Raw genomic sequence first — 57,671 nt, 5'->3', positions numbered from 1 at the left:
CCGGTGATCTTCGCGAGCCAGCTGCCGCGCTCCTTCGTCGCGCGGGAACCGGATGGCCCGGGGCGGGAGCAAGCTATGCATCCTGTGCCAGGATGCTTTGTCGACCGGGCGCGGTCGACAGACGGCATGAGGTTTCTAGCGGCATCACCGCAGCCCGCTAACACTTTCGCTAACGTCCTGAGTGGACGCTCGCGGCGTGACTGCGGATACGACAGCGGCTGATGGAACACCCTCGCGGCAGGTCGACGTGCCAGTGGGGCGAGGTCGGGATCGCCGTCACCTGTATCCCGGTCGGCAACGGCGGATCGCTCCCACCTTCACCGACGCGGAGTACGCGGACATCGCCGCAGCTGGGACAGCGGCCGGCGTGACCCCGACCGGGTTTTGTGCGGAGGCGGCGTTGAGTGCCGCCCGGGGGGTGCGGTCCCCAGTGTTGGACCAGGCTCGGGAGATGTTCTCCGACTTGCAGGTCGAGCTGTTCGACGCCCGGGTAGCGCTCGGCCGGATCGGGACCAACCTGAACCAGGCGATGGCCGCGCTCAACGCCACCGGCGAGGCGCCGGACTGGCTGGAACGGGTCGTCGCGCTGTGCGAGCGGCGCATGCAACACCTCGACGGTGTGATCGCGCGGCTGGACCGGCGCCTGCCGTGATGCCCAACATCGTCCGCGGGAAGCGGGTCGGTGGGTTGCTGCGCTACTTGTATGGGCCGGGCAAGCGGGAGGAGCACGTCAACCCGCACCTGGTCGCCGCGTGGGACGGTGCTGGGCCGCTGCACCGGCTGGAACCCGTGATCGGGCCGGACGACAAACGGGACTTCCGCCGCTTGGTCGATCTGCTGGAGCAGCCAGTCCACAACGGACGAAACCCGCCGCGTAGGCCGGTGTGGCACTGCTCGGTGCGCGTACATCCCGAGGACCGGCGGTTGTCCGACGCGCAGTGGGCGCACATCGCCGCCGAAGTGATGGCTCAGGCGGGGTTGGCAGAGCACGGCGACGCTCGCGCGGTGCGGTGGGTGGCCGTTCGGCACGGTCCGGACCATATCCACATCGCCGCCACCCTGGTTCGGCAGGACCGGCGCACCGAGTACGCCCGCAACGACCGGTGGAAGGCCCAGGCTGCCTGCCGCAATCTGGAGGAACGATATGGGCTGTACGTGGTGGGTCCGGCCGACCGGACCTCGCATCGGCGGCCGAAGTCGCCTGAGTTGAACAAGGCGCGGCGCACCGGTCGGACCGAACCGGCCCGGGACCGGCTTCGCCGCGAGGTCCGTTTCGCTGCCGCTGCCGCGGCGACCGTGGAGGAGTTCTTCGATCTGCTGCGCCAGGCGGGGGTAACGGTCGAGGCGCGGGAAAGCACTATCCACATAGGAGTCATTACCGGATACAAGGTGGCTCTGCCCGACTATACGGCCGCTGACGGTAGACCGATCTGGTACGGCGGTGGCCGGCTGGCACCGGACCTGTCCATGCCTCGGCTGTTGCGCCGGTGGGCCGACAGCGCGGACGTGCCAAGGCGATCGGGAACAGCTGCCGGGTTATACGACCGGGCTGCCGAGCACGTATGCGACGCTGCCGGCGACGCCCCCGGCGGTGCTGTCGCAGCGGCGTACGCGGCGGCCGACGTCCTGACAGTGGTTGCACGGCATGCCGAGGGCACCAGACGCGGTCCGCTGCACGAAGCCGCCGAAGCACTCGACCGGGCTGCCAGGCTCCCGCATGGCCAGCTGCCGGCCCGCACGCCGCGTGCCGAGCAGTTGCGGGCCATGTCTCGACTGCTCGGCGTGGCCGGCCGCCTCGCTGATGGGGAGGCGCTGTTCGCGATGCTGCGCCTGATCCTCAATCTGTCTCTGCTCGCGGACGCGCTTGCCGACCTGCGCGATTCGCAGCGACGACTGCACCAGGCCCGCGCCGCCCGGGTAGCGGCGCGGCTGCTGCGCGCGGTCGCTGGCGCGCCGGATGGCCCGGCACTTGCGGCCGAGGCAGAGGTACCGCTAACCGGTCCGCCAATAGGTCCGCCAACCTCGCGCCGCGATGCTCGACGTCATTCGGCACGCCCAACCACCGTGCGGACGCCCCGGTAGCCGTGGAGTTATCCACATGTGCACGGGCCGCGCGTTATCCACAGATCCCTTGACGCCAGTTGCCCACCATGCGGAAGGTCGCAAACAGTGTCCGATATGACGACGTACCGCATTCTGCTGGCGCATGCGGCCAGCGCGCTGGCCGCGGACGGCGACCCGGACGGCGCTGCGATGCGGCAGGCGCTGCTGCTGGCCGTACACGCCGGCCTCCACCGCCCGGACGGTCCCGGCGGCGGCGACTGGGACCTCTACACCGTGGCGATTACCGAGGCCGTGCGGGACCTCGGCGAGCCGGCGGCACTCGCCGCCGGGCTACCCGATCCGGCGCCGGACGGCGCCGCGCTGCGCCGCGACGTGGCTGCCCTTGTCCGCCGGCTGGCCGAGCGGTACGCGGCGGCCGCAGCAGGCGAACGCGGGTCGCCGTGGCGGCGGCTCGTCTGGGCACGGGTGGCTCACCGGCTCGACGACGCGGTGGCGGAGTTGAGATGAGCTACGGCGAACAGTTGGAGAACGCCGCCGCCGCGCTGGCTCGGGCGTACGTGGCGCTGCGCGACTCGGAACCTGATCCTGACGCCCGGGCCAGCGCCGCGCTGGCCCGGGCTCGGCTGTACCGCAGCCTGGAGCGGCAGGCCGTCGTGCTCGGCAGCCTTCACGCGAGCGACCTGGCCGCGGAGGCTGACCTGCCGCGCCAGTACGAGTCATTGCTGGCCAAGCGCAGACCAATCGCGGTTCTGACGATCGGGCTACGGCACGCGGCTGCCAGCACCATCGCGGCCAACGATGTCATCCGCATCGACCCTCCAACCGCCGGAGCCGTCGCGGTAGCGCTCCGCGAGGCGCATCAGGCACTACGTGCGGCCGGCGACATTCTGATCAGCAACACTGGCGCGCAGACGGCGCCCGGTGAACGGCACCAACCGCTGACCGCCGATGGCATCGCGCTGCTGGCAGGGGCCGGCCGCAGCGACAATCTCGCAGCCTTGGCCAGCCTGGCCGCCGCCGCGTCCGAGATCGACGTACGGCTGGCCCGCTGGATGTGGCCAGAGGACGCCCCGACCGGACTGCGCTCGCTGCTGGCAGCCGCTGAGGAGGATGCGTGGCAGACCAAGAGCAGCCCACTGCACGACACGGCAGTGCTACTCGCGGCCGGCGGGGACCCGCAGCGGGCACCAATACTGGGCATGGCCCCGGCACCACCGGTCGACGATCCGCAGCGCTGGTCACACCCGAGCTCCGCCCACGACTGCGTGCAAGCCATCGACGCCGCACGATCATGGCTGGTGCGCCGCGGCGACGAGCTGACCGTCGATCAGCTCGCCGATGCCGCCCGCGCCGCGTTGGCCATCACCCGCTACCTCGGCTACCTCTACACCCACCTCGGCTCCGGAGGCGAGGAACTGCCGATGGCGGTTGACGCCGCTGCCCGTCCCTGGCGCGGCGCGCTACAGGCGGTCGCCGAGCTGCGCAGCCCGATACCGGACCACGGCGACCGCGGCACACTCAGTACGGCGATCGCAGGCGCCGCGGCCTGGCTGCGCGGCCAGCTCAGACCCGACGGGCAATGGCGTTCCCGCGAATCCTGGATGGCCAACCCGACGGATCGCGTCGCATGGTGGAACACCGCCGGGCAGATCACCGCGAGGATGCCGGACTTGGCCGATCTGCTGCACCAAGCGGTCGACGTCTCGCGGGCCCGTGGCGGCGTCCTGGCAATGACCGTCCAGGTTGGTGCGCGGTCCGTGCATTGGCGGCCCGCACTGGCAGAGCATCGGTCGTACCGCGCATTGGCCAAGGCGCTGGCCAACGCCGCGAAACATGGCCGGGTCCTGGCCGCCGTCGTCGGAGTACAGCCGCGACCCGGCCTGGAGGCCGCGCGCACGGCCCACCGAGCGGCGTCTGCCTTACCCGCGAAGCCGGCCGAACTGGCCGGACAGTGGTACCCGCAGCAGGCCGGCATGGCCGAACCAACCGCGCCCGCTGGCCGACCTCGCAGCCCTGGGACTCCCGGCCAGGGACGGACCCGATGAGGCGCGCGCCAATGTGTGGCCTGCGACCGAGACGCGCCGGCCGGTACTGGCTCGCCGCCGCGGTGGCCATGCCGTTGTCCCCGCTGCTGTTCACGATCGTCGCTGCCAACGCGGGGCCGTACTCATACCGGGCCGTAGCGACGCTTGGATTCTGGGCTCTCGCGCTCACGACAGCCGGGACCGCTGTGGTCATCGGCGTTGTGGAGGGCCGCGAGCGGCGGCGGTTCGCCCACGGCCGCTGGATCAGTGTGAGCCTGGTCGGGCTCTGTGCTCCCTGGACGCTGTTTGCGTACGTGCTCGGCAACGGTATGGGCCGGCTGTTGCCCATCCCGGGAGCGCGATTGGGGGAGCGGGGCTGGCAGGAGGCGGTCCGGCTTTACACCCACTTGGCAAGCGGGTACCAGCCGCCGGTCGTGCATGCGCCGGATGTAGGCGCCGGCAGCGCCGTGTACATGGATGTGCCGTTCAACTATGCCCGTTTCTACGCCGCGGACGTCGCGTACCGGCCGGGCTCGATGGTCGCGGTCGGCCCGCCCGGCTTTGTGGCCGGCGCGGCCATCGGTCGCCTTATCGGTACGACTATTGGCTACGCCAGAGCCGCCGGCCTCTCCCAGCGGCGATGGAGGGGGCACCGGCCCGCGCGGGTCGTGGTGACCGCGACGACCACTTGGTGCAAGGTGAGCGGACGCTGGCTTGGCTTTGACCACGACAGGGTCATGGAGTACCGGATCGGCGTCGATCAGTCCTGCATTCTCGCCTTCCGCGACGTTGCGCCGGTGCGACTGCATGGTCCCTCCGCTTGGTGCCATGCGGTGTTGTTCGCATACCTGCGTTACGGTCCGCGGAGCTGGCAGAACGCCGCGTTCCTGCGCCCGGTCCGGCTGGCGGCGCAGCGGGTCGCCGCTGTGCGTTGACCAGCCGGGCATCCAGTCGCGTCGCCACGTCGCATCGAGTACGGCGGTCCGGACGGTCCCGCTGCGGTGGTGGGTTGGGCCGGCGGACCGTGCCCAATCCTCCACGCCGTGTGGCTGGTCGCCGGGTGTGACCATGATGATTCGGCGGTGGCGAACTGTCCGTATGCGCGGGCGTGTCGCGGCACCGCGCACATCGATATCGGCGTCTCGGATAGCCAGGATGATCTGGACGACGAAGGGGCCACCCGGGTCTTGGACCGATACGACGAGCGCTTACCAGCCGCGCACCCTGAGTGGCACGTCCAGCCGGCACCCGCCTGTTAGCGGCATAGCAGGACTGCCATGGAGCCCTCTCACCGCCTGCCGATGCGGCACCATTGCGCTCGTGGCACTCGCTGACGACCTTGACGATTGGACCGACTGGGACGCGGCGGCCTACGTCCTGGGTCGGATCCTCGGACTGTTCCCCGATGCAGATTTCCTCGACGTCAAGCACGTCTTCTGGACCGACAACCAGCTTGGCAATGGTCTTCGAGATGCCCTGCTCGCGTTGGTCGCTGCTGGCGTACTCGGTCGTCGAGAAGAACCCGACGAGCAGTTCCGTTGGTTCGGTCATCGTGACCGTGTGCAGCACCGTAGGTGACCGGAGGCCCGACTCGCGGCAGGTCCGGTGGAGGCGTAAGGATCTTCCCGCATAGGTCGTTCGTGTGGCTGGCCCAACGTCCGCTGGCGGTAGTGCGGCCGGTGTGCGCGGTACCGTCCTGACGGTCGTCCGGGGGAGGGCACGGGTGGACCGGTTCGAGGCCATGGTGGGACTGTTGCGGCGTGGGCTGCCGGAGCGCGCTGACCTGGTGCGTGCCGAGCAGCCGGGGGCGTGGTTGCCGCGGTGGACGGCTGGGGAGCCGCTGAGCCGGGCGATGCGCCAGGCGTACCAACTCGGCGGCCTGATCGCGGCGGTTCGCCTCGACGACACCTACGCCTGGGCGCTGGTCGACGACACGGTGCACCGCATCACCATCGCGGATGGCGTGGTGCACCGGTTGAGGCTTGAAGGGCCGTACCGGTACCACGGCGCCGCCGTGTTCGACGGTGACACCGTCGCCGCGGTCGACGACGATCAGTTGAGGGTGTGGGATCTGGGCACCGGCGGGCTGCTGTTGGCCACCGATCCCGATGACGTCCCGCGTCCCGCCGGTGGTCTGTGCAGTCTCGCGGTCGGCGCTGGCGTCGCGGTCACCGGCACCGAACGTGGCTACCTGCTGCTGTGGGATCTGCGTGATGGCAGCCGGCTGGCGAAGATCGCCGCCCACGACGGCTTCGTCCGCCGCGTCGCGGTGAGCACCCACCCGCCGTTGGCGGTCCTCAGCGTCGGCGGCCAAGACCACAGCACAGTGTCCTTTCACGACCTGGACGGGCTGCGGCGCACCGGCAACGCCGCGGTACCCGGGTACCATTGCGGCGGCGGCTGGACCAGTCTGGACGGACAACGCCGTGCGGTAACGGTCGACGAGGACGGCGTGCTGACCGTCTGGGACCCGGGGGCAGCGGTGCCACTGGCACGGTTTCCCGTCGCCGACCATTCGACGGGGGCGTTGGCCTTCACCGCCGACGGCGCCTGCGCCGTGGTCGGCGACGGACAGGTGTTGCAGGTCGTCGACCTGCGGGACGGGACGGTCCGCGGCACGATTCGGACCGACTTCGAATTCGAGGTTCGCGACGTCGCTGTGTGCGGTCCATTCGTGTTCGCCGGGCAGTTCGGCAGTAGCGAGGGGCGCGCCAACCTGGTCGAGCTGACCGTGCCCCTGGTACAGGATGACCGGCACCGGCCGCACTTCGTCGACGCGGTCACCATCATGGTTGATGGCCGGCTCGTGGTGGTCGCGGTCGACCGGGGCGGCCTGTTCCGGGTGTTCGACGCGGCCGATGGGCGGCAGTTGGGTGGGGCGTACGGGCGGCAACAGTGCTTCACGTTCCCCCGGCGGTTGGTTACCGCGACCGTTGAGGGCCGTGCCTTGGTCGCCTGCATGTTCAACCTCGGACCGACGTTCTTCGACCCCGCCAGCGGCCAGGTCCGCGCCGGATCGGAGCCGGCCACGGCCGGGCCGGTGATGACGGCTGCCGCCGGACGCGATGGCCTCGTCGCGGCGATCGACGCCGGCGGAACCCTGACCGTGTGGGATGTGGCCACGCTGATGCCGCGGGCCGTCACCCGTGTGGCCAGGCCGGGCGCGATCACCGCGATCGCGGTCGGTGAACTGCACGGCGCCACCGTCGTGTTGGCCGGCGACCAGGACGGCGGCATCCGCTGGTTCGACAGCGCTGACCTGGGCGAGGTTCCCGCCCCGGGACGGTTCGCCGACCGGCAGATCCCGGCCGGCAGGGCCCTGGATTCGGTGTACTGGCCCGGACCCAACGCCGTCACCGCCCTCCACGTCGCCGGCACCGTGGTGGTCAGCGCCATCGCTGACACCGTTACCTGCGCCTACATCGCCACCGGCGACCTGGTCGGGCCGGAGCTGGTACACCCAGACCGCGTCCGGGCGGTCCTGCCAGCGGTACTCGACGCCGTGCCGGTCATCGCGACCAGTTGCGCCGACCGGGTCGTGCGAATATGGGAGATCGAGACGGGCCGCGTCATCCGGGCGGTCACACTCCCGCGACCGGTCGGCCGGATCGTCGCCATCGTCGCTCAGCAGATCATCGTCCTCGACCGCGGGTTCCTGCTCGCCGTCGACACCGCTGGCGGCAACCAGCCCATGACGGCACCAAGACCCACAACGCCGGGCCAGCACGCCACCGCGGATATGCCACTGAGCTCAACAACACCCGTTGCCCGATTCGACTGATCAACCTCACCGAACGATGGCAGCGGGAGGGCGGGTCCGGCACGCTGACAAGTACAGGCCGCGACCGCGAACTCAACGCCACAAGCGCGATGTCAGCGGCATTACGCAGGTAATAGGGTGAATGGCATGAAACCTAAGGAGCTTAGTTTCTCGATCTTTGGTCTTGGAGCAAAGTGGGAGTTCGGCAGAGCCAACAAGGAGATCGCGCGCCGTACCGTTCGCTTCCTGGAGGACCGTCGGCTGTTGTTCGGACAACGCGGCCAGCATCCGAACGACCCGCAGTATTGCGTCAGGTCGGCACAGGAGATCCGCCAGTTTCTCGGCGAACAACTGGAGGAACACGATCCAGGCAGGAAGCTCGCACGCGCGTTGCAGGAGATGCGAGCCGCATGCCGGCGCTTCATTGACGTTGCCTCCGAGGACCCCCAAAGCTTCCGCGCCGATGCGCCGGGGTTCTTCGTCGCTGTGGGTGAACTCCGCTCAACGTTCGGCTTCTACATCGGTGCGCTCGCTGACCGGTACAACCTTGATGTGGATGACGACCTCCGGCAGATCCTCCCTCCATCGGCAGAGGAAGAGCCCCAGGACGCCGGCCTGGCGACATTGCTCGATGGGACCGGCCGGTAATCGCTACCGATCAACGAGCAGCGACCGTCGAGCTGGTAAGCCCGACACGCCCTCTCGGTCAGGTCCGCCGTCGGCGAGTGGCGCCGATCTAGCCGGCGTTCGCTCTCGCTGTGTCACCTCCTGCTGGGCTGCCGCAGTCGCTGAACGCCGGGGCCGCTAACAGGTCTGCCAACTACCCGTGGGCATCGTCGAGGTCGAGCGCGCGGCGCCGATGCGGCAGACGGTTGGGAGCGGCGAATGGACGGTATCGGGCAGGGGCAGCATCCCGACGCGGTGGCGGAGGTCGGGCAGCGCCTTGGACAGGGTTTGGCGGTTCTTGCCACGTTGAGCGAGGCGGCGGCCAGGTTGGCGGCGGAGGAGATGCGCCGCCGGGCGCGTAGCGAGGAGGACGCCGAACGGGCTGAGGAGCGCGAACACGGCGAACGGGAACGCGAAGAGCGCAAACGGGAGCGCGAGAACGCCAAGGACCGCAACGAGGATGAGCTCGCGCACCACGCCCAGCGTCGCCGTGCCGCGCAGCGTGACCGGCGGCTCATCGCGCTGACCCTTGAACCGGACTGGCTTGCCCACGCGGACCTGTATGACCTGGCTACGGTGTGGCGGGTGGCCTGGCTGCGTGAGGGCGAGTTCCCTGAGGCCCGGATGGCGGCGGAGCAGGTCGAGGAGCGGCTACGCGAGATCTACCCGCGGCCGATGGACCTGTACGGCCAGGCCGTTGCGAACGGCGTTTCGCGTGCCGCTGCGATGCGTGCCGCCGCGTTCGAGATGGCGCAGACCCGGCCGTCCCGCCCGCATGGCGGTCAGCGTTCGGCGGGCATTGAGGCCGGTCCGGAGCCGGTGGTCGGCGTTGATGGCTTCGACACTGCGGTCGATCAGGAGCGGGCGCGGCTGGCCGACGGCATCCATGGAGCCGCCTTCGCGGAGGAGCTGGAACGCCTCGGTGCCGGGGGTGCCGCCGCCGCGCAGGCGTTGCGGGAGATCCTGCAGGCGCGAGCCGGCGAGCACCTCGGGCATGCACAGGCCGCTGCGGCCACCCCGGACGATCCGAGCACGGCCGGCGTCAACGAGCACGCCACGATGGGCCTGCCGCGCAGTGCTCGCGATGTTGGTGAGGGCAGCCGTGATCAGGCTGACGCCCGCACCGCCGCGCAACTGGCGGCGGAGTGGTATCCGGAGGGGCTGCACCACCCGGCCGCGCTGCCCGCCGATGTCGCCGTCCGGCAGCCGGCCAGCACGCGTACGCGGACGCCGACCGGCAAGCGGACGTCGGTGAGGGCACGATGATCGAGCTGGGGACCTCACCGAGCGGGACGCCACACCAGCAGGCGGCCACCGCTGGCGAGTCGGAGGCGCAGCCGCCGCTGTACCTGACTGTGGAAGCGTGGGTGAACGGCTACTTCACGCCGATGTTCCTGCACAGGGTGCCGGGCAGCCCTCGGGTTCGTTGGTGCTGCCGGTGGTGGGATCACGCGGAGGCGATCGCACGGCTCACGGTGTTGTGGAACGGCTGGGAGGCGGCCCGTTGGGAGCCGGCGGCAAAGCCGAGTTGGTGGCTGGACCTGGACCACCATCTGCCGATCCTCATTGGACTGGACGGTTCGTTTCGGAATTGCCGGCAGCCGGAGGGGCAGCGGCCCGGCAAGCACGAACCGGGGACGGTTCCCCGTGTCGAGCTGACGCCGCAGGGTTGGTGGGACTGACAACGCCCCAGCACTTCGTGCGGGTCAGTGTCGCCGGCTCACCGCGTTGGCGTGTGCCTGGCCGGTGCGGCGGGCAGGGCGAGGCGGGCTGCCCGTGCCGAGAGTGCCGGCTGCGGCGGCTTCGAGTTGGCGGTCTGGTCCTGTCGGGCGAGTTGAGCGGCGGTCAGCGCGGGGACTACTCGATCCGGCCGGGGTCGGATCGCTAGGGCGGCCGCCGTGTCGCTGAGTTCGGCGAGGTGACGGATGGCCTTGGCGGGGCTGCGCCATTCGACGGCGCGTCGGATGGTGCCTGGGTCGGTGTGTGCCAGCGCTCGTCCGACGAGCACGATCTGGTGTAGTGGCGTGTCGATGCGGTTGACGCCGATGGTGCCGCCGCCGCGCACCGACGCGGTCAGGGCGGCGTCACCGGCCATACTCGCGGCGGCCGGGTCCTGGCGGCGCGCGTGCGCGCGCAGGTTGTGGCTGGCGGTCAGCGACGTGAACTGGCTGCTGGTGGTGCCGTATGCGGTGATGTCGCCGGCCCAGGCGACGGTGAACGGTCGGCGTCCGAGGGTGGGTTGTTCGCCGTCGAAGCTGGTGAGCACGGTGATGGCGGCGTCGCCGCGGCGGGTGCCGGGTTGGGCGAAGTGAGCGTTGAGCGCGGTGCGGGCGAGTTCGACGGCCCGGCGGGCGCCGATGAGGACGGCAGCCCGGCCGGCGACCTCGGCAGCGATGCGAGCGGCGTCGCGGTCGCCGGGCGCGTCGGCGACGCCTTCGGCGAGTACCCACGCGGTGTGCCCGGTGACGGGATCGTGTTGTACCCAGGCTGTGGCGGGCGCGGCCGGTGGGCATACGCGGGCGTACTGGTGGCCGACGATCTCTGGGTGGGGAAACCCGGCGCCGCCCAGCGGCATAGCTGCCGACCGGTTGGGCGGATCCACGGGGCTGTCGTCGGGCGCGGGCGCTGCGTAGTCCGTCGGCTCAGCGTCGTCGGCTGGTGGGTAGACGGCCTCGAAGATGGTGAGCGGGTTGAGGTCCAGGCGGGTGGCCAGGTGCGCGGATAGCCGCGCCGCGTGGGCGGGGTCGCGGGCGGCGATGTCGACGACCAGCGGTGCCGCAGCGTGGAGGGCAGCGAAACGGCCGGGGATTTCGTCGAGCCGGTACCGGCTGAGTCGCTGGTCGACGAGCAGGTCGGCCAGCGGGCGGCGGGACTGCTCCATCGTCTGGACCGCGCTGGCCCGACCGTGTGCGATGAGCTCGGCGGGGTCGGTCCCGGCCAGCAGGGCGATGGCGTCAACGGGGCCGGGCCAGTTGCACAGCAGTGTGTACGCCTTCTCGGCGGCAGCGTGTCCGGCGTTGTCGGGGTCGAAGGCCACCACGATCGGGGTGCCGGGTGGTACCGCCTCGGTGAGCCGGGCCACTTGAGCGGCGGTCAGCGCGGTGCCGCACGGGGCGACTGCCGTATAGGGCCGCCGGTACTGGTCTGCGCCAAGGGATTGGCGGAGCCTGGCCACGGCGACCACGTCGGCGGGGCCTTCGACGAGCATGACGGCGGCCGGTTGAGTGTCGCCGCCGAGCTGTTCGGACAGGCCGTAGAGCAACTCGCTCTTGCGGTAGATGGCTGTCGTGGCGGTGTTGCGATACTTCGGGGTGTTGGCCCGTCCGGACAGGTCCCGGCCGGTGAACGCGACGATGTGTCCGTCTGGGTTACGGATGGGGAAGGTGACCCGGTTACGGAACACGTCGATGAGGTTGCCGTTGCCTGTCGGGGTCACCAGCCCGGCGGCCAGCAACTCCTCATCGGTGTAACCGGCCTCGCGCAGGTGGTCGTGTAGGTGGGTCCAGCCACGCGGCGCGTAACCGAGTGTCCATGGTGGAGTGTGTGCGACGGCCGCGACGATGCCGCGGCTGCGCAGGTACGCCAGGGCACGTGGCTCGGACAGCAGGCGTGCGCGGTAGAACTCGTTCGCGGCGGCGTGCGCGTCAAGCAGCCGCTGCGGGTCCGGTTCGAGTGAGCGGGTCATGGCCGCCTCGTCGGGCCACGGAACCGTGGAGGTGTCGGCCGGGCGGCACGGTCGGCGGTGCCGGGTCCACCGGTTGCGTCTGGGTCCGCCGGTGTCGCACCAGCGGCCAGCCGTTGCGATATGTGTGCGTCGGGCTGGGGTCCGGCGGGTGTGGGTAGTTGTATGCCGTCGACGGCCAGGTCGCCGACGATGCGTTCGCGTTCGGCGGCGTCGGAGATGCGGGCCACCGCAGCGGCGGTGTGCGCGCTGAGCGTGGGCGCAATGGCCTGGCGGAACCATGGGTTGAGTTCCAGCATGGCAGGGCGGGCGCCGGAGGCGAGCAGGATGGCTGTGCCGCGTTTGAGCGCCCGCACGTCGCCGGGTTCCATGATGCGTTGCCGGCGGGTGGCGACCTGCCGGGAGAGGTATCCGGTGGCGTCACGGGTCAGTGACAGCGTCGTCACGTCGTGTTCTCCAACAAGGGTGGAGATGTCGGCGGCGAAGCGCGGGTCGTCGCCGCCGGCGCCGACGAGTTTGACGGTGGCGGCGCCCCAGAGGGTGCCCATGCCTCGCTCGCCCCACACGGTGGTGCCCTGCTGGAAGGTTTGCAGGATGGTGACCAGGATGATGCCGCGGCCGCCGTAGTGGCTGTAGAGCTGCGGCAGGTCCGCGAGGGGGCAGATGTTGGCGGCTTCGTCGAGCATGGCCAGCATCGGCGGGTCGAGTCGGCCTCCGCGGGCCTCGGCACGGCGTACCCCGTGGCGCAGCACTTGGTCGGTCATCGCGGCGACTAACGGCCCGGAGGAGCCGGCGCCGTCTTTGGACAACAGGTAGAGCGTGTCGGTGGAGGTCGGGAATGTGTCGGGCTCGAAGCACGGCAGGTCTATGTCGGTGGGTGGGTTGACCCAGGCCATGATGCGTGGGTCTTGCAGGCACTTGGCGGCGGTGCGCGCGGTTTCGTAGATGCCGTCGCGGGTTTCCGGCGCCCCGTGCTGGCGGCCCCGCAGCGCCCGCGCGACCTCGGGATAGCCGTGGTCGAAGAGCAGCCCGACCGGCTCGTCGTCGCTGGCGTCGGCCAGCCACGCCTGTACGTCGGCCAGCGTCGAGCCGCTGGCGGCGGCGGCCAGGAAGAACGAGGTGAGCAGGTCTTCGGCCGCGAGGAGCCAGAAGTCCTCGCCTTTGTCGCGGCGGATCGGCTGTACGAAGTGGGAAGCCATCCGTGCCGCGTCCTCCACGGATTGCACCGCGGCGAGCGGGTTCCACCACCAGCCTTGAGCGGTGCGTGTGATGGCCTGCGGGTCGAACACCCACACCGTCCCAGCGCGGGCTCGTAGCGTGTGGGTGGTGGCCCACAGGTCGGCGCGGTTGCTGGTAGCCAGTACCGCGCCGGGGGCGTCCAGGATCTGCGGTACCGCGATGGCGGTGGTCTTCATCGCCCGTGGCCCCATTACCGCGAGGATTCCGTCTTCCCAGGACGCACGCAGCAGCGGACCGCGTCGGTTGCCGGGCCGCAGCATGGTGCCCAGCGCGAGTCCGGTGTCGGCGGGGCGTAGGTACTTGGCCGGCAGGTCGGCGAGGCTCGGCCGTAGCTGCCGGGCTCGTTTAGCGACGCCGGCTGGGGTCAGGTCGGTCACGTCGCGGGGACGGGCCAGCGATGGCAGCGGGTCGCCGGCGTGCGTGCGCCGCCGTTGCCAGACGATCGCGCCGGTGACCACTGGCGCTGTCGTGCACGCGACGAGCGCTCCGTAGACGACCGCGACGAGGGTGTGGTTGCTGTGCGGGTAGACGGTGTCCCATTGGCCGCCCACGAGGTTGGTGACGAACTGGCTGTCGAAGCCCGGCCCGACCGGCCGTTCGGTCATCCAGGCGGTGACCCGTCCGGCCAACCATGCCAGCCAGCTCAACGCGATCGCCGTCCACAACGCGGCGAGCAGCACGAACGGGGTCAGCGGTATCGTGCCGGCGGCAGATCGTGGTTGGACCGGGTGTTGGGACATGCTCACAGGGCACCGTCCTGTGTGGATCGGCACATGTTGATGCCGTGCGGCCAGGGCGGGTACGTATCGGCGTGGCGGGCGAGGGCGGCGCCGCTCACGTGAAACACGTCCCGTTGTCACAGGTCATGTCTTCGTCGTCAGTGGTGTCGAAGCCCGGAAGCATGTCTTGCGCCGCCGGGACGGCCTCGTGCAAGGGCCGGTTGAAGCGGGTCAGCCACACCGGATCTTTGCCCAGCTGTTCGCGGCGGGCGTTGAGTAGGTCCTCCAGATCGCAGGCGCGGGCGAACAGATCGGGGCGGTCGCGGCGCATCTCAGCGAATGCGGCTGGCCGTTTCATTGGACAGAACCAGCACGCACTTTTGCCGGGCACCGGTAGCCCGGCGGCGGCGATGATGCGTTGGCAGTCGATGCGGCGCAACGGCGGTGTGTGGTCTAGCAGTGGGTAGACAGGTCGCTCATAGGGCATCGCCCGCCGGTTGTTGACGCGTTGGACTTCGTCCAGGCTGATTCCGATGCCAACGGTTGCCGGCGTCGCGGCAGTGGCACCGTGCTGCTTGAGCCAGCGGCCGACCAACCGTACCTTGAAGTCCGCCGTGCAGCTACGCGTGCCAGGCGCGCCCGAGGACATCCGCACCGGGATCGGCAATGACCGCGAGCCCGGCTTGGTCAGTCTGCCATACAGTGTCTCGGCGCTGCCGTCGCGTCGCGTCCGGTGCAGCTCGACAAGCTCGATGCCCTGCTCGGCCGCGTACGGCATGGCGTACCGACGAAGGTAGTCCAATGTGGCCGGATCTTCGGAGTCGTCGCCGACGTTGGCGAACAGGAACACGCCGAAGTCGATCCGCTGTTGCGCAGCCAGTACGAGGAGACATGTGGACTGAACACCTCCTCCAAAAGCGACAGCGCGCAACGGCTGCCGATGTTGGGCGGTCATCGTGTGCCTGTCCACACGGCGGCGTCTGTTGCAGGACCTACGGCACGCTCGGCATGTCCGGCCAACAGGTCCACGTCGACCGGATCTTCTACGAAGCCACCACCACAGGCGGTGATCTGCGGGCACTCGTCGACCTGTTCGGCCTGTCCATCGCCAGTGCCGCTCGATAGGCGTCCGTCGTGGACCGTTTCGCGCCACCAGCCGCCGTACGCTGAGGGCAGCCCAGTGTCTACTCTCTCTGAGTGACAAGCGGCGAGGACTACCTGCGGCTGCGGAGAACCTTCAACGAGGACGCCGAGCGGTATGACCGAGCCCGGCCCCGATAACCGGCGCAGATGTTCGAGGACCTGGCAGCTGCGGTATCCCCGGGGGCGAGGGTGCTGGAGATCGGCTGCGGCACCGGGCAAGCGACTATGGCGCTGGCTGAGCGGGGCTATCGGATCGTGGCCGTCGAGTTGGGGCCCGAGATGGCAACGGTCGCTCGGCGGAACCTGGCCCGGTTCGACTCGGTCGAAGTCGTCACGGCGGCGTTCGAGGATTGGCCACTGCCCGACGAGCCATTCGACGTCGTATTCTCCGCCACGGCGTTCCACTGGGTCGATCCGGTCATACGTGTGTCGAAGTCCGCTGATGCGCTGCGCCCCGACGGGCTGCTCGCCACGGTGATGACTGAGCACATCGCAGGTGGCAGCGAGGAGTTTTTCGTGGAGGCTCAGGACTGCTACGAGCGCTTCGACCCAGCTACCCCACCCGGTCTGCGCCAGCAATCTGCCTCTGAAATACCCGAAGACGACCGGGAGCTGGCCACGTCCGGGCGATTCGGGCCGGCAAAGTTCCACCGCTACGAATGGGAGTCGTCCTACACGACAGCGGAGTACCTTGATCTGTTGCTGACATACTCGGGACACCGGGCACTGCCGGCCGCACAACGAAGCGGGTTGCTGAACTGCATCGCCGGACTCATCGACGAGAACCACAGCGGACGAGTGGTCAAGCGCTACCTGACCGAACTGAGGATCGCTCAGCGCCTGCGGTGAACCAAGCCGATCCGTCAGCGCCGTTGGCTCCGAGACCAGAAGATCCACCTCGACGGGATCCCCAACGAAGCCCTCACCAGAGGTGGTGATCTCCGCGCCCTCGCCGAGTTGTCCGGCCTTTCGATGGCCCGCGCCGTTCGATCCGCGACCATTGGGGACTGTGCCGTCCCGGCAGCCGTCGTAGCCTGACCGCAGCCCATCAGCTCCCGCAGTTCCCCGAACTCCAGACCCAGATCCCCTCCTCACCGGACTTCACCCCCGGAGTTCCGCTCAATCCATCCGGAATCTGGGCGGATCTTCTGGTCTGTGTCGTAGAGCCGCCACTCTTCGCCGACGAGCGAGAGTGCCACGGGCAGGCCGGGCCGCTCACCGGTCTTCAGCAGATACTTGCCGCGCCCAGGGTGCACGCTGCCAGGGAATAGCGCCTCCGGCGCCGCCCACGAGCTGACGAGCTCCCGCTCAGGCGCGGACAGTCGGGTGATCTGATTGATGCGATCCAGTTCCCGGCCGGGCAGTGCGGCCAGGATCTTGATGGCGGCGCGTTCGAAGAATCCTCTTGCTTTGGCGCGGTCTTCCTCTGTGGGCAGGGCGTCGAGGTCGTCGAGGCTGTGGGTGACCATGAGGGTGCCCATGCCTCGCTGCCGGTTCAACCGGGTGAGCGCGTCGGCGTGGTCGACCAGGCCGGGAGCGCCGCGAAGGGCGCGCCACAGCTCGTCCATGACGCCGAAGAACTGCCGGCGCGGGGCAAGGCCGTGGTCGGCGAGTACGGCGGCGGCGTCGACCACGCCGAAGCTGTAGGCCCAGGTGCACAGCATCGCTGCGGCGACGAGCTGGTCGCCGGCGGCGGCCACGTGGGAGATGTCCACCGACACGGCGGGTGCGTCGAGGTCGATCGGGTTGGTTGTCGCGTTGTCGAAGACACCCTTCAGCGACCCTTCGCACAGCAGCGCGAGGGTGGGGATCAGTTCGCCGACGCGGCGCTGGTACTCATCCGATGTGGTCGCTCGGGCCGCGGCGCGTAACTCATCGGGACCCTCGTCCAAAAGGGACAGTACGGCGGGGACGGTGGGTTGGTGGCCGAGTCGTTCGCCGAGCAGATCGATGGCGCGGCCGAGGATGACTTCCTCTGGGTTCGTGACGCGGCCGGCGCGGATGAGGGTGCACAAGGCGAGCAGGAGCGACAGCCGCCGGCCGCGGATCTCCAGCCGCAGCCGGGCAGCTTCGGTGCCGTCCATCCGTGCGAGGGCAGTGCCGAGTGGGCCGGCATCGAGCGGGTTGATGCGGTCCAGGCCGCGTCCGATGCGGATGACCTGTCCGCCGAGATGTTCGACGAGGCGGGTGTAGTCGGGTTTGGTGTCGCCCAGGATCAGCGCGTGCGTGCCGTATCCGGTCAGGCCGGTGATGAGCCGTTTGGCGAGGGAGGACTTTCCGACGCCAGGTTGGCCGAGCAGGAACATGCCGGGGTTGGTGACCAGGCCGCTGCGTAGCCATTCGAGGGGGTCGAGACAGAGCACTTCGCCCCACAGCATGTGCCGGCCGATCGGTACGCCGAGGACGGGTGAGCCGGACCCGGCTACATAGGGGAACAGGCCGGACAACTGCACGGTGGTGCCCTGGTACTCCACGCCCGAGGCGAGGTGACTGACCCGGCCTGCGCCGGGAATCCGCCACCCCCACGACGGCGCGATCTTAAGGCTGGCAGGCATGGCATCCTCCGGTCGTCGTCGCTGGCTATCGGGGCCACTGGGTGGCGAGCTGCGATGGGCAGATGCCGCAGGGCAGGGTGGTGGCGAACCCAGAAGCGTGGCTCGCGCGCATCCGCCGCAGCCGTATCTTGGCCACCTCGGCGCGGCTTTCGACGTCGGCGACCGCGCGGCCGAGGTCGTCCTCGTCGGTCACGGTGACGGTGACGAACATTGACATCAGACCTACGCCAGCGCCGGCGGCCTCCTCATGCGCCGCGCGTAGCGCGCGGTCCTTGTCGGCGCGGTCGCGGGCGTTCTCGTCGCGGCGCTGTGCGGCGCGTAGGGCGTCGCGGAAGCTCGCGGCGTTGACTTCCCGTTCGACGATGCGGGCGGCTTCACCGGCGCTGAACGGCCGGTACAGCAACGACACCCGCTTCGGGTACGGGCCGGGAGCCAGCAGCCGTGCCAGCACGTCGGCGTGGACCTGCGTACGTGGGGCCTCGTGCCAGGACCAGGACACCGACCAGCCGCCGTCGTGCTGGTAGTGGTCGTAGCGTTCTTCGGCGGCGATCGGTCCGGCGGTGTCCCAGTCCAGGTACCTTCCGATCGTGTGCGTGTCTGCGCCGTTGACGAGCCGGGCCACGTCGCCGCGTGCGTGTGGGTCGAACGCTGCACGTACGGCGGCGACCAGGTCCGCTGTGCTGGCCCGGCCGAGCACGGTCAGGCCGCATCCGCCGAGCGCGTCCTGGAGGCCGGGCAGGTTACGGCTGATCTCGGCCACCGACTCGTCCAGGTTTCGAGGCCGGGTTGGCGAGTGCGTGGGATCGAACGTGATCGAGACGCGGGTCTCCACGTCCGCGGCGGCGGCCGGCGAGACCTGCACCAGTTGCTGGAGGACCCGCCGCGCGGAGGCTGGGGCGTTGGGGGAGATTCGCCCGCTGACGTAGTCGGCCAGCCGGGAACCGGACGCCGGTGCGGTGTCGACGGTGACAGTGACCCACCGGACGATCGGCAGGTGCCCGAGCCCGGACAGCCAACCGCCCCAGTTGGACACCCACGCCGCAGCCTGCTCCCGGTCGACGAGCCAGGTCGAGGTGGCGGCGGCGCGCAGGGTGGCGGTCATGGTCCCGACCCGCTGATGCCAGACCAGGCCGTAGTCGCCGGCCGGGTCCTGGACCGCTAGGAGTCTGGTTGGGGCGAGCACCCCGGGCAGGGTCCACGCCTGCTGGTGGGACACCGTGATCCCGGAGCGGTAGGAGGTGTAGCCGCGGGTCGACCCCCAGCCCCAGCGCACCCGCTGGAGCACCCCGTGCAGTAGCGGGACGCCGTCCCACCGCAATACTGTCCCGCCGATGACCACGGCCGCCGGCCCGACCATGACCGCGAAGGCGGTCAGGCTCAGCGACAGCGAGAGGGTCACCGCAGTCAAGGCGGCCAACACCACCAGGGTCTGGGTCGAGCCCAGGCCCATCAGCCCCATGCCTCGCGACCTGCGCCAACCGCCGTAGGTGCGTACCGGTTCGTCTGTTGTGGACATCGTTTGTGTCACTGGCCTTTCGTTGCGTTGGCGGTGGTGTTAGCGGCATCCTTAGCGGTCCGCGTCGCCGTGCTGGTCACCATCACCGTGCCGGCCACGATGGGCGCTGCGGGACCAGCCGCCGCGGAGGCGCCGGCCGCGCCGCTTGATCCGGATGCCGCGCCTGCGGTTCCGCTCGCGGCGCGTGGTGCACCGGCTGAGGTGATGGTGGCGACCTTCCCGGTACCGGCCTCGCCCTGGAACGCCGGCGGCTTGAATACGGGCGATGGCGCCGCGTCCGGACCGGGACCAGTCCCGGGGCTCGAACCCGGGCCGGGACCAGTGCCCGGACCCGGGCCGGGACCGGGACGGTTTCCCGGGCTGTTGGGGCCGTCGCGCGGGGCGCTGCCCGGGTCGAAGGTCTCAGCGAGGTGGCGGGCGTGCTCGCCGGGTTGGAAGCCGCCACCGGCGCCGCGCAGCGAGGACGCGGCGTGCAGTCCGGACGCGCCAGCGGTGGCGAGCAGCCCTAGCCCGCCGCCGCCAGACTGGAGGCCGCCGATGGTCCAGTTGAAGAACCGCAGCAGCACCGGCAGGGCAACCAGGGCGACGATCATCATGGCGATACCCATGAGCAGCACGCGCGGGTCGGTGGAGCGGTTCTCGCCTTGCAGCCAGATCGCCGTCGCGTACACGAGCGCTGCGGTCGGCTTGTAGAAGATCAGCGCGAGCTGCCATTTGAGCAGTGTTGGTAGCCAGCCGTTGGTGGCGTTGGTGAAGCTGCCGGAGGCGGCTACTGAGGTCGACCCGGCCAGGATGAGCACCGAGCCGTCGCGGAACAGCATGAGCATTGCCTGGATGAACGCGCAGCCCGTGGCGATGGCGCCGACCAGCATGACCAAGCCGGGCGGGATGCCGCCATCGGGGCCGGTGACCGGGACGATGAGGCTGGCAAGGCGTTTGGCGAAGCTGGGTTCGCCGACGCTGCGCAGCGCCGAGGTGATGACGTAGACGCTGAACTGGTCGGTGCCATACAGCAGCAGGTTGGTGCCGAACACGCCGACGGCCGACCACAGCGCGGTGTTCCACAGTCCACGAAGGACGTTGACCAGCGGAGCGGGCTTGCGGGACAGCACCATCAGCAGTCCGTTCCACAGGATGCCGCCCATCGCGATGATGGCCGCGATCGGTAGCATCAACGCGCGGATGCGGGCCACCGCGTCGATCGGTGCGGCGTTCGGGTCGGTGTTGGACCCGTTCGGGTAGAGCTTGATCGACGGCACGAGCACCCACCAACTCGCCGACACGTCGATCAGGAACAGCTCGGCTGTGATGATCATCTGCGAGATCTGGCCGAGGAAGCTGTTCGACACGACGGCCGCGACCTCGGTGGCGACGCAGCCGGTATCCCACGGCGCGCACATCGGGTCAGCCTCCATCCGAGAATGGGGTGTAGCCGCTGGCGTCGGTGACCAGCGCGGTGACCGACGCCCAAGCGCCGCCGGATGGCGCCTGCAAGGCCCAGTCCTCGCCGAGCCACTTTGTGCGTAGTCGTAGCTCGATGAGTACCGGGGCGCCGTTCTCGCCCGGCCCCTCGATGAGTAACCGCACCGCCGCGGTGGTCGGCGAGTCCTGGTCGACGCGATAGCTGTGGGCGGTCGAGTACAACCTGCCGGCCGGCTGCCCGTAGGGCAGACCGAGCCGGGCGCGGGCCTGTTCGTAGTCGTCCTCAAGCTGTTGGCCCAGCGCGGCCGCGTCACCGCCGACCACCTGCTCGCGCAGCGTCGGGCCAAACACCTGTGGGCCGACCTGCGCACTGAGCCGCAGGCTGATGTGCGCGGCGGCCAGCACCGCACCGAGCGGATTGTGGGCGAAGCCTCGTGCCCGCCCACTGGAGGTGTCGCGAGGCCCGGCGCTGCGCGAGACCGGCACCCGCGCGCCTGCCACCGTGGTCCAGGACAGCTCACCGGCCGCGTCCGGGGACGCCGCCGGCACTGATGGCTCCACTTCGGACGCCACCAACGAGTCGGTGGTCACTGCGGACGGTGGCGTGATAGGCCGCCGGGGGTTGGACTGGCCGAGCAGTGCCACGAGTCCTACGGCGACCACTGTCGTCACCAGCACGACCGCAGCCCCAGCCGCCACGACGACGGCGGTACGACGGCGGGCCCGCGCCGCGATGTGGTCAGTCACGGCCGCCTACTGGAGGACCACGCCGACGACCGCGGCGCCGATCGAGCCGAGCGTCAAACCACCGAGCACCCACGGGATACCGGTGGCGCCGTCCACCGCAGTGGACGAGCGGTTGCGCCGGCCCAGGATCATCATGCCGCCGCAGATGAACATGCCCAGCACACCACCGACCAGCAGCGTCCACTTGCCCCAGCTAAGGAACATGTCCGCGACCGGCGCGAGGCCGGGAATCGGCGTCGGCCCCGGATTGGGCACTCCCACGGCGGGGGTGGGTTCGGGGGCGGCCAGCACACTGACCATGGCCGCCGCGAATCGTTCGAGCAACACGTGCGTTCTCCTTCGTCCTGGCTCTTGCCTGCGCATGAGGCAATGACCTGGACGATGGCCGCCGTCCGGTAGCGGACCGGTTGGTGAAGGTGTATCCGGACCCGCTAAGGGCGTTACGGGTAACGCTTCCGCTCACCCTCTGCGGATTTCGTGAACCGATCACGAGATCCCGCGAGGAGGTGGATCCGTATGCGCGCGATGCCCCGCGTGGCCGCGATGGTGGCGCTCTGCGTTGCGGTGCTCGCCGCGGCCGGGTTGGTCCTGGGCGGCCGTGGCGCAGATTCGTCGGTGCCGCCGGAGCGCACCTTGGCGGCGAGCGTCAGCCCGCCAACGGACCCGGCGACGGACTACCGCGAGCCCACGGCGGTGTGCCTGGCGTTCGCCGGAGCGGTGTACCGGCGTGACACCCGCATCGATACCGGTGCGCAGGATGCGTACCGGCGTGCGATGGCGTACGCCACCGGCGAGTTGGCCGCTGCGGTCGCCGCGCAGCCGCCGGGCCGTGCCCCGAATTGGGCGACCTGGCGGGCGCATCAGGCGACCACCGTCCCGACCGCGACCGCCGCGGTCGCCGACGGCCAGCCGGCCGATACCACCTACGAGTCCTACCGCGCGGTGCGGGTTAGCGTCGCTCCGGTCGGCGTCGACGGGTGGCGCGGCCCGATCGAGCAACGGCTCGTGCTGTGCACACTGCGCCGCGACGGCGGCGACTGGCGGGTCGAGGGCTACCAGATCAGCGAGCCGGTATGAGCGGCGGACAGAGTGGCTCCAGCCGGCTGCTGTGGTTGGCGGTAGCCGGCGTCGCGGTGCTCGGGTTGGTCTGCTGCGCCGGATTCGTGCTCGCGGTCGGCGGCGGTGCCGGCTTGGGCGGTGGCGCGGTCACCGCGCAACCGGCGGGCAACCGGTTGCGGCCGGACGCGCCGGTACCGCCGCGGTACCTGGCGATGGTGCTGGCTGCCGGATCGCTCTGCCCGCGGATCGGTCCGGCGCAGATCGCCGCCCAGCTCGACCTGGAATCGAGTTGGAACCCCAACGCCTACACCGACTCCGGACAGGTGCCCGCCAAAGGGATCGCCCAGTTCACCGACGCCACCTGGCAGAGCTGGGGCCGCGACTACGACAACGATGGCGTCAACTCCCCGTACGACCCGGGCGACGCGATCGTCGCACAGGGCCACCTGATGTGCGACCTCGTCCAATGGGCCGAGCGGCAGCTCGCCGCCGGCCGGCTCGGCGGTCACGTCCTCGACCTCGCGTGGGCCGCCTACTTCTGCGGACGCCGCTGCATCCTGGATTCCGGTGGCGTCCCGGCCGCCGGGCTCGCCCACGACTACCCGCAACAGATCCGCGCCCGGCTACCCAAATACGCCGCCCCGGCCGTCGTGTCCGGCCAATGGGTGCTGCCGCTGGCACCGGGCACCTACACCGTCGGCAGCGGCTTCGGACCCCGCTGGGGCCGTCTGCACGCCGGCGTCGACCTGATCGCCAGCACCGGCACCCCGATTTACGCCGCCGCGGCCGGGGTGGTGCTGTCCGCGCACTGCTCCAGCGCCTACTGCAACCGGCCCGGCTTCATCGGCCTGGACGGCTGCGGCTGGACCATCAACATCAACCACGGCGGCGGAACCGCGACCCGTTACTGCCACGCGATCCGCGTCAACGTGCACGCGGGACAACGCGTTACGGCCGGACAACTCATCGCCTGGGTCGGCTCCACCGGCAACTCCTCTGGCCCTCACCTCCATTTCGAGGTGCATCGACCCAACGCACCACCGTCCACAAAGGACAATGCAGAAGATCCGATCGCCTTCCTGCGCAGCGTTGGTCTGAACCCGTAACCCACGGCCGTCGCCGCGCGGCTGCCGCAAGGAGCGCTCACGATGACTGACAACCTTCGCCGGTACACCGTGTCGTCAGTGGTGAACACCGACACCGGCGAGCTGGTCGGTACGCCCGTCGTCCGTGCCGGCCATGAAGACTACAACACCTTCCACACCGTCAACCCCCTGGCAGCCAACGAACAGTTCCGCTGGGTTCACGTGTGGGCACCAAACCCGGACGCGGCCGCCGCAGCCGACGTACTGACCGCGGACCTGCGGTCCGGCGGTGATCGCAACAGGCCGGTGGCCCGCGCGTTGACCGGTGCGGCCGGGCTCAAGCCGTTCAGCGTCGCCGCTGTGGTGCACGCGCGCAGCGGACGGCCGATCGGGGAGCCGATCGTCGCCGAGGGCCATCATGCGCTGGCCGGCGCGACGTTTGTGGGCCGGTGGGGGACCCGCGCACACACCGTGAACGTGTGGGCCCTCGACCATGCCGCCGCCGTTGCACAGGCTTTCGGCGCCGACCCGGACAGCGGACGTGTACCCGGATCGGCCGGGATGGGCTCGGCGCGCGGCGACCCCACCGACCGAGCACAGACCGGCGTGCCCGATACCGAGATGGCGCAACGGGAATGGAACCGGCTGGCCGGAATGCCGGCGGCCGCCCGCGCCGTGCTCGTGGCCGACACGGTATGGAACCGCGACTACCCGCCGGCCTACCGTACCGCCTACACCGCCGCCGCGATCCGGGTCGCCGCCGCGGCCACCGATGCCGCGGCGACCAATCCGGGCGCGTGGCTGACCCTGCACGAGTTGTCCTCCGTGGCAGGCCAGGCGATCAGCCGGCTGGCACCCGACCAACCCGCCGCGCCGCCAGCCGACCAGCGCACAGTGGCCGCTGCCCAAGCCGCCGCCGCGAAGCCTGGCCCGCAACCACGGTGGCAGCGCATCGCTGCCCTCGCGACGGCCGCAGCCCGCACCGCAGGCGTCCAAGCCGGAACCCTGACCGCGGCCACCGACATCCTCGCCGGGTGGCGTGCCTACAGCGGCCACGCCATCGCCGAGGGCGTCACGATAAACGGCCGGCCCGCCCGCGCCTGGATCGGTGAGCTGCTCGCCGCGGTCAACCGCGACATCGCCGCCCCGGCCGCAGCGACCGGCCGAACCGTCGCCCAACTGGCCCGCGAGGACCAAGCACGCGGGGTCTTTGAGCCGCAGGCGGCCAGCGCCCCCAACAGCCGCGCTCGCACGGCCGCATCGCCCGCACCCGCATCGACAACGACCCGGCGGACGCCGTGAGGAGGCTCACGCAGAACTGGCACGCGCGCCGCGAGCCGGTCAAGACCAAAGCGGGCGGCGAAGCGGTATGAAGGGAGGACGGTGAATGGCTCACCGCGGCCGCAAGCAGCACCCAGACCAGCTCGCGCTGGACTTCGACTTCCTGTTTGGGGCACCCGGCAAACACGCGCCGACCAACCCCGAGCCGGACAGCCCCGAGCGGAACCCGTCATCGCCGCAGGATGGAGACGACAGTGAACCGGTACGGCCAGCAAGCGATGCGGCACTGGCAGGACACCAGACCCGACCAGATGCGGGAGCTGGCGGATCCGGAGGCGTTTTTCACCCAGATGGGCGAGGACCTGGAGCAAGCGATCGAGGACCTGGCCGCGAAGTTGGCTGGGGATCCGCCGCCGCAGGAGAACTACCTACCGCGAGTCCGGCGGCTGACGATGGCCCGATTCGAGGCGGAAGGCCAGATCCTGCGGGGCATGCTGCTGACTTCCGGGTAGCCACCGAGGCAACTGCTGAGTCGCCGGCGGTGGTCCGGCAGGAACGCTTGCCGCACCCCGACCGGATTGCGCGCCCACGCGATCCGGTGGACGTCCCTGCCGGCGACCCGCTGCCGGCCTCTACTGTGGAGCCGGCAGCGGAGTCGGCCAGGTTCCGGCCTTCCGGCCAGCACGATCTGGCGCCCTCGGGTGAGGTCGAGCGGATCCGCGCCAACCTGGACGCGGTCCGCGCGCTCGCGCGCCAACTGCAACAGCGGCGGCCCGCGACCGCCGACGAGCAGGTGCTGTACGCGCGATGGTCGGGCTGGGGCGCCACTCCAGCGCTATTCGACGAGCGACCCAAGCACGCCGGCCGGTTCGCCGCCGAACGCGCAGAGCTTCAAGCACTTCTGGGCGACGACGGGTACCGGGCCGCCCGAACCACCACCCTGAACGCGCACTACACCGACGCTGCCTACGTCCAGATCATCTGGGACGCCGTGATGCGGCTGGGCTTCTCCGGCGGCAGGGTGCTGGAGCCTGGATGCGGCAGCGGCAACTTCCTCGGCTTCGCGCCAACCGGCGCGCGGCTGGTCGGCGTCGAGTTGGACCCGACCACCGCGCAGATCACCCAGGCCCTGTACCCGGACGCGGACATCCGCGCCGAGTCCTTCGCTGACACCCGGCTGCCCGAGCCAGGGTTCGACCTGGTGATCGGCAACGTGCCGTTCGGCAGCCACAAGCTGCACGACCCCCGATACAACCCCGGCCGCGAGTACTCCATCCACAACCACTTCATCATCAAGTCGCTGCACGCCACCCGCCCCGGTGGGCTGGTCGCGCTGATCACCTCCCGGTACACGATGGACGGTGCCGACCTGGCGCACCAGCACGCCCGTGAGCAGATGGCCGCACTCGCTGACCTGGTCGGTGCGGTGCGGCTGCCCATCAACGCTCACCAAGTCGCCGCCGGCACCGAGGTGGTCACCGACCTCCTGATCTTCCGACGTCGGCCCGATGGGAAGAGCACCGCGGCGGCCGTGCCGCAGTGGCTGCGCGTGCGTCCCGTCGACCTGCCAGCGGCCCGCGATTCGGTAAACGCTGACACATTCGAGGTCAACGAGTACTTCCTGGAGCAACCGCAGATGGTGCTCGGCGACCAGTTGACGGACAGCGGCCGTAGCCGGCCCGTGCTGACGGTACGCGGAAGCGACCCGGACACCGGCGCCACGCTGCGCTCCGCGCTCGACAGCCTGGTCCCCAAGCCTCAAGTCGTGCTGCGCTCGCCCGAGCCGCAGATGCAGGAAGGGCTGTTCGTCGACGAAGGCGACGGGCGGTTCAGTCAGATCCGCGATGGTCGCCGGGTACGCCACGAACCAGCCCGCACCCAGATCGTCGAACTACGTGCCCTGATCGGGCTACGGGAAACGTTGCTGGCGCTGCTGGATGAGGAAGCCGCTAACCGGGACGACACCCCACGGATGGCGGCGCTACGCGCCCAACTCAACAGCCGCTACGACGCCTACCGCGCCCGCTTCGAGGCCATCAACCGGTTTCAGCTCTCCGCCGGTACCAGGGTGGACAAGAAGACCGGACAGGTTGTCGAGACCGAACGGCGTATCAACCCGCGGATGGGCGGATTCCGCGACGACCCCTTCTTCCCCTACGTCGCGGCCCTGGAAAAGTTCGACGACGAGTCGGGCCAGGCGCAGAAGGCAGAAGTGTTCAGCCAACGGGTGATCACCGTCCCGAACCCGGTGCAGCGGGTCCAGGAACCCGATGACGCCTTGGTCGTCTGCTGGGACCGACACAACGAAGTACGCCTGGACGTGGTCGCCTCGCTGCTCGGCCTCGACCATCCACAGCAGGCCCGCGAAGCTCTTGGCGACCTCGTCTTCGAGGAACCGGGCAGCGGCGAACTGATCCGCAAAGCGGAGTACCTGTCGGGCAACGTACGCCGCAAGCTCGTCGTGGCCCAACAGGCCGCACACGTGGACGCCCGGTTCGAGGTCAACGTTCAGGCATTGCAGTCCGTCGTCCCGCGCGACCTGACCCCGGTGGAGATCGGTGCTCGGCTCGGCTCGCCGTGGATCGCCGCGGACTACGTCCAACAGTTCCTACGGGAAATCCTCGAAGATGACACCGTCACCGTCTCCAACATCGGCGCCCGGTGGTCGGTCAAGGGCGGCGACAAGAAAGGTGTGCTGGCCACCACCGTGTGGGGCACCAAGTCCCGCCCGGCCACCGACCTGGCCGAGAATCTGCTCAACAGCCAAACGATCGAGATCACCAAGACGGTCGGCACCGGCTCTGAGAAGAAGACCGTCCGTGATACTGAGGCCACCGCCTTCGCCCAGGCCAAGGCACAGCAGGTCGACGAACGGTTCCGGGCCTGGCTGTGGGAAGAGCCCGACCGCGCGGCCACCCTCGGCCGTATCTACAACGACAGGTTCAACGCCCGCATCCCGCGCACGTACGAGGGCGAACACGTCGAAGCCCCCGGCCTATCGTTGGCGTTCCCGCTGCACCCGCACCAGATGGCCGCCGTCGCCCGCATCCGCAACACCCCGGGCGTTGGCCTTTTCCACGGCACCGGTGCCGGCAAAACCCTGGAGATGATCGTCGGCGGCATGGAACTGGTGCGTCTCGGCCTGGTCACCAAACCCTGCTATGTGGTGCCCAAAGGAGTGCTCGGCCAATTCCGCCGCGAGTTCCTCCAGGCATACCCGCGCGCCAAAGTCCTCGCCGCCGACTCCGAAGACCTCACCGGCGATAAGCGGCGCCAGTTCGTCGCCCGATGCTCCACAGGGGACTGGGATGCCATCATCATCAGCCATCACGCGTTCAAGAAGATCCCCGTCAGCCGCGCCGTGCGCGTGGACTACCTCAACAAGCAACTCGACCGGCTCCGCAAACACCTGGCCAACTCCGAAGGCGCCGACCGGTACACGGTCAAGGACATCGAGAAGCAGGTCCAAACCCTCCAACAGCAGATCACTGAGCAGTTGGCCGCCCCCAGCGATCCGGGCGTGGAGTTCGAGCGCACTGGCATCGGCTACCTGTTCATCGACGAGGCCCACGTCTACAAGAACCTGCGGGTCATCTCATCGATCAGGGAACTCGCCCACGACGGTAACGACATCACCGCCGACCTGGAGATGAAGCTGGAGTACCTGCGCCGCACCGGCCGCCGCGTCGTCACACTGGCCACCGCGACCCCTATCGACAACTCACCGTCCGAGATCCTGACGATGACCAAGTACGCCGCGCCCGAACTGCTGGCGGAGATGGGTGTCGAGGAGGACGACCAGTACCACGCGGCGTTCATCCAACCCCGGCGGCGGGTGGAGATGCGCCCCGACGGAAGCGGCTTTGAATCCCGCACCCGCCACAGCCGCTACGTGAACCTGCCCGAGCAGAAGCAGCTCATGTACTCGTGGGCCGACGTCAAACTCAAGGAACACCTCGACCTGGGCGAGCCGGCCATCATCGGTGGCCAGCCAGAGGTCCTCGCCGTACCCGCCTCACCCGAGCTACACGGCCATCTGGTCATGCTGGCCGCCCGCGCGAAGAAGGTCACCGGCGGCCACCCCGACGAGCGATTGAACAGCAAAGGGGAGTTCAAGAAAGACAACATTCTGTGGATCTCTACCGACGGGCGCACAGCGTCACTGGACCTGCGCCTGATCGGCGACCACACCGACGGGCCACAAAAGATCGACGTCGCCGCTGACCGGATCGCCGAGATCTGGCGCGCGCACCGCGACGACATCTACTACCGGTCCGACGGAACCCCTGAGCCGGTGCGCGGCAGCCTGCAACTGGTCTTCTGCGACCTGGGCGTACCGCGTCGCGACCGGTGGACAGTCTACGAAGGACTCCGCGACGAGCTGGCCGCGCGCGGTGTGCCGCCTGAGCAGATCCGCTTCGCTCAAGAGGCCAAGAACCGTCAGCAGAAAGAACAGCTCGACCAAGACGCGCGCGACGGCAAGATCGCCGTACTGATCGGCAGCAGGCAAGGATTGGGCACCGGACGTAACATCCAGCGCCGCGTCATCTCGGTGCTGCAACTCGACCCGACTTGGAAACTGACCCCCGTCACGCAGAGCCTGGGCCGGGGACAGCGCCAAGGCAACGACAACACCGCCATCCACCACATCTTCGTGGTCACCGAGAACTCGTACGACCCGTTTCTGTGGCAAAAGGTCGACGACAAGGCCCGCTTCACCCGCCAAATGCTCGACCCGAACGACACCACCCGCGTCATCGACGCCCAGGAACAAGACGACGATGGGGGGAAGATCGACCCCGCCGTCATGTTCGCCGTCGCCGCCGGCCGCCCCGAACTTCTCGAACTGCACCGCACTGAGGAAGCCGTCGGCGCGCTGCGACTGGAGGCGCGTATCTGGAGCGACGAGCAGTTCACCCTCACCGCCACCGTCAAGCAGAACCAGCACACCATCACCGGACTGCGCCGCAGCATCAGCGACCTGAACACCGTCCTCGCCCGCCGCCGCGACACCCGCGGCGACGCCTTCCGCATGACCCTGGAAGGCACCACCTTCGACAGCCGAGCCGACGCCGGTGCCGCCCTCGTGCGACGCCTCCAAGCCGCCGTTCACGCCGGACGAGGCCGGGAGCACCTCCAACTCGGCGAACTGGGCGGGATCATCCTGTCCGCCGGCATCGAGGCGGGCCTGCTCGGCGACCGGGCGCTGCTGAGACTCGACGGGATCGCCGACAGCATGATCGAACTGACCCAACGCGACCTCGACGCCCTCGCAGCCAGCAGCAGCGCCGACCAGATCGGGCTTATCCGCAAACTCGAAAACAAGGTCGCAGGCGCCGACGACCTGCGCAAGCGCTACCTGGACAGCATCGACCGGCTCCAGGCCAACATAGACCGGGCAACCGCCCGCATCGGCCTGCCATTCCCACAACAGGCCGACCTGGATCGACACGCCGACCAACTCGCCGAGCTGCACAAGCAGCTACAAATCCTCGACACGGCCAGCCCCAACAACACTCCGGACGGCGGCACAGCCCCGGCGGAAGGCGCCCCCGCGCGAGGCGGCAGCGCCGTTGGTGAATCCAACCCGACCGCACGGCCAGCGGCCGACGTGCGGCGGTCGCGAGCAGACGCGGACCATGCGGCGAACGCATCCGGGTCAGCAGGCGCGGACACTGGGCAACAACGCCGCGACCCCGACCCGAGGCCGGCCGGCGGGGCGCCCAACGACGGGCAACCCCTGTCTCAGCGGGAGACTATCCATGAAGCCGGCATCCTGGAGCACGTTCTCGCGCAGGCAAACCTCACCACGCAGCAGCGTGACTGGCTCACCGGCCAAATCCCGCGGCTGACCAGCGACCCCCGGGTGGCCATGACCGCCCGATCCGCCCGCGACTACGACGAATTCCCGCCGGTCTTCGACCCGGCGTTGGAGGAACTCCTGCTCAGTGCCGCAGATAACGTCGGTAGTGCCGGCGAAGCCCTCGCGATCTGGTACTTCTCGACCGACCCGCAGTTCAGGGCAGCATTCAGTCAGGCCGCCGGGCACACCGTCTACGAGCAGGTCCGGGCCACGCCTACCCCAGGCTCCATCGAACCAGTCCGCGTCGACTCATCGCCGAACGATCCGTCTCATGTCGACCACGCGGCTGCCCCGCAGCCGACCCTATCCGATCGCGAAGTCGATCACCCCGCCATTGACCCCACCCAGGTAGTCCCCGCCCGCGGCGGGCTCGTGCCCACGGCCGGCGACGAACCGGGCACAATCCAGATCAACGGCAACAGCGTCCTTGTGTACGGCACGGACAAGTCCGACAGCCAGATGTGCGGCGCGCTGTCCGATGCCGGCTTCAAGTGGTATCGCAGCCTGCAACGCTGGGGCCTGCCGCGCAGCTGGCACCACGACACCCGCATGCGGCGGGTCGCACAACTGCTGCGACGGATGCGCGAGCACGGCCGCATCCTGCCCGTCGAAGACCCCAACGACAGACGCTTCGAGGACCGGCCCGCCGCCGGTCCGCTGACCGTGCAGATGATCGCCAAAGCCGATCTGAGGGTGGGCGACCAGGTGCGGCTATGGGTCGCCGGCGCTGGCACCCATCCGTGGCGAGGACTCGGATCGCCCAACGACGAACGGTTCCTTATCGAAGGCGTTTACGCGGGCATCACAGGTCTGGACGGCCAAGGTGAACTGCTCGACCTCGTGGTCACCGACTCCGACGGTCGCCGAGACGAGCTTGGCTGGCGAGTCCTGGTCCTGCCCGAAGCTCTGCCCGTGCTGCGCGCGGAGTCCACAGCCTCACAGTCAGTCCCCAAGGGCGAGCGGAACCCACTGGACACCGCTACTCCATCAGCGCAGCTATCTGCTCACGCCGCGGAACCAGGGCCAGCATCCGACGTCGCTCGGTCGGACCCCGAGCCGTTCGACCTGACACCGCGCCAACAGGCAGTGATCGACGAACTCGGCATGGATCGGGGAGAGCCGTGGAGCATTCGGCGGGAATGGCGGATTCGCACTTTCGTCCAACTGTCCACCAAGGACTACGGTGAGCTGCGGTCCGATGTCCGCCAAGCGCTGACCACCGACCTTCACGACTCCCTCGCCTCACCCGCGTGGCGCGAACGCGCCACCGCCCGCCGCCTACTAGAGCGTTGGTCGGGCAGCCCTACCGCGGCTCACACCGAGGCCCAGGAACAGGCCATTGACGCGTTGTGCCAGCCCGCCAGCAGCCAAGGCATGCCCGACCCAGTACGGCTGGCCGCGTACGGCCGGCTGACCATGGAGGAGTACCGGACCCTTGATTCGGGCTACCAGCAGGACATCCAGGCCGACCTGAAAGCCATCGCCGAAAGTGGTGCCACCAAGATCATCTCACGCAACCGCAGCGGGATCGGAGCAACCGTTCGCACGGTCGCAGACCACGTCACCGGAGCGCAGGACCTGCTGCGGCGCCTGCGGTCCAACCCTCAGATGCCGCCGCTTCGCAGCAACGCGACCAGCGTCACCAACACCGCTGAGCCGGCCGCGCCCGTGTCCGACATTCCAAGCGCGGCACCGCTTGTCGACGAGTCCGCGCTGGCCCACTCCGACGGGAATACCGATCCAGAACAGTCCCAGGAGGTGGAGGCCGGAGCCGTCCAGCTCGCGATCCCGCTCCGACCAGCCGTCGAACCCAGGCCAGAGCATGCCACCACGGCCGCGGCCGTACGACACGACACCACGGCGCTGAGCGCGGAGCAGCGGCTGCTGCAAAAGGTGGCGGCAGGGATACCCGACAACGTCGTGCAGTGGCCCAGCACGCCTGACGGCCATCCAACTGTCCTGGTCTCCTTCGTCGCCAACGGCACCTACGGCGAGGTTTCCGGCGTCGACGTCCAACGCGAACCCATCACCGCCCGTGGCTACGTCATCGAGGCACAGGGACTGCGCGGCGGGTACGGCGGCTGGCACCCAGACGCCCTCATCGTCGTCAAGCTGGGCGAAACGCCAGATGGGCCGACCGTGCACACCGTGCAAACCGAGATGGACGCGCGGCTCACCGTGCTCGACCCGCCCAGCCCCGATATGCCGGCAGGGGAGCCGGCACCGTGGCTGCGAATGCCCGTCGAACACCAGATCCTCGCTGCCCGTACCGCCCTCGGCCTGACCATCGAGATCCGAAACGGACCAGCCAACGAACTGTGGACAGTGGAAGGCTGCCCGGAACAAATCACCGGAGAGGTCGCCTGGTGGCTGTTCGGCGGGAGATACCGATCCTGGGATGGACGAGCAAGACCAGTATTCCGACCACAACTCGTCCAGGAAGCGACCACCGCCGGCCGCATCCCCGCCGAGCCGGAACAACTACCCGTACCGGTGCCCGAGCCGCCACCATCGCCCGACCAAAACATTGAGGCCCGTCTCGCGCGCCTGTACCCCTACACCGAACCCGGTCCGCTGTTCCGCCGCGCCGTCGCCGAAGCAGTGACCTACGCCCGGATGAAGCTGGACGCCGGCCTCGATCCGTCCCGTGACCTGATGGAGGGTGAAGTCGGTGCCGGCCTGCGTCCCCGCGCCGACCTCGCGGCCCGGCACGACAACGGACTGCCCCCTGCAAGCGAATCCATCAGCACCGCACCGTCCCCGACATGGCTCGCCGGAGTTACGCTCGGCGAGGAAGCGCCCACCGCCGACGGCCGGCACCACGTATACCGACGGTCCAACGGCCGAGCCACGTCCGTCTACGTCGACGCTCGTCACCCGCAAGCTGGCATGCTGCCCCGTGGCCGGCTCGAACTCACATCCGACGCCGAGACCCACGGCCCACCCAAGTGGCGGATCGTCGACCACGACAGCACGTCCGTCGGCGAACACACCGGGACCTACCTGGAAGCCGAGGCGAAGCTCCTAGCCGCCACTGCCGAGCTGGACGAACCCGTCAGCGACGCCGACGCCGACCCGCATTCAGATGCAGATCTCACCCCAGCGACCGGTGCATTCGCCACGACACAGGGGGAACCGTCAGCGGCCGCGCCGGCCGCGCCGACGTGGAGTGAGCGAATCCAGATCATCGACGGGCCAACCCTGTTGGTACGCGGCACCACCGGCGCCCCACGCGAGAACGGGTTGCGTGGACTACTGAAGCAATACCGCTTCCAGTATCGGGGAGCCAGCGGCGAATGGCGTTACACCGGCCGGCTCGCCGACCGGGCCGCTGCCATCGGCGACATCCGGAGGTGGCTGGCAGCCCAAGACCGCGCCGACGCCGCACGCACAGCCAAGCCCACCACCGCGCTGCCGCCGACCACACAGCAGCAGCGCATCATCGACTCCTACCAGGCCGGCCACACCATCGCCGTGCAAGCCCTCGCCGGCACCGGCAAGACATCCACCTTGCAGATGCTCGCCGCTGTACGCCCCGAGACTCGTGTGGCGTACATCGCGTTCAACAGGAGTATCGCCGACGAGGCCCAGCGTAAGTTCGGCCGTAACGTCCGGGCCGACACCAGCCACGCCTTCGCCCGCGAGGCTCTGGACGGCACACCCCTGCGCGGCAAGCTCGACCGGATCGGTAAGGGCGCCCGGTGGCCCGAGGAGTGGGCCGAACACCTGAACATCGCCCTCGGCGGCGCCCAAGAGCTCCCACCGGAAGACCTTGCCCGCCTGGTGATGGCGACGGTACGCACCTTCCGGGAAAGCGCCGCCGACACAATTGGCAGCCAGCACCTACCTGCGTCGGTACCGACCGAGGTCGCCGGGCTTGGCGAGACGGTACTGAGTTACGCGCGGGCCGCATGGCAGGACATCGCTGACCCCGACGGCAAGCTGCTGTTCGACCACGACGACTACCTCAAACTCTGGGCACTGCGCCACCCGCGCCTGCCCTGCGATGTGGTCTTCTTCGACGAAGCACAGGACATCAACCCGGTGCTGCGTAAGGTGATCCAGGACCAGCCGATGCAGACCGTCGTTGTCGGTGACTCCAACCAGTCCATCTACGGATTCCGCGGCGCCATCGACGCACTGAAGAACTGGCCCGTGCAGAGCACCCTACCGTTGACCCAGAGCTGGCGGTTCGGGCCGGCAGTCGCCGACGTCGGCAACCAGTTCCTGCGGTTGCTTGGCTCACCGTGGCTGCTGGCCGGCAACCCAGCGCTCGACAGCAGGATCGGCCTGGTCGACGATCCCGACGCGATCCTGGCGCGTACTAACGCCGGAGCGGTCGCCGGCGTCTTCGACGCCTTCGACCGAGGCAAACGCGTCGCCCTCATGGGCGGCGGTCGTGCCATCGAGGACATCGCCAAGGCCGCGAAGGACCTGCAAGCCGGACGCGGTACCAAACACGTGGACCTGAGCCGCTTTACCGACTGGGACGAGGTCCGCGCCTACGTCGAAGACGGCGACGGTGCTCAATCGTTGCGCGCGTTCGTCCGTCTCGTAGACCGCCGTGGCGCCGACGGACTTCTCCAGATGGTCAAGGAACTGGCCGACGAGGACCAGACAGACGCGGACGGAAACCCCGACTACGACGTCATCGTCTCCACAGTGCATAAGGCGAAGGGCCGTGAGTGGGCACAGGTCCAGATCGCCGACGACTTTCCCCAGCCCCAACAGAACCAGGAGACCGGAGAAGTTCAGCTGCCCGACGCCGAGCAACTGCGCCTGGCGTACGTGGCCGTCACCCGCGCGCGATACCGCTTGGAGCTGGGTTCACTGAGCTGGATCGAAGACTTTTCCGAGCACACAGACCGCGCCGCGACCGCAGCGAGTCGGTCCTTGGCCCAGCGAGAGTCCACTGTGGCTGATCCCGTAGCTGACATCAGGTCGTCGGTACAGTTCTGGCTGTCCAGCCAGCCGGACGCCCTCGATATCCCCGTCGGTAAAAGAGAATGGCTCGCACGATCCGTCGCCGATCTTGTCAACGACCATCGCGTCCGTCGCGCAGCCTTCGCGCATGAGGAGGAGGACTTCGGTCGCGTCTTCGAGCCTGCGCTGGAGGATCGTCTCGTCAACGCCCGCGACGCCGACGCGAACAACTCGGCATTGCTGCTCTACCTCAGCGATGAGGACTTCGCCGAGGAACTCAGCGCCTACGCCCGACACGTCGTCTACTCCGCAATCAAGGGCTGTCCGGAGTCAACCGACAGCGACACGCCTGCGAGACCACCAACGCATACTGATGGGACGGGGAACCTTGCGGATCAGACGAGCCGTGAGTCGCCCGGGCCGACGGCACCGCGCACCCCGACGCAGCTTGCACGCCTCGACACTGCCGTGGGGGCGCAGCAGGGACACGTGGCCCCAGCCGGGCGCGCCGGACGCCCGATCACCCAATCTGGTGCGTCGCGGCGGGCAGCTGGGATGTAGCCGCCTCACACCTGGCTGCCTGCTACTGGGAGCGGTGCACGAAAGTGTTGAGCCGGCATCTGATCTGGTTGAGCAAAGCCTGGCGTACAGGGATGTCGTGCGGGAACAGCGGATCACCCAAAGGGCCGACGGCTGGCCCGGGACATGCCGCCGCCCGGCTGACCGGTCGGATCGCTGCCGCCGCCTGCGGCGGCCTGGCTATTGTCCGGTGCTTCAGCGTGACGTGAGTTCCGACCGGCTGCTCCCGGACGAGCCATTGGTCGGTCGTGCTCCAGACGCCCTTCGGCGTGACGCGAGTTCGGACATCCCGCCAAGTTTCGAGCGGTGTACGCCTACACCCCGGTCTCCAGACGCCCTTCGGCGTGACGCGAGTTCGGACGCGCCCTGTTCTACCAGGTCAACCGTCTCCAGACCAAGTTTCCAGACGCCCTTCGGCGTGACGCGAGTTCGGACATCCCGCCAAGTTTCGAGCGGTGTACGCCTACACCCCGGTCTCCAGACGCCCTTCGGCGTGACGCGAGTTCGGATCTGACGTTCACGATGGACGACCTGAACTTTTCGGAGTTCCCAGACGCCCTTCGGTGTGACGTGAGTTCGGACTACTTCCGCTACGGTCCGCTGGATCGCACCGTGTTTCCAAACGCCCTTCGGCGTGACGTGAGTTCGGACCTCCGGGCGTGACCCGTGAGATCAAATGCGACCTGCTCGTTTCCAAACGCCCCTTCGGCGTGACGTGAGTTCGGACGAGGACTTACATCATGACCGACCCGACCGGCGACGTTCCAAACGCCCTTCGGCGTGACGTGAGTTCGGACGCCGCCCAACGCGCAGATCGCGAGCGAGGAGCGGACCCGAGTTTCCAAACGCCCTTCGGCGTGACGTGAGTTCGGACACCACGCACGGCCCTGCTGCCGTTCTGCCCGATAGTTTCCAAACGCCCTTCGGCGTGACGTGAGTTCGGACATCACGCATTGATTCATGATGGATATGCGTCTTTGGTTTCCAAACGCCCTTCGGCGTGAGGTGAGTTCGGACCCTAACATTTTGGGACGCCGTGAGCTGCACAAATGCGGGCCAGTTACATGGCATAGGTGGCGAGATCGACGTCGGTCGTCGCTGTGGCGTGTGCTGGGAAGTGTTTTGGCTGCTCTCGGGGTCTGCGCGGTCAACCGAATTCAGTCATGATCGCCAACCCAGGCCCGAGTTGTGGTGTAGTGGCAGCATATATACCTACTTGCACGGATGAGTTATTGGCGCAGTGCATTCGTGTCGTGATGCATTGTGGGTCGTTCGATAGAGGTCGTCTCTGTGGGCTCGCCGTTGGTGGACGCTCGTTGCCGAGAGGCGCCAGCGGGGGGGTCTTGGCGCCTTTTCAGCGTATACGGCATGGTCATCCTGTTCTGTCCTTGATCTGACTATGTAAGCCGTTTCGGAAAGCTTGTGTGGTCGCCTAGCCTGATCGACCGGTACGTGGATCGATCGAGAGTACGGAGGGCTGGCGGATGGCGTTCAACGATCCGTACGCCGGTTACGTTGCCCAGCGAGGTCGTTTGCGGATGCCCGTCGTCGCGGCCAATGCTGCTCCGGCGCGAATGGCTGGAGGATTGCGTACGGCCGCGAATAGGTGCCGATCTTGGCCCTACGGCGGGCAGTCGCTGCGCGCATCGTTCGGCCTGACCATGAGCCCGGCATGGTCGCTGACCACGGCCCAAAGCAGGAGCTGATCTGATGGCGGAGGTAGTGGTCCTCTCCTGGGAGCCGCAGTCACGGCTGCTGGCTTACGTCCCGGTCGATACGGGTAACGGCGGCGGGGTCGTCTCGGTGACGGTTGCAGAGGGTTTCGCGGCCGCGGTGTCGGAGCAGTGTGCGAAGGCGCCGCTGCCGCGCGTGGGTGAACTTGAGGCTAAAGACGAGTTCGTGTTGCTGGAGGTGTCCGGTCCGGCGGTGACTCGGTGCTCGGCCAGGTGGCACAGAGGCCAGATTCGGCTGTGGAGCCGCGTCCGTGGCGATCTGATGGGCGAGGTGCGGGCGGACGCTGTGGGCTTGACTGATCCGGAGCTGGCGCAGCAGCCGGAGCGGATCGGTTCGTTCCTGCTGTTCGCGGAGCCGGTCGGCGGGGTTGTCGGCTGCTGGGAGTGCGACGGTGGCCTTTCTGGCTGGCTGCGGCGTGTGAGGGCGCGTCGGGCTGAGGCGGCTGCGGAGAAAGCCATACGGCGTGCGGCGGCGGACGCGGAACAGGCGCAGGAGGAGGCGAAACGGCGGTTCATCAACCCGTACACGTTTGTGCCGTTTCCGGCGGCGATTGAACGCGCGGCGCCGGCTGGACATCACGCGCTGGCGGAGGGTCGGTTGTGTGGCACGTTTCGGGTGCGGTTCGAGTGCACGTCGCCCTTGCAGGCGCCGGAAGGTGCGGTGTCCGGGCAGCGGTTGCGGCTGGCCGGCGCGTCGGTGAAGGGTTCGGTGCGTTCGCTGCACGAGACGTTGGCCGGGGGCTGCCTGCGGGTGCTGGATGAGGAATTCGTGCCCTCATACCGGGATGCTGCCGCGGTGCCGGCGGAGCAGTGGACGCTCGCCGTGGTGGAGGAGGTCGCTCGCGATGGGCAGCCGTTGGCGGTGCGGTTGTGTGATCCGGTGGTGTGGGTGCGGGCCGAGCAGTTGCGTGGGGCGTGGGGCCGGCAGCTCGCGACTGGCTCCCGGGTGTCGTTCGACCCGTCGCGCAAGGTGGACAACCTGGATCGGTACGAGTTGCCCGACGACGAGCGGGTCGAGTGTGGCGGAGACTGGGCGGTGCTGCTGACGGACGCGGGAGCTCGGCGGCCGGAGACGAAGTTGAAGAAGCCTGGGTCGTATTTTGCCGCCTGTGGTCGGGTCGGCGGTGACGACGCGCTGCGTGAGGTGGCCGAGTCGGCGTGGCAGGAGTTCCGGCGTGCGGTTGCGGGTGCCCGGGAGGTTACGAAGCAGCGGGCGACCGAGCGCGCTGGCGAGGTACCGCCGGGTTGGCTGCCGGTGACCTTCCGGGGGCAGGAGATCGGCAGCCGCAAGGCTGTCACCGGGTCCTTTGACCGTGGTGACGTGTTGTGGGTGCGGCGCGACGGTTCCGGTGAGGGTGTCGACGGGCTTCGCTTGGCAGCGATCTGGCGACATGCCGGCGCTGGGCCGATGGGGTCTCGGGTACCGGCGCATTTGCACGCCTGCCCGCCGCGGCAAGAGGGGGCGGGCGCGTCCGTGGGGACCCAGTGGCCAGAGGTCGAGGAGGAGTTGCTGTTGTGCCCGTCGTGCCGGTTGTTCGGCGCGGCGGACACGATGGCGCGGGGTGCGGGGGAGACGGCCCGGCAGCGGGCGTATGCCGGCCATGTGCGTATCGGCGACGCGGTCTCACCCACTCCAGTGGAACTGACCCCGTTCCGGCGGGCGCCGCTTGGCGCTCCGCGGCCTGGGGCCGGGCAGTTCTATCTGCGCTACGACAATACGGCTCCAGCCGCGACCCGCACGGCTTTGCCGACCCGGGAATGGGGCGCGCAACCCGACACGACCGGCAAAGGGCTGCGGCCGGTGCGGGGCCGCAAGTTCTACTGGCACGCCGACCCGACCGTGCAGGATGTGCCGCGGCACATCGCGCGGGGCCACCAGCTCAAAACGAAAGGCGTCGAGGAGCGCGCGCTTGCGCCCGCCGGAACGGTGCTGGAGTGTCACGTGACGTTCGACAACCTCAGCGAATCCGAGCTAGGTGGGCTGTTGGCAACCTTCCAGCCTGACCGTGCGGTCGCTGCGGCGGGGATCGCGGACGGGCCGCTGCGGCTGCATCTGGGTGGCGGCAAGCCGTTGGGGCTGGGCAGCTGCCGGGCGTCGGTGTCCGAACTGAGGGTGTGGTCGGCGCGTAGCCGTTACGGCGACGCGGACCCGGTCACGGCCGAGCCTGGCAGGTATGTGGCCGCGTTCGTCGGATCGGTGCCGGCCGAGGTGACGGCGACCTGGCCGGCGCTGGCAGCGGTGTTGGCGGCCGACACGGTGGATCCGGCCAGGGTGTGGTACCCGCCTGGTGCGCACTGGCCGGACCAGCGCAATGGCGAGAAGCGGTTCGACGAGCCGTTCGCGTTCTTCGTCGGCACGTCAGGCATGCACATGGCCACCAAAGGCAAGAAGCGCCCGCTACAGCCGCTGCCGGACCCGACCGGCCCGGACCAGTCACTGACGATCGTCCGTAGCAAGGATCTGGACAAGGGGTCGCACGGCCGATGATGACCTATTTGGACGTTGGTGTGCGACGTATTCAGCCATATCTTGGCCGGACCCCGGATTTGAAGGGGCGCCGCGGTGCCTCGGCATGGCTGAGCGATGCCACCGATCGTGACAAGCTGGTCGAGTGGGTCAGACGGCATCCGGTGCTTGGGCCGGCAGGTGTGCGGGTGAACGAGCAAGCGGGGCAGGCCGACGGGGTGGTGCCGCTGTGTCTGCCGCCGCAGAGCGACGCGAGGATCGTGGCGCAGGAGGTGTTCGACTACCTGCACGACCGGTTGCCCGCGCTGGACCTGGCGGCCAGTTGGGCTGCCGCCGATTCCTATGTGGAGGCGCACCGGTCGTGGAAGAACACGCCGGATCCGGCAGCGGTGGCGCGCAGCGGCCCACCGGTCGCGGACTTCCCGCCGTTGGAGAGCTGCGGCCAGTGCCGGGTGGACCCCGGCCTGCGGCGCAGTGAGATCCACGAGAAGGAGCCGTGGTTGTGCGCCGACTGCCTTCAGCGTTACCACGAGCGTTACCGCTCCCCGGGCCTGCGAGACGGTGCGGTGCCGGTGGGCGCCGAGTTGGACCTGCTGACCCGGCTGGGACTTGGCCACAGCCAGGTGTCGGCGGACTTCGCCGAGCTGGCGGCGCTGGGCGATGAACACAGCAACGGCAACCACCTGGCGACCGTGTTCGTCGACGGCAACGGCATCGGCGCCTTGTTTGACCGGGTGATCGCCAGCGGTGACCCGGACGCGAAGGCGCGGATGTCCCGGGCGGTTTCGGAGGCGACGCGCGAGGCTCTGTATGAGGCGACGGCGGCCGTGTGTGAGGGTCAGGTCGGGGCGAAGGTTCCGGTGATCCCGCACGTGGTCGGTGGCGACGACGTGCTCGTATCGGTGGTCGCTGACCGGGCGTGGCGGTTCGTCGCCAGCTATCTGCGCGCGTTCTCCCGGTTGTTGGCCGCCGATTCCACGGTTCGGCCGTTCGTGACCAGCGGCGACGATGAGGAGACCGGCGCGTCGGCGGGGGTGGTATTCGCGCACAGCGCGTTCCCGTTCCGCCGGGCGGTGGAGCTGGCCGATGAGGCCAAGGACGCGGCGAAGCGGGCGTATGAGGGCCGGCTGCCGGCGCTGCTGTGGTTGGACGTGACCCGCGAGGGCGAGCAGCCGCCGATGCACCGGCAGGGGTGGACGTTGCGGGATCTGGAGCGGCACGACGAGGCGATCCGGGCGCTGCGCGGCGTACCGCCGGCGGGCCGCTCGGTGCTGGAGCGGCTGGTCGACATCGACGATCCGGCGTTGTCTTCCGCCCGGATCCACGAGTACGCCCGACGCCTGGACCGTGGCGCGGTGATCGAACCGTTCCTGGAAGACGGTGTGGCGGCGGGGCGGATCGCTGACGCGTTGGCGCTGGCGAGGTGGTGGCGGTGAGGTTCCAGATCGCGTTCCACACCCCGTTCCGGGTGGCCACCGGCCGGGCTGGTGAGGGATCGGACACCACAGTGGACCGTCAGACCCCGCTGCCAGCATCGAGCCTCAAAGGGGTTATGCGGTCGGCGGCCCGGGACGTCCTGCGCTTGGCGCCCGGATGGGTGGATGCGGTCTACGGCACCGCTTGGCAGGAGTCGCCGTGGAGCTGGTCGGACGCCACACCGCAGGCCGGTACGCCGGCACAGGTGCGGGTCCGAGCGCGCATCCAGATCGCACAGGACACGGCCACCGTGGTTGACGGTGCGCTGGCCATCGCCGAGGAGTTCCACGCCGCCGGGGCGGAGTTCACGATCACCCGTTCAGGCTGGCTCGAACCGGATCTGGTCGCCGCGCACGAGGCGGTCCTGGTCGCTTCCGCCCGGGCGGTCACGGCGGTGGGCGGGGTCCGCCGCCGCGGACTGGGTTGGGTGTCCATCACCCCCAGCGACCCGCCGTGGCCCGGCGATGAGGGCCAGGTCCCGGCGTACGTTGATCGGCTGCTCGCCACGTTGGCGGCCTTGCCAGACCGGGAGGTGCCGCGGTGACCCGCCGGGTGCTGCGGGTGAGCATCACCGCGCTCCAGCCGCTGGCCTTGGGTACCGCTTCGGAGGTGTCGTTCTTCACAGGCAGTCACGCCTTCGTGCCCGGCAGCGTGCTGCGTGGGGCGCTGGCAGCGGCATGGATCGCCGAGAAGGGCCCACCGGCCAGCGGCGACTCCGCTGCCCAGTTCCGGGAGCTGTTCGACGGGGAGATCCGGTTCGGGCCGCTGGACCCGGACGGCAGCTTCCGCGTTCCGCTGTCGGTGACCACCTGCAAATACCCCCGGGGCCAGGCATGCGCTGCCACGGTGGTGGACCTGGCCTTCGAGCCGGTCGCGCCGTGTCCGGGCTGTGGGCGGCGGATGGCGCCCAGCAAGGGCCAGCTCACCCTGCCGGATGAGGCGCGGCTACGGCGGGTCGTGCGCACCTCGATCGACCCGAAGACGATGCGGGTCAAGGAGGGTGAGCTGTACGGGCACGATGCGTTGCCGGCCGGCACCCGGCTGACCGGCACAGTGTTCGGTACCGACGGTTGGCTACTAAAGCCGCGCACGCTTCGGTTGGGTGGGCGCCGCTCGGTCGGCGGCGCCGCCGACTATCACGCTGACGAGGCGAACCCACCGGCCGCACCGTCCACCAGCGGCACCCTGGTGGTCCGGCTGACCAGCCCCGCCGTCTTCGTCGACCAGGCCGGGCGTCCCCGCCTCGACCCGGACCCCGACCTGGACCTGCCGGCCGGGGTCCGCCTGGATGAGTCGTGGACCCGGCCGCTGGTGTGGTCCGGCTGGCACGCCGCATCCCGGCTGCCCAAGCCCGCCGACGTGTGCGCCGCACCGGGCTCCACGTACCGGCTCGTCGGCGATCCGGCCACAGTGGACGCCTTCGCGCAGCGGATGCTCGATGACGGCATCGGCCTGCGTCGAGCCGAAGGCTTCGGCGTGGCCGAGATCGCCGAAGGGCCGTGGCGACCGCCCGCCGTCCACGCCCAGCGGCCAGCAGCACCAGCCGAACCGCAGGGCGGGGTGCGGGCACGACTGCGGGTACTGCGCGACCTCGACCTGCAACCAGAGCAGCGGGCCTGGCTGGTCGGTGCACTGCGCGGCCTACAGATCGAGCAGCAGCGCGCCCAGACCAGCCCCGAACAGGCCACCGGCGTGGACAAGGTCCTGGACGAGCTGATGCGCCAGCCCACCGCGACCGCGTTGACCGGCCGGCAGCGCGAAGGCATCCGCACCGCCCTGGCGGAGGTGGACCCGGTCACGCTGCGGGACCTGACCACCCTGGCCATCGCCGACGAAGGACCACTCCGATGATCACTTTCCTCGTGGTGGAGATCGCCGTCGAGCCAGGATGGGCAGTCGGCACCGTACCCCTGGGCGACCCAACGCTGGACCGGGACGTGCTCGTGGACCTCGACGGCCGGCCGTGGGTGCCGGGCTCGTCGCTGGCCGGGTCGCTGCGCGCCCACCTGTGCGCCCACGACGCCGTAGCCGGCACCAGTCTGGAAACCACGCTGATGGGCAGCCGACCCCCGAAGCGCCGTGGCGACCCAGTCGAGGCATCCCTGCTGTGGCTACTGGGCACCCGCTTCGAGGCCGACTCGGCGCAGACACCAGACGACGGCGAAGCGGTGCTGGAAACGGTCGGCCAGACCGGCATCGACCGCCGCCGCGGCGCCGCCACGGCCGGGTCACTGCGCTATAGCCGCACCGTCGGTCGCGGCGGCGTACTCACTGCCTATCTGCGCTTCGACGGTGAACTCGACGGCGCGCACCTGGCCGTCCTTGCTGGATGGCAGCCGGCCATCGGCCGGGACCGCACCACCGGCGGCGGCCGAGCTCGACTGCGATCGCTGCGCCACGGAACCATCGACCCCTCGCTCGCCCACGACGCCCGAACCTGGCTTACCCACTCCGGAGCGGCGCTCGTCGCCGCCGTGGCCACCACCGCCGTGCCGGTGCCTGACACGGGCGGGCGGCCATGGCTACTCGAGAACCTCCTCATCGAGGACGCTTTACTGGTCGGCGACCCCCGCCCCACCGGGCCGGCCACCCCGCGCCACCGCGGCGGGCGGCCGCTCGTGCCTGGGTCGGCGTGGAAGGGCCTGTTTCGAAGCCGGGTCGAATACATCCTGCGTTCCCTGTACGGCGACCAGGCCGCCTGCCGCAAACCTGGCGGCTGTCCGGACTGCCGCACCTGCGTGGTGTTCGGCCACCAGAAAGCCCGCGGGTTACTGGCCTTCGCCGACTCCACTATCGACACCGACTGGCGGCCGGCGGCAGCGGTACGCACGCAGGTCGGCATCGACCGTGTTACCGGCGGATCACGAGACGGGCTGTTGTTCGAAACCGACCCGGTCACCAGCGGCCGGCTGTGGCTGCGCATCGACGCCCTTGGTTCGGTCGACGACTGGGTCCAGGTGGCGGTCTGGCACGTGCTGCGCGACCTGCACGACGGGCTGATCGGCATCGGCTCCCGCGTCACCCGTGGCATGGGCACCCTGCGGCTGGCCAGGCCACCCCAGCCAGTTGGCCCCGTCATCGTGCCCGGCCTGCATACCATCGCGGACGCCGAAGTGGCCGGGCAGGAGGCGCAAACATGACCGACCGCCGCAGCGCCACCCTGCACGGCTACGGCCGCCTGCCGTGGACCGACCTGACCGCCGCCCTGTCGGGTGTCAGCACCGCCTGGGCCGACTACGACGGATTCCACATAGGAGCATGCCCGGCGAAGGCGCCACCCTACACCCACCTCTGGGCGTGGGCGGACGGATGGCTCCTCCGGGCACGTATCGATGGCACATGCGCCATAGCCGGCATCCTCGAAACCGGCGGTTCTGCCCCGGCAGGGCTCATCGCGCTGCGCTCCGAGCCGGTCCGGTACCTGACCCGCGCCGCGCATACCTGGCCGACCACTGAGAAGCGGGTCGGCCGGCTGTCGCCCGAGGTCGCCGGCCAACACGTGACCCTCTACGAGGTGGACGGGGAGCATCCGCTCACCTTCGTCCGACTGGAGGGGTGATGACCGCGCCGTGGGCGGCGACGACCCGCTGGTGGCGGCACGTTGGCGGTACCCTGCTGGTCGCCACCGCGAACTTCGCGGTGGCGACCGCCCTAGCCGGAACCGTCGCACTGCTGGGCCTGGTCGTGGAGGATTCGTTGCCGGTGACCGGGCAGCGCGAGTTCTCGACGGCACGGGTCCTGTTGTTGGGCGTCGCGCTCGTAGCGCTGTTCGCGGCCGTCGTCTGGCGCGGGTCCGTGTACCGGCGCACAGGGACGCTGTTCTACGTCCGGCTCATCGACGGCGCCTTGTCAGACTGGCATGTCGCCTTGGTCCGGGTGGCCAGCCGCCGCCGCATGTCGCTGCGCTCGGTGACCCGCTGGGTCGACCTGCCCAGCAGTACCCGTAACGGGACCATCGACCTGGTGAACACCTGCACCGAGGTAGCCGCGGCGTTGGAGGCCGTTGTCAACAGCGACCGCGACGACACCGCGTACACCATCTCCCCGAACATGCCGTGGCCGGCAGCCGTCGCAATCGGCGCCGAGCTGCCCATTGTGGACAGTCTTCGCCTGCTGGAACTGCGGGGACGGCCGGACAGCTCCAGCGACGACGTCGCGGAGATCTCATTTCGGCTCGCCCCACCCACCGGCGACACCGCACTACCCGGTGCGACGACCCACCTCACCACGGGGTCGAGGGTCGGGCTGCTGCTGGTCTTCACCAGCCGGGGCCTGTACCCGCACACCGTGTTCGACGGGATGGACGTGGGCGAGTTCTACAAGCTGGACCCGGCCTCGCTGGGCATCACCCGGCACGCCGGAACCGACCTCACCGGGGCACAGTTGGCAGCCCTCGCCCAAGCCCTACCGCCCGCCGTCGCCGCGATCAAACAGGCCGCCCGAGACCGAGAGCTGGTCATCGCGGCGGCCCTGCCCAAGACCCTGGCCATGGCGCTGGGGTGGGGCTTGGCACAGGGCCAATGTCGATTCTTCGCCGGCACCCACCTGATGCACTGTGTCGACAATGAGTCCGGGCGCTGCGTGCCGATGCGGGTGCACCCGGCGCAGCCGGCGAGTTCGAAGAACGATTAGGAGGAGTGAAGGTGCCAAGTCGCTGGCTGGCGACCCTGCCCGGAATCGATCCTGCGGCGGTACGGCTGGAGCACCTGCACGCGGTGGCCTGTACGTGGCTGGATGACAGCGACGAAGCGCACCGCGCCAAGACCAAGCCATACTCGATATCCCCACCGATCGAGGCGCCCGGCGGCGCGGCGATCGAGATAGGGCTGCTCACCGACCAGGCCGCGGACCGATTCCGCCAGCGGGTGCCGGCCGGAACCCGGGTGCGGCTGGGCTCGGCGTGGACGACGATCCGTACCCCACCCCAGCCGGTGGCCAGCACCCCATGGGCGGCACTGCTCGCCGGGAAGGACTGCCGAGCCTGGTCCCTACGGTTCCTCACACCGACGACGTTCCGGCGAGGCAACGCCTTCACCCCCACACCAAACCTGTCCGCCATCCTCGGCTCGCTGCGCCGGACCTGGCGCGAATTCGCCCCGGCCGACCTGCCCCCGTTGGAGCTGGACCTGTCCACCGACCCGGTGTGGCTGACCGACATCGACGTGGCCAGCCAAACCGTACGTGTCAACGACAGGACCGTGTCCGGGTTCACCGGTCGGCTGAGGTTCGTCTTCGACACCGACGGCGAGTCCGAGGCCGCCGCGTCCGTGGACGCACTGGTGCGCCTGGCCGAATACGCCGGCATCGGCGCGTACACCACCCGAGGGTTCGGAATGGTCCGCCAGGAACCGACCTGGACGCCGGCGCCACCGCGCCGCCCAGAGGCGCGCCGGCGGCCCACGGCGGTGGGCTGACAATGGGCAGTCTGTACGCTGCCGCGACGACGGTCGAAGCCCTGACCACGGCGTGGGAGGGGCTACTGGGCGACGACCGCATCGACGGTATGGTCTCGCCGGGTACGACGCGCTTCGCGGCACAGGCGGACCAGCGCTTGGCAGAGTTGGCGGCTGGCCTAGCGGACGGCACCTTTCGGCCACGGCCGTTGACGGCTGTGAAGATCGCCAAAGACGACGGAGGGGTGCGGCATCTGGCGGTACCTCCCGTGGCCGATCGAGTAGTCGAAAAGGCTCTTGCAGCGGTGCTGTCGCCGGTTCTCGATGTATGGCTCGGTCCGTCGTCGTTCGCGTACAGGCCGGGACTGGGTGTCGCCGACGCGGTGCAGCAGGTGTGTCGGCTGCGGGCGGAGGGTCTGGGCTGGGTGGCTCGCGCTGACATCGATGACTGCTTCCCCAGCATGGATGTGGCCCGGGTGCGCCGGCTACTGGCCGCGGTCGTCGATGACCCGGACCTGTTCGCACTGGTGGACCTGCTGCTGGCCCGCCCGGTGGCCACTGAGGCCGGGCTACGCCCAGGGCGCGGCCTGGCTCAGGGTGCGCCGCTGTCACCGATGCTTTCCAACCTGGCCTTGGAGCAACTCGACGACCGAGTACGCGAGGCAGGATTCCCGCTGGTCCGCTACGGCGACGACATGGTGGTGTCAGCCGACTCGCAGACAGATGCACAAGAGGGGCTGCGGATGGTGACGGAAGCTGCCAAGGAGATCCATATGGATGTGGGCGACACCGCCGTGATGTCATTCGAGGCCGGGTTCTGCTTCCTCGGCGAGGACTTCGGCCCACGCTACCCACCGGTACTGGACCACCACCGCATCGTCGAGCCAGCTACCCGCACCGTGTACGTCGGTGTGCCCGGCGCTGGCGTGCGGATCGAGGCCGGCCGGTTGGTCGTCGAATCCCCGGACGATGAGGAACTGTTGAGTGTGCCCAGCGGGCATGTGGAGCGGCTGGCGCTGTTCGGCCCGGTCGGGCTCAGCGCCGGTGCCCGTTCGTGGGCGTTGACCAACGACGTTGAGGTGCTCCTCGCTTCCCGCCGTGGCGGCTACCTTGGTCAACTGATGGCCGGCACCAGCCGGCGGGTGCAGCGGCTCCGCACCCAACTGGCGTGTGCGGACGACCCGGCACGGACGCTTCCACTCGGGCGCGCCGTGGTTGAGGCGAAGATCCGCAAGCAGGTGGTGCTGATACAGCGGCTGACCCGTCGTGACCACCACGAGGAGTTAGCCGCCACAGTAGCCGCGATGCGAACCCTGCTGGAGATGCTGCCGGATGCGGCCACCATCGAGGAGACCATGGGTGTCGAGGGCGCCGCGGCCCGAAGCTACTTCCAAGCTCTCGGCTTACTGGTACCGGCACCGCTGAGGTTTGAGGGCCGCTCACGCCGACCGCCGATGGACGTTGTCAACGCGGCACTCTCATTCGGCTACACCATCCTGCTCGGCGAGGCGACCGCAGCGCTCGCCGCCGCCGGGTTGGACCCGGCGATCGGGCTACTACACACGCCCGCCGACCGGCGGCCCAGCCTCGCCCTGGACCTCATCGAGGAGTTTCGGCCGCTCGTGGTCGACCAGGTCGTCGTCACCGCCGCCCGGTCACGGCGGCTGGGACCGGAGCACGGCCGGACAGAGGATGGCCGGACCGGAGTGTTGCTGACCAAGGCCGGCCGCGAAGCACTCATCGACGCATACGAACGACGGATGCTGCGTACGACCCGCGGAGCCCTGCCCGGGTACGCGGGCAGCCTGCGCCGCCACCTCCACCGCCAAGCGCAGCGGTTAGCCGCGTACATCGAACGCGGCGAGCCCTGGACCGGAATGAGCTGGCGGTGATCCACCGTGCCCACCGTGCTGGTCTGCTACGACATCTCCCGCGACGACGTCCGCGCCCGCGTCGCCGCCACCCTGCAAATCTGGGGCGACCGAATCCAACGCAGCGTGTTCCTATGCACCCTGGAACCGGCCGACCTGGCCGACCTCACCACGCGCGTCGCCGCGATCATCGACACCCGCACCGACGCCGTCCACATCGTGCCCGTGTGCGGCACATGCTGGCAGGGGATCACCGTACTCGGACAGGCCACCGTTGACCCTGACGAGCTGTACTGGGCGGTACTTTGAAACGGACGAGAAGGAGAGTCTGGCATGAATCGGGCCTGGGTTGGTGATCATGCTTGGGTGACTTCGACTGTGCATGTCACTCCACCAGCACTGATGCCATCCGATCACGTTTATTGGTACGACAGGGACCGATCGCTGCGGATGGGCTGTGCAGCCGGCTCTCGTTGCCGCAGCTCATAGCCGTGGTAACCCTGGTAGGGTTCAGGACCACGTCACGCCGAAGGGCGTTTAGAAACCGCCCCAGCGTGGTTTGCCAGATGGCGTATCCCAGTGTTCAGGACCACGTCACGCCGAAGGGCGTTTAGAAACTGCACAGCCTGCTCGCCTGGAACCATAAACCACGTGTTCAGGACCACGTCACGCCGAAGGGCGTTTAGAAACAACCGCGACGATGAGAATCAGGAGATTCAGCATCAGTTCAGAACCACGTCACGCCGAAGGGCGTTTAGAAACGGTGGGGCAGTCGGTGTAGGCGTACCAGTTGTTGTTGTCGTCCCGGTTCAGAACCACGTCACGCCGAAGGGCGTTTAGAAACGGAGTCGGGCGTGATCAGGACAACGTCGAGCTGCACGCGTTCAGAACCACGTCACGCCGAAGGGCGCTTAGAAACTTGGTCGTCTTGACCTTTACCTTGCCGGGCTTGCCGCTGTTCGGAACCACATCACGCCGAAGGGCGCTTGGGAACATGTGCGCCGTGAACTTGTCGCCGGAACCGCGTCACCGCCGGACAGCGGGACCAGGACCACGAACCGCGAGGTCCTGGTCGACCAGCGTCGCGACCACTGACTTGCCCTCTTGCCGATGACCAGGTCACCCTCTCAAGGCCCCGTCACCTGCCGGCCTTCGGCCTCGGCGGGACGTTCGTCGAGGTAGCGAGGCTCGCGGATCCGTGGCGCCGGCGAGCTACGTGCGTGACGCTCTGCCGATCCGGATTAGGTATCGCGGAGTGTGCCCGGTGCTGCCATACCGTCTTACCTGGTCAAGTCATGGTCATCAGGCGGCTGTACAGTATGCCGGCGAACCGAACGCTATGCCTGGCCTATCGGGACACTCGCGACCGCCAATAGCTGTAGGATCTACAGTGGAGGGATGTGTCGCGCTGGCAGTTAGGATTCCGGCAGGCTGAAGTCCAACGCTGGGCGTCGTGCATGCTGGTCAGCTGTCGTCGCCAGACTCCGGGCCATCGGGCGGTGGCTCGTGGTCGAAGTCGCGGATCTTCGCCAGCGTCGTCACGATGTACCGGCCGCGCCGCGTGAGGTTCCACACGTGGTGACCGTTCGTCCGTTCCCGTTGGATGAGGCCGTTGGCGGATAGTCGTTTCAGGTTCTTGTTCAGCACACCTTCGGCCAGGTCAATGTCGATTTCCCGCACCTGGCTGGCGAGTTCGGTGTACCGCAGGGGACGTTCGGCGAGGTGAGCGAGGATGACAAGATCCCATTTGTGGCCGAGGACCTCGGAAAGCCGCCGCAAATGGTCGATGTTCACCCGTGCACCCCCAGTTCCCCCGTCCCTCGCTCCCAGTTTTGGCGCGTCGGGCTACATGCAACTTGCAGATCCACTCCACAGAGTATGCGGACGAGTGTCAAGGCGTTGATGAATTTACCTGGAGCGATGGGTAGATCTGTTGCGCTATGCGGCAAATGCCCCTCGCCGCGGGTTCACGCCGCTGAGGTGCTGTCCCGCCTCGTCGGTTCGGGCATGTGCGCGTCGAGTTCGTCGAGGAGCTTCAGCAGCTGGGTGCCGCGCTCCGTCAACGTGTGACGTCCAAATGGTCCAGCCGGTGAGGCTAGAACCGCGCCGACGGCGACAAGTCGCCGCACCGCTGCGTTCAGGGCAACGGCATCGGTGTCGGCGGGGAGAGCGTCCTCAAGTGCCTTACCCTCATCGATTGCCTGAAGGGACTCCAGTACCAGCGGCTGCACGATGAGATTGACGGCTGGACTGAGATCACCGATCTGCGATGGCGCCGTCATTTTCGTTCCCCCAGGCCCTCGTTGGAAGGCAGAGCTGCACGGCGGTTGATCTTTGCGGTTGCCGTGTGTAGGGGTCAGTGTGAACTCCACGGGAAAAATGAGCAAGGGGGCCTGATTGAGGGGTCCCCGATCGTCGCACGGCGGCGTCCGTACCCATCGATACGCATCTTGTGGTGCGGACCCTGCGGAGCTGGCGGAACCGGCCGCTTGTGGAGTAGTACAGGGTGTTGGGCCAGCACGCAGTACGAAGGGAACGCGGTGGTCAAACGGGCCAGGACGGACCATGTGGACGCTGCCGCCGGAGCGCGGGATGCCGGAGCCCGCCCGTTTGCCGGTGGTAGCGGTGACACACCGGGCGTGAGGGTCGATCTATACGTAGCGTGCGGCGCATCCTCGGGATGTAGGCAGCGCGCCGGGTGGTTCGGGCAATCGCCACACGGTGCCGCATCGACCGTCAGGTCCTGGAGGTTGGCATGAGCGTAGGTGTGGGGCGTCGGCGGCGTGTGTCGAGTGTCCTTGTGCTGCTGGCATTCGCGTCCGTCCTTGTGGCGTGCGGCGACGATGAGGAGCCCGGCTCGCTACCAACGAGTCCGGCGCCGGCGTCGAGTACACCGGCGCCCACTGTGGAGCCGAGCCTCGCCGCGGCTCAGCAGCAGGCGCTCGCGGCGTATGAGGGCTACATCCAGACGTATGCGCTGGCGTCACAGGCTGCCGACCCGGATGACCCCAACCTGGCCCGCTATGTCGCCGATCCGTTGTTGGGCCAGTCCCGGCGCAATATTCGCAAGCTCAAGGACATCGGCGCTGTGCAGCTCGGCGCGCAGAAGGCCAGCGTCGTTCGCAGCGAGGCCAACCTGTCCGCGAAGCCACCGGCCGTCACCATCTTCTCCTGCCTGGACTTCAGCGACATGAAGGTGGTCTACCGGTCCAACCAGTCGCCGATTCCCGGCTTCTCGATCAGCAAGACCAGAGCCCCGGCGGTGGTGACCGTGTGGCAGTACGAGACCGGTCAATGGCTGGTCAATGCGACGAAGGAGGGGAGCCACTCGTGTTGACCCGCTGGCGGGACTGGGCTGCGGTGATCCTTGCGGCAGGGCTGATCCTCGCGACGCCGGCGGTTGGTCGCGCCGACCCGCCGGCTGGGTGTGACAAGACGACGGATCCGCTGTGCCAGATCGAAGAAACCGACCCCGGTACTCCCGGCAACCCGAACAAGGGCGGTGGCGGTGGCGGCGGTTGCACGTGGAGTGGGAAAACGATCCCGTGCTCTGACCCGGACTATGGCTACTACGTAGGCGGAGGCTGTTACTGGAAGGCCCTCGTGCCGCAGCCGAAGGATGCTGAGCCGCCGCCGGGTAAGGATCGGGCCAAGGGCCAGTGGGGCGTGCGGTCCTGCTACACCGCGCCGGGCTCTGGCGAGGTGGCCCAGGTTTACCAGTGGCTGGACGACGGGGCGATCGCGTCCACCCCGGAGGAGCTTGCCGAGCGGGCGCTGGCCAAGTTGAAGTTGCGCGGCGCGCAGATCGGGGTGGCACCCGAGCCGGGTGGCAAGGGCGCGGTGGGCCTGCCGGTTTGGCTGTGGACCGCGGTCACGGCTGGTACCTGGGGACCGCAGCGTGCCAGCGAGGCGGCCGGTGCGATCACGGTGTCGATTGAGGCGAAAGCCCACACCATCGTCTGGGATATGGGCGACGGCCATTCCGTGACATGCAACAACCCCGGCACCCGGTACGAGGCGAAGTACGGCTTGGCCGAGTCGGCCGCCTGCGGCTACAAGTATCCGCGACCCAGCATCACCGCCGCCAACCCCGGCGGGCGGTACACGATCACAGCCACCACCCACTGGCGGGTCGTCTGGTCCGGAGGCGGGCAGACGGGCGTGCTGACCCCGACCAGCCAGTCCCAGACGACCGTCCAAATTGGTGAGATCCAGGTGGTGAAGAAATGACCCAGGCGGCCGTTAACTGGACGAGCCCCACCCGGGCCGCGTTGCCCGGGTCTGGCCGACCTGCCCCGGCCCCTACACCGGTCGGGCGTCTGCCTCGCCGTCGCCGCTGGGGGATGGTGGCCCTCGGGATGATCCTGGTGGTTGTCTGCGCCGTGTTGGCGTATCTGCTGGTGGTCACCGCCGGGATCACCCGCCCATACCTCGTCGTGACCCGGGAGGTGCCGTATGGCACGGTGATCGGACCGGACGACCTCACCGAGGTGGAGGTCAATCCGGCCGCCGGCCTCCAGCCCATCCCGGCCAGCCAGCGCGATCAGGTCATCGGTAAGCATGCCGCCGCCGACCTGTACCCCGGAACGCTCCTGATCGCCAAGCAATTCACCGATCTTGCCGTTCCTGCGCCGGGCGAGCAGGTCATTGGTATCGAACTCAAGCCCGCGCAGGTGCCGGTCCGCACCCTCACGCCCGGCGACTCGGTCGTGTTGGTCGTGGTGCCGGCTGCCGGCCTGTCGGGGGTGCCCGACCCGCACACCACCACGTCGACCCGGCCGGTCAGCGTTGCCGCGACTGTCGCCGGCTCTGTCGGGCCGGACACCACCGGCAACGTCCGCGTCGACGTCGCCGTGGCTCAGGCTGACGGGCCTACCGTGGCCGCGATGGCTGCTGCCGGCCGCATCGCCGTCGTCATCACCACCCGGGACTGACGGATGGCGCTGATCGCACTGTGCTCCGCCAAGGGTTCACCGGGGGCCACCGTCACCGCCCTTGCCTGCACTCTGACGTGGACGCGGCGCACCATCCTCGCCGAGTGCGATCCCGCTGGCGGGGACCTGGCCGCAGGCTATCTGCGCGAGGTACGCCTCGACGGGCGTGGCCTCGCGCAGTTGACCGCGTCCATGCACCGCCGCCGGCTCGGCGAGGATCTGTGGGGACAGTTGGTCGATCTCGCGCCTGGTGAGGGTTCCGCGATGACCAGGCTGGCGTTGCCCGGCTTGACCGACCCGGCTCAGGCCGGCGGCCTGGTCGCCGGATGGGCACAGCTCGCCCACCTGTTCCGCAGCCTGGAGACCGGCGCCACGGGCTACGACGTTATCGCCGACTGCGGGCGCTTGGTCGCCGCGCACCCACCGACGCCGCTGCTGGCCGCCGCCGACGCGGTGCTGCTGGTGCTGCGTCCCACATTGCCGTCGATTCGGGCGAGCGCCACGGCGCTGGCCGGGCTCGCGCGCCTCGGCGCTGGCCCGGTCGGGCTGGTCACCGTCGGAGACGGCAGCTACCCGGCCAGGGAGTTGGCCAGCGAGCTTCGTACGCCGTTGGTTGCCGGGCTGCCCGACGACCCGGGTACCGCCGTGGTGTTGAGCAATGGCGGGGAACGCCACCGCGGTCGCTTGCTGCGCGCGGCATCCCAGATGGAGTCGCCGGTGTGGCGGATGGTCAATGCTGGCCGCGTCACCCGCAAGGCGTCCGGTGGGGTCGGCGAGGTTGTGGAGGTGCGCAGTGTCCACTGACTACCCTCGCTGGCAACCCCGTCCCGACCTACCCGACCCGCCGGCGCATCTGCGCGTCAACGGCCACCATCCCCCGATGGCCTCGCCGCCACTGCCGCGCACCCGAGTCCCGGAACCGGTACGCCCGGCTGTCCCGGACGACGCCGTGGTGCGCCAACTGCACGAGCAGGCCGCCCACCTGCTGGCTGCGGAATTTCGCAGCAACAACGATGCCACTGCCGCCGATCGGCGCGCTATCGGTGAGGACACCGCCACCAAGGTGGTGCGCGCGTACGTCGATCAGCGTCGCGTCGCCGGCCACACCGTCCGGGACAACGACGAGCAAGCGCTGCTCGATGCCGTGTTGGCCTACCTGTTCGGACTCGGCCGCCTCCAGGCCATCACCGACCATCCGGACGTGGAGAACGTCATGGTCCTCGGCCATGACCGGGTCCGGGTGGAGTACGCCGACGGGCGAGTGGAGAACGGGCCGCTCGCGGCCGGCGACGACCGTGAGCTGCTCCAGATGATTCAGCGCATCGCGGCCGTCGGGCAGCAGAACGAGCGCGCCCTCACCGCGTCGAAGCCGACGTTGAACATGCGTCTGCCCAACGGCAACCGGCTCGCTGCGATGCACGTGGTCACCCCGGCCCCGGTGGTGGTGACCCGCCGACACCGGGTCAAGAGGGTCAACCTCGACGACATGGTGGCCTTAGGCGGCATCGATCCGGTGCTGCGGCAGTTCCTGGCCGCCATCGTCCGGGCCGACTTGAACGTCATCATCGCTGGACCGCCCAACAGCGGCAAGACGACCCTGATGCGAGCCATGGCCACCGAGATTCCACGCAGCGAGTGGTTCGCCACGTTGGAGAGCGAGTACGAGCTCGGCCTGCACGAGACCGGCGAGTTCGACTGGATCGTCCCTATCGAGAGCCGGGAGGGGCATGGCGACATCGGCCCAGACGGTCGGCCTGCCGGCGAAGTGTCGCTGGCGCAGGTGTTTCCCGACCTGTTGAGGCTGTCGATGACCAGGGTGCTGGTCGGCGAGGTCCGCAGTCGCGAGATCGTGCCCATGTTCGACGCGATGAACACTATGCGCGGCTCGATGTGCACCGTCCACGTGCGACACCCCGACGGCGTGCTGTTGCGCCTGGCGGAGCTGCTCATGCGGTACGGCGCCGCCGACACGCTCACCGGGGCATGGCTGACGGTGGTCAACGCGCTGGACTACATCGTCTACATCGACATGATCAACGAGACAGCGCGGCGCGGCGGCCGCCGGCACCGGTTCGTCTCCCATGTCGTCGAAATCGACGGACTCGGCGACGGCGCGAAACCCTCCACCCAGACCATTTTCGGACCAGACCAGGACGGCCGTGCGGTACCGCGGACGCACCCCCAACGCACCCGAGCCGAACTCGTACGCACCGGCTTCGATCTGCAATGGCTCAACCAGACCGGCGGCATGTGGCAGCAGCCGATACGTACGCTCACTCGGGGGCAGCCGTGAGTCCCGCCGCGATCGCCGCATTGGCGGCCGCCGCCTTGGCCGCCGGTGTGCTGCTCATCGTCACAGGGCTGGTCGGTACGCGAAGGCCCGCTGCGCCACCCGCAGCCACCCCATCGCGGCTCGCCGCGATCGTCGGGATCGGCGTGTCTAGCCGGCAGCGCCGCAGCCGGCAGGCCCTGATCGCTCTGGCTGTGGCTGCCACCGCAGGGGTTTGGCTGCTGACCGGATGGCCGGTGGGTGGACTCATCGCCGGCCTGGCCGTACTCGGGATGCCGTGGCTGTTCACCGTAGGGTCCGCCGAACGCCAGATGATCGACCGGCTGGAAGCCGTCGAGACCTGGACCCGCAGGCTCAAGGACCTGGTCCGCACCGGGCACGGTCTGATATCCGCGATCGTGACAAGCGCCCGCACGGCGCCACCCGGAATCGTTGATGAGGTTGCCGAACTGGCCGCCGAGCTACAGACCGGCACCGACCCGCAGCGCGCCCTGGATCGCTTCGCCGACCAGCTCGCCGACTTCAAGGCAGACGAGGTGATCGCCGCGTTGAAGCTGCACGCTGGCGATCGTGGGCAACGACTGTCCGATGTGCTCGACTCCGTCGCCGGGGCTGCGGCCAAGGAGGTGGTGATGCGCCGGGGCGTGGCCGCGAAACGCGCCGAGCCGCGTTTCGTGACCCGGTTCATGACCGCGCTGATCGCAATCGTGCTGATCGTCATGTTCTCCAACGGCGCTTACGCCCAACCGTACGGTGACGTGGTCGGACAGTTGGTGCTGTTCGCCGCGACGCTGCTGCTGGTCGGCATGCTGGTGTGGATTCGAAGGCTGACCCAACCCCCGCAGCGACGCCGGTTCCTCGGATCAGCGGACGACGCCCATAACGGCCCGGTGGCCACGCCGCCGCAGGAGGTGATGCTGCGGTGAGCACCGAGGTCGTCATCGTCATCCTCGCCGGCGCCGGCGTCGGACTGGGGTTGTTCCTCATCGTGCGCGAGTTCGCGCCGGGCGTGCCCGCGCTCGGGCCGGCGCTGCGCCAACTGCAAGTCCCTACCAGCGTCGGCAGGCCAGCAGCCCCGGCCGGCCCGCTAGTGCGGTGACCATGAACGTTCACCGGGTCTGGTCGTCAGGCCGCCTTGGTGCGGGGTCGGCCCCAGCGTTGTTGGCGTTCGCTGCGGATG

The 57,671-nt window shown here is 69.0% G+C and carries 43 protein-coding genes, 1 pseudogene and 1 CRISPR repeat array; of the genes and pseudogenes, 33 read left to right on the top strand and 11 right to left on the bottom strand.

The window, feature by feature from the left end; genetic code table 11:
- Positions 1-451 precede the first annotated feature (451 nt).
- The 10 genes from QMG73_RS31000 (at position 452) to QMG73_RS30955 (ending at position 10,196) form a co-directional block, all read left to right on the top strand.
- Positions 452-652, top strand: a complete 201-nt coding sequence (locus QMG73_RS31000; RefSeq protein ID WP_281901574.1) for a hypothetical protein — start codon at positions 452-454, stop codon at positions 650-652.
- Complete coding sequence (locus tag QMG73_RS30995; protein WP_281901573.1) at positions 652-2,082, top strand: relaxase/mobilization nuclease domain-containing protein; 1,431 nt, start codon at positions 652-654, stop codon at positions 2,080-2,082. Before QMG73_RS31000 ends, QMG73_RS30995 begins: the two co-directional genes overlap by 1 nt.
- Positions 2,083-2,178: 96 nt before the next feature.
- Positions 2,179-2,571 carry a hypothetical protein gene (locus tag QMG73_RS30990; RefSeq protein ID WP_281901571.1) on the top strand — a complete coding sequence of 131 codons (393 nt, stop codon included), beginning with the start codon at positions 2,179-2,181 and terminating at the stop codon, positions 2,569-2,571.
- Positions 2,568-4,109, top strand: coding sequence for a hypothetical protein (locus QMG73_RS30985; protein ID WP_281901569.1), 1,542 nt, complete (start codon positions 2,568-2,570; stop codon positions 4,107-4,109). The genes QMG73_RS30990 and QMG73_RS30985 overlap by 4 nt, the downstream gene beginning before the upstream one ends.
- Positions 4,110-4,183: 74 nt before the next feature.
- Positions 4,184-5,023 carry a hypothetical protein gene (locus QMG73_RS30980; protein ID WP_281901567.1) on the top strand — a complete coding sequence of 280 codons (840 nt, stop codon included), beginning with the start codon at positions 4,184-4,186 and terminating at the stop codon, positions 5,021-5,023.
- A 385-nt stretch (positions 5,024-5,408) separates the two neighbouring features.
- On the top strand, positions 5,409-5,666 hold the full coding sequence (locus QMG73_RS30975) for a hypothetical protein (RefSeq protein WP_281901566.1): 258 nt from the start codon (positions 5,409-5,411) through the stop codon (positions 5,664-5,666).
- A 145-nt stretch (positions 5,667-5,811) separates the two neighbouring features.
- Positions 5,812-7,869 carry a WD40 repeat domain-containing protein gene (locus QMG73_RS30970; RefSeq protein ID WP_281901565.1) on the top strand — a complete coding sequence of 686 codons (2,058 nt, stop codon included), beginning with the start codon at positions 5,812-5,814 and terminating at the stop codon, positions 7,867-7,869.
- 126 nt (positions 7,870-7,995) lie between these two features.
- Positions 7,996-8,496: a hypothetical protein gene (locus QMG73_RS30965; protein WP_281901563.1), complete on the top strand. Its 501-nt coding sequence runs from the start codon at positions 7,996-7,998 to the stop codon at positions 8,494-8,496.
- A gap of 237 nt (positions 8,497-8,733) precedes the next feature.
- Positions 8,734-9,780: a hypothetical protein gene (locus QMG73_RS30960; RefSeq protein ID WP_281901562.1), complete on the top strand. Its 1,047-nt coding sequence runs from the start codon at positions 8,734-8,736 to the stop codon at positions 9,778-9,780.
- Positions 9,777-10,196: a DUF4913 domain-containing protein gene (locus QMG73_RS30955; protein WP_281901560.1), complete on the top strand. Its 420-nt coding sequence runs from the start codon at positions 9,777-9,779 to the stop codon at positions 10,194-10,196. The genes QMG73_RS30960 and QMG73_RS30955 overlap by 4 nt, the downstream gene beginning before the upstream one ends.
- A gap of 38 nt (positions 10,197-10,234) precedes the next feature.
- Here the strand turns inward: QMG73_RS30955 and QMG73_RS30950 are convergent, their stop codons facing one another.
- The 3 genes from QMG73_RS30950 to QMG73_RS30940 all read right to left on the bottom strand — a co-directional run bounded on the left by QMG73_RS30950 (position 10,235) and on the right by QMG73_RS30940 (position 15,004).
- The gene (locus QMG73_RS30950; RefSeq protein WP_281901559.1) at positions 10,235-12,199 is read right to left on the bottom strand and encodes a DNA primase; all 1,965 of its coding nucleotides are present in this window, start codon (positions 12,197-12,199) and stop codon (positions 10,235-10,237) included.
- Positions 12,196-14,175 (bottom strand): type IV secretory system conjugative DNA transfer family protein, encoded by a 1,980-nt coding sequence (locus QMG73_RS30945; RefSeq protein ID WP_281901557.1) that lies wholly within the window; start codon positions 14,173-14,175, stop codon positions 12,196-12,198. Before QMG73_RS30945 ends, QMG73_RS30950 begins: the two co-directional genes overlap by 4 nt.
- Positions 14,176-14,269: 94 nt before the next feature.
- Positions 14,270-15,004 (bottom strand): phosphoadenosine phosphosulfate reductase, encoded by a 735-nt coding sequence (locus QMG73_RS30940; RefSeq protein WP_281901555.1) that lies wholly within the window; start codon positions 15,002-15,004, stop codon positions 14,270-14,272.
- A gap of 440 nt (positions 15,005-15,444) precedes the next feature.
- Between QMG73_RS30940 and QMG73_RS30935 the strand changes: the two genes are divergently transcribed.
- Positions 15,445-16,146: a class I SAM-dependent methyltransferase gene (locus tag QMG73_RS30935; protein ID WP_281901553.1), complete on the top strand. Its 702-nt coding sequence runs from the start codon at positions 15,445-15,447 to the stop codon at positions 16,144-16,146.
- Between the two features lie 242 nt (positions 16,147-16,388).
- Here the strand turns inward: QMG73_RS30935 and QMG73_RS30930 are convergent, their stop codons facing one another.
- Genes QMG73_RS30930 through QMG73_RS30910 form a run of 5 tightly spaced genes read right to left on the bottom strand, consistent with a single transcriptional unit; the run spans position 16,389 to position 21,864 of the window.
- Positions 16,389-17,852, bottom strand: coding sequence for a hypothetical protein (locus tag QMG73_RS30930; RefSeq protein ID WP_281901551.1), 1,464 nt, complete (start codon positions 17,850-17,852; stop codon positions 16,389-16,391).
- Positions 17,853-17,877: 25 nt separating this feature from the next.
- Positions 17,878-19,368 (bottom strand): SCO6880 family protein, encoded by a 1,491-nt coding sequence (locus tag QMG73_RS30925; protein ID WP_281901549.1) that lies wholly within the window; start codon positions 19,366-19,368, stop codon positions 17,878-17,880.
- Positions 19,369-19,376: 8 nt separating this feature from the next.
- On the bottom strand, positions 19,377-20,783 hold the full coding sequence (locus tag QMG73_RS30920; protein ID WP_281901548.1) for a hypothetical protein: 1,407 nt from the start codon (positions 20,781-20,783) through the stop codon (positions 19,377-19,379).
- Positions 20,773-21,537 carry a hypothetical protein gene (locus QMG73_RS30915; protein ID WP_281901547.1) on the bottom strand — a complete coding sequence of 255 codons (765 nt, stop codon included), beginning with the start codon at positions 21,535-21,537 and terminating at the stop codon, positions 20,773-20,775. The genes QMG73_RS30920 and QMG73_RS30915 overlap by 11 nt, the downstream gene beginning before the upstream one ends.
- Positions 21,538-21,543: 6 nt before the next feature.
- Positions 21,544-21,864 carry a hypothetical protein gene (locus tag QMG73_RS30910; protein ID WP_281901546.1) on the bottom strand — a complete coding sequence of 107 codons (321 nt, stop codon included), beginning with the start codon at positions 21,862-21,864 and terminating at the stop codon, positions 21,544-21,546.
- Between the two features lie 189 nt (positions 21,865-22,053).
- Between QMG73_RS30910 and QMG73_RS30905 the strand changes: the two genes are divergently transcribed.
- From QMG73_RS30905 to cas2, 15 genes are all read left to right on the top strand, one after another.
- Positions 22,054-22,614, top strand: a complete 561-nt coding sequence (locus QMG73_RS30905) for a hypothetical protein (protein ID WP_281901545.1) — start codon at positions 22,054-22,056, stop codon at positions 22,612-22,614.
- On the top strand, positions 22,611-23,702 hold the full coding sequence (locus QMG73_RS30900; protein WP_281901544.1) for a peptidoglycan DD-metalloendopeptidase family protein: 1,092 nt from the start codon (positions 22,611-22,613) through the stop codon (positions 23,700-23,702). The genes QMG73_RS30905 and QMG73_RS30900 overlap by 4 nt, the downstream gene beginning before the upstream one ends.
- A gap of 42 nt (positions 23,703-23,744) precedes the next feature.
- Positions 23,745-24,983 carry a hypothetical protein gene (locus QMG73_RS30895; protein ID WP_281901543.1) on the top strand — a complete coding sequence of 413 codons (1,239 nt, stop codon included), beginning with the start codon at positions 23,745-23,747 and terminating at the stop codon, positions 24,981-24,983.
- 221 nt (positions 24,984-25,204) lie between these two features.
- Positions 25,205-25,474 (top strand): hypothetical protein, encoded by a 270-nt coding sequence (locus QMG73_RS30890; RefSeq protein ID WP_281901541.1) that lies wholly within the window; start codon positions 25,205-25,207, stop codon positions 25,472-25,474.
- Positions 25,475-25,560: 86 nt separating this feature from the next.
- Positions 25,561-36,309, top strand: a complete 10,749-nt coding sequence (locus QMG73_RS30885; RefSeq protein ID WP_281901540.1) for an AAA family ATPase — start codon at positions 25,561-25,563, stop codon at positions 36,307-36,309.
- Between the two features lie 1,728 nt (positions 36,310-38,037).
- Positions 38,038-40,548: an RAMP superfamily CRISPR-associated protein gene (locus QMG73_RS30880; RefSeq protein WP_281901538.1), complete on the top strand. Its 2,511-nt coding sequence runs from the start codon at positions 38,038-38,040 to the stop codon at positions 40,546-40,548.
- Positions 40,549-40,715: 167 nt separating this feature from the next.
- Positions 40,716-41,963 carry a Cas10/Cmr2 second palm domain-containing protein gene (locus QMG73_RS30875; protein ID WP_281901537.1) on the top strand — a complete coding sequence of 416 codons (1,248 nt, stop codon included), beginning with the start codon at positions 40,716-40,718 and terminating at the stop codon, positions 41,961-41,963.
- The gene (locus QMG73_RS30870; protein ID WP_281901536.1) at positions 41,960-42,547 is read left to right on the top strand and encodes an RAMP superfamily CRISPR-associated protein; all 588 of its coding nucleotides are present in this window, start codon (positions 41,960-41,962) and stop codon (positions 42,545-42,547) included. Before QMG73_RS30875 ends, QMG73_RS30870 begins: the two co-directional genes overlap by 4 nt.
- Entirely contained in the window at positions 42,544-43,854 is a 1,311-nt protein-coding gene (locus QMG73_RS30865) for a type III-B CRISPR module-associated Cmr3 family protein (protein WP_281901534.1), read from the top strand. The genes QMG73_RS30870 and QMG73_RS30865 overlap by 4 nt, the downstream gene beginning before the upstream one ends.
- Positions 43,851-45,143: an RAMP superfamily CRISPR-associated protein gene (locus QMG73_RS30860; RefSeq protein WP_281901532.1), complete on the top strand. Its 1,293-nt coding sequence runs from the start codon at positions 43,851-43,853 to the stop codon at positions 45,141-45,143. The genes QMG73_RS30865 and QMG73_RS30860 overlap by 4 nt, the downstream gene beginning before the upstream one ends.
- Complete coding sequence (locus QMG73_RS30855) at positions 45,140-45,562, top strand: hypothetical protein (protein ID WP_281901531.1); 423 nt, start codon at positions 45,140-45,142, stop codon at positions 45,560-45,562. Before QMG73_RS30860 ends, QMG73_RS30855 begins: the two co-directional genes overlap by 4 nt.
- Positions 45,562-46,635, top strand: a complete 1,074-nt coding sequence (locus QMG73_RS30850; protein WP_281901530.1) for a hypothetical protein — start codon at positions 45,562-45,564, stop codon at positions 46,633-46,635. The genes QMG73_RS30855 and QMG73_RS30850 overlap by 1 nt, the downstream gene beginning before the upstream one ends.
- 11 nt (positions 46,636-46,646) lie before the next feature.
- Positions 46,647-47,417: a CRISPR system precrRNA processing endoribonuclease RAMP protein Cas6 gene (gene cas6 / locus QMG73_RS30845; protein WP_281901528.1), complete on the top strand. Its 771-nt coding sequence runs from the start codon at positions 46,647-46,649 to the stop codon at positions 47,415-47,417.
- Positions 47,418-47,419: 2 nt separating this feature from the next.
- Positions 47,420-49,288, top strand: coding sequence for a CRISPR-associated endonuclease Cas1 (gene cas1, locus QMG73_RS30840; RefSeq protein WP_281901526.1), 1,869 nt, complete (start codon positions 47,420-47,422; stop codon positions 49,286-49,288).
- A 6-nt stretch (positions 49,289-49,294) separates the two neighbouring features.
- A complete protein-coding gene (cas2, locus tag QMG73_RS30835) occupies positions 49,295-49,576 on the top strand; it encodes a CRISPR-associated endonuclease Cas2 (RefSeq protein ID WP_281901524.1) in 282 nt (93 codons plus the stop codon).
- A gap of 206 nt (positions 49,577-49,782) precedes the next feature.
- A CRISPR array of direct repeats spans positions 49,783-50,261; the repeat unit is 30 nt; unit sequence ACCACGTCACGCCGAAGGGCGTTTAGAAAC.
- 25 nt (positions 50,262-50,286) lie between these two features.
- Here cas2 and QMG73_RS46625 read toward each other — a convergent pair.
- The 3 genes and pseudogenes from QMG73_RS46625 to QMG73_RS30825 all read right to left on the bottom strand — a co-directional run.
- Positions 50,287-50,484: pseudogene (locus tag QMG73_RS46625) on the bottom strand (IS30 family transposase); the annotation flags it as partial.
- 247 nt (positions 50,485-50,731) lie between these two features.
- Positions 50,732-51,061 (bottom strand): winged helix-turn-helix transcriptional regulator, encoded by a 330-nt coding sequence (locus QMG73_RS30830; RefSeq protein ID WP_281901523.1) that lies wholly within the window; start codon positions 51,059-51,061, stop codon positions 50,732-50,734.
- A 173-nt stretch (positions 51,062-51,234) separates the two neighbouring features.
- Positions 51,235-51,549, bottom strand: coding sequence for a hypothetical protein (locus QMG73_RS30825; protein WP_281901521.1), 315 nt, complete (start codon positions 51,547-51,549; stop codon positions 51,235-51,237).
- Positions 51,550-52,052: 503 nt separating this feature from the next.
- Between QMG73_RS30825 and QMG73_RS30820 the strand changes: the two genes are divergently transcribed.
- The 7 genes from QMG73_RS30820 (at position 52,053) to QMG73_RS30790 (ending at position 57,590) form a co-directional block, all read left to right on the top strand.
- Positions 52,053-52,604 (top strand): hypothetical protein, encoded by a 552-nt coding sequence (locus tag QMG73_RS30820; RefSeq protein ID WP_281901520.1) that lies wholly within the window; start codon positions 52,053-52,055, stop codon positions 52,602-52,604.
- Entirely contained in the window at positions 52,598-53,497 is a 900-nt protein-coding gene (locus QMG73_RS30815; protein ID WP_281901518.1) for a hypothetical protein, read from the top strand. The genes QMG73_RS30820 and QMG73_RS30815 overlap by 7 nt, the downstream gene beginning before the upstream one ends.
- Positions 53,498-53,625: 128 nt before the next feature.
- Positions 53,626-54,201, top strand: coding sequence for an SAF domain-containing protein (locus QMG73_RS30810; protein WP_281901516.1), 576 nt, complete (start codon positions 53,626-53,628; stop codon positions 54,199-54,201).
- 3 nt (positions 54,202-54,204) lie between these two features.
- Positions 54,205-55,005 (top strand): ParA family protein, encoded by an 801-nt coding sequence (locus QMG73_RS30805; protein ID WP_281901514.1) that lies wholly within the window; start codon positions 54,205-54,207, stop codon positions 55,003-55,005.
- On the top strand, positions 54,995-56,494 hold the full coding sequence (locus tag QMG73_RS30800) for a CpaF family protein (RefSeq protein ID WP_281901512.1): 1,500 nt from the start codon (positions 54,995-54,997) through the stop codon (positions 56,492-56,494). Before QMG73_RS30805 ends, QMG73_RS30800 begins: the two co-directional genes overlap by 11 nt.
- Positions 56,491-57,417 carry a type II secretion system F family protein gene (locus QMG73_RS30795; RefSeq protein ID WP_281901510.1) on the top strand — a complete coding sequence of 309 codons (927 nt, stop codon included), beginning with the start codon at positions 56,491-56,493 and terminating at the stop codon, positions 57,415-57,417. Before QMG73_RS30800 ends, QMG73_RS30795 begins: the two co-directional genes overlap by 4 nt.
- The gene (locus QMG73_RS30790) at positions 57,414-57,590 is read left to right on the top strand and encodes a hypothetical protein (protein WP_281901508.1); all 177 of its coding nucleotides are present in this window, start codon (positions 57,414-57,416) and stop codon (positions 57,588-57,590) included. Before QMG73_RS30795 ends, QMG73_RS30790 begins: the two co-directional genes overlap by 4 nt.
- Positions 57,591-57,671 lie beyond the last annotated feature (81 nt).

Source organism: Phytohabitans aurantiacus (assembly GCF_027923225.1).
GTDB classification, from domain to species: Bacteria; Actinomycetota; Actinomycetes; order Mycobacteriales; family Micromonosporaceae; genus Phytohabitans; species Phytohabitans aurantiacus.
Note: the sequence above shows the minus strand (reverse complement) of the source record. Positions and strands in the feature narration are given on the sequence as shown.

Bases quoted from the DNA above. Each gene is read 5' to 3' on its own strand.
- QMG73_RS31000 (WP_281901574.1), top strand. From the start codon at position 452: ATGTTCTCCGACTTGCAGGTCGAGCTGTTCGACGCCCGGGTAGCGCTC.
- QMG73_RS30925 (WP_281901549.1), bottom strand. From the start codon at position 19,368: ATGTCCACAACAGACGAACCGGTACGCACCTACGGCGGTTGGCGCAGG.
- QMG73_RS30990 (WP_281901571.1), top strand. From the start codon at position 2,179: ATGACGACGTACCGCATTCTGCTGGCGCATGCGGCCAGCGCGCTGGCC.
- QMG73_RS30825 (WP_281901521.1), bottom strand. From the start codon at position 51,549: ATGACGGCGCCATCGCAGATCGGTGATCTCAGTCCAGCCGTCAATCTC.
- QMG73_RS30960 (WP_281901562.1), top strand. From the start codon at position 8,734: ATGGACGGTATCGGGCAGGGGCAGCATCCCGACGCGGTGGCGGAGGTC.
- QMG73_RS30895 (WP_281901543.1), top strand. From the start codon at position 23,745: ATGACTGACAACCTTCGCCGGTACACCGTGTCGTCAGTGGTGAACACC.
- QMG73_RS30860 (WP_281901532.1), top strand. From the start codon at position 43,851: ATGATCACTTTCCTCGTGGTGGAGATCGCCGTCGAGCCAGGATGGGCA.
- QMG73_RS30850 (WP_281901530.1), top strand. From the start codon at position 45,562: ATGACCGCGCCGTGGGCGGCGACGACCCGCTGGTGGCGGCACGTTGGC.
- QMG73_RS30985 (WP_281901569.1), top strand. From the start codon at position 2,568: ATGAGCTACGGCGAACAGTTGGAGAACGCCGCCGCCGCGCTGGCTCGG.
- cas1 (WP_281901526.1), top strand. From the start codon at position 47,420: ATGGGCAGTCTGTACGCTGCCGCGACGACGGTCGAAGCCCTGACCACG.
- QMG73_RS30965 (WP_281901563.1), top strand. From the start codon at position 7,996: ATGAAACCTAAGGAGCTTAGTTTCTCGATCTTTGGTCTTGGAGCAAAG.
- QMG73_RS30805 (WP_281901514.1), top strand. From the start codon at position 54,205: ATGGCGCTGATCGCACTGTGCTCCGCCAAGGGTTCACCGGGGGCCACC.
- QMG73_RS30920 (WP_281901548.1), bottom strand. From the start codon at position 20,783: ATGGAGGCTGACCCGATGTGCGCGCCGTGGGATACCGGCTGCGTCGCC.
- QMG73_RS30945 (WP_281901557.1), bottom strand. From the start codon at position 14,175: ATGTCCCAACACCCGGTCCAACCACGATCTGCCGCCGGCACGATACCG.
- QMG73_RS30855 (WP_281901531.1), top strand. From the start codon at position 45,140: ATGACCGACCGCCGCAGCGCCACCCTGCACGGCTACGGCCGCCTGCCG.
- QMG73_RS30900 (WP_281901544.1), top strand. From the start codon at position 22,611: ATGAGCGGCGGACAGAGTGGCTCCAGCCGGCTGCTGTGGTTGGCGGTA.
- QMG73_RS30905 (WP_281901545.1), top strand. From the start codon at position 22,054: ATGCGCGCGATGCCCCGCGTGGCCGCGATGGTGGCGCTCTGCGTTGCG.
- QMG73_RS30810 (WP_281901516.1), top strand. From the start codon at position 53,626: ATGATCCTGGTGGTTGTCTGCGCCGTGTTGGCGTATCTGCTGGTGGTC.
- QMG73_RS30930 (WP_281901551.1), bottom strand. From the start codon at position 17,852: ATGCCTGCCAGCCTTAAGATCGCGCCGTCGTGGGGGTGGCGGATTCCC.
- QMG73_RS30995 (WP_281901573.1), top strand. From the start codon at position 652: ATGCCCAACATCGTCCGCGGGAAGCGGGTCGGTGGGTTGCTGCGCTAC.
- QMG73_RS30880 (WP_281901538.1), top strand. From the start codon at position 38,038: ATGGCGGAGGTAGTGGTCCTCTCCTGGGAGCCGCAGTCACGGCTGCTG.
- QMG73_RS30890 (WP_281901541.1), top strand. From the start codon at position 25,205: ATGGAGACGACAGTGAACCGGTACGGCCAGCAAGCGATGCGGCACTGG.
- QMG73_RS30950 (WP_281901559.1), bottom strand. From the start codon at position 12,199: ATGACCCGCTCACTCGAACCGGACCCGCAGCGGCTGCTTGACGCGCAC.
- QMG73_RS30935 (WP_281901553.1), top strand. From the start codon at position 15,445: ATGTTCGAGGACCTGGCAGCTGCGGTATCCCCGGGGGCGAGGGTGCTG.
- QMG73_RS30955 (WP_281901560.1), top strand. From the start codon at position 9,777: ATGATCGAGCTGGGGACCTCACCGAGCGGGACGCCACACCAGCAGGCG.